Source organism: Subtercola boreus, from assembly GCF_003399635.1.
GTDB lineage: Bacteria > Actinomycetota > Actinomycetes > Actinomycetales > Microbacteriaceae > Subtercola > Subtercola boreus_B.
In genome coordinates this window covers 1-56,103 of record NZ_NBXB01000020.1, presented here as the reverse complement: position 1 = coordinate 56,103, position 56,103 = coordinate 1, and the positions used below count along the sequence as shown (strand labels likewise).

General features: G+C 65.8%; 57 protein-coding genes and 1 pseudogene (1 of these 58 only partly in view). 27 read left to right on the top strand and 31 right to left on the bottom strand.

The window, feature by feature from the left end; translation table 11 throughout:
- The 3 genes from B7R22_RS06895 to B7R22_RS06885 form a co-directional block, all read right to left on the bottom strand.
- Positions 1-25, bottom strand: partial view of a carbohydrate ABC transporter permease gene (locus B7R22_RS06895; protein ID WP_116411040.1) — the beginning only. Its footprint begins 800 nt before the window's first position; the window shows 25 of its 825 coding nt (coding positions 1-25); it begins with the start codon at positions 23-25; its stop codon lies off the left edge, out of view.
- A complete protein-coding gene (locus B7R22_RS06890) occupies positions 22-906 on the bottom strand; it encodes a carbohydrate ABC transporter permease (protein WP_147305330.1) in 885 nt (294 codons plus the stop codon). The genes B7R22_RS06895 and B7R22_RS06890 overlap by 4 nt, the downstream gene beginning before the upstream one ends.
- 79 nt (positions 907-985) lie before the next feature.
- Positions 986-2,311, bottom strand: a complete 1,326-nt coding sequence (locus B7R22_RS06885; RefSeq protein WP_116411038.1) for an ABC transporter substrate-binding protein — start codon at positions 2,309-2,311, stop codon at positions 986-988.
- Between the two features lie 123 nt (positions 2,312-2,434).
- On the opposite strand from B7R22_RS06885, the gene B7R22_RS06880 reads away from it, so the two are divergent.
- The gene (locus B7R22_RS06880; RefSeq protein ID WP_116411037.1) at positions 2,435-3,745 is read left to right on the top strand and encodes a trehalase family glycosidase; all 1,311 of its coding nucleotides are present in this window, start codon (positions 2,435-2,437) and stop codon (positions 3,743-3,745) included.
- A 158-nt stretch (positions 3,746-3,903) separates the two neighbouring features.
- Here the strand turns inward: B7R22_RS06880 and B7R22_RS06875 are convergent, their stop codons facing one another.
- The 5 genes from B7R22_RS06875 to B7R22_RS06855 form a co-directional block, all read right to left on the bottom strand.
- On the bottom strand, positions 3,904-4,524 hold the full coding sequence (locus tag B7R22_RS06875; protein ID WP_253258927.1) for a DUF305 domain-containing protein: 621 nt from the start codon (positions 4,522-4,524) through the stop codon (positions 3,904-3,906).
- A gap of 72 nt (positions 4,525-4,596) precedes the next feature.
- Positions 4,597-5,121 (bottom strand): DUF6153 family protein, encoded by a 525-nt coding sequence (locus B7R22_RS18775; protein ID WP_116411035.1) that lies wholly within the window; start codon positions 5,119-5,121, stop codon positions 4,597-4,599.
- Positions 5,118-7,361, bottom strand: coding sequence for a heavy metal translocating P-type ATPase (locus tag B7R22_RS06865; protein WP_116411034.1), 2,244 nt, complete (start codon positions 7,359-7,361; stop codon positions 5,118-5,120). Before B7R22_RS06865 ends, B7R22_RS18775 begins: the two co-directional genes overlap by 4 nt.
- 2 nt (positions 7,362-7,363) lie before the next feature.
- Positions 7,364-7,690, bottom strand: a complete 327-nt coding sequence (locus tag B7R22_RS06860) for a heavy-metal-associated domain-containing protein (protein WP_253258926.1) — start codon at positions 7,688-7,690, stop codon at positions 7,364-7,366.
- A 32-nt stretch (positions 7,691-7,722) separates the two neighbouring features.
- Positions 7,723-8,004 carry a metal-sensitive transcriptional regulator gene (locus B7R22_RS06855; protein WP_116411058.1) on the bottom strand — a complete coding sequence of 94 codons (282 nt, stop codon included), beginning with the start codon at positions 8,002-8,004 and terminating at the stop codon, positions 7,723-7,725.
- Positions 8,005-8,335: 331 nt separating this feature from the next.
- On the opposite strand from B7R22_RS06855, the gene B7R22_RS06850 reads away from it, so the two are divergent.
- The 8 genes from B7R22_RS06850 to B7R22_RS06815 all read left to right on the top strand — a co-directional run bounded on the left by B7R22_RS06850 (position 8,336) and on the right by B7R22_RS06815 (position 16,466).
- Positions 8,336-8,686: an NADH-quinone oxidoreductase subunit A gene (locus tag B7R22_RS06850; protein WP_116411032.1), complete on the top strand. Its 351-nt coding sequence runs from the start codon at positions 8,336-8,338 to the stop codon at positions 8,684-8,686.
- 77 nt (positions 8,687-8,763) lie between these two features.
- Positions 8,764-9,849 (top strand): hypothetical protein, encoded by a 1,086-nt coding sequence (locus B7R22_RS06845; RefSeq protein WP_116411031.1) that lies wholly within the window; start codon positions 8,764-8,766, stop codon positions 9,847-9,849.
- Positions 9,842-10,777, top strand: coding sequence for a complex I subunit 1 family protein (locus tag B7R22_RS06840; RefSeq protein ID WP_116411030.1), 936 nt, complete (start codon positions 9,842-9,844; stop codon positions 10,775-10,777). Before B7R22_RS06845 ends, B7R22_RS06840 begins: the two co-directional genes overlap by 8 nt.
- Positions 10,774-11,352, top strand: a complete 579-nt coding sequence (locus B7R22_RS06835; protein ID WP_116411029.1) for an NADH-quinone oxidoreductase subunit J — start codon at positions 10,774-10,776, stop codon at positions 11,350-11,352. The genes B7R22_RS06840 and B7R22_RS06835 overlap by 4 nt, the downstream gene beginning before the upstream one ends.
- Positions 11,352-11,654, top strand: a complete 303-nt coding sequence (locus tag B7R22_RS06830; RefSeq protein WP_116411028.1) for an NADH-quinone oxidoreductase subunit NuoK — start codon at positions 11,352-11,354, stop codon at positions 11,652-11,654. The genes B7R22_RS06835 and B7R22_RS06830 overlap by 1 nt, the downstream gene beginning before the upstream one ends.
- Positions 11,651-13,576, top strand: coding sequence for an NADH-quinone oxidoreductase subunit 5 family protein (locus tag B7R22_RS06825; RefSeq protein ID WP_116411027.1), 1,926 nt, complete (start codon positions 11,651-11,653; stop codon positions 13,574-13,576). Before B7R22_RS06830 ends, B7R22_RS06825 begins: the two co-directional genes overlap by 4 nt.
- 5 nt (positions 13,577-13,581) lie before the next feature.
- On the top strand, positions 13,582-15,066 hold the full coding sequence (locus B7R22_RS06820; RefSeq protein ID WP_116411026.1) for a complex I subunit 4 family protein: 1,485 nt from the start codon (positions 13,582-13,584) through the stop codon (positions 15,064-15,066).
- 5 nt (positions 15,067-15,071) lie between these two features.
- The gene (locus B7R22_RS06815) at positions 15,072-16,466 is read left to right on the top strand and encodes an NADH-quinone oxidoreductase subunit N (RefSeq protein ID WP_116411057.1); all 1,395 of its coding nucleotides are present in this window, start codon (positions 15,072-15,074) and stop codon (positions 16,464-16,466) included.
- 210 nt (positions 16,467-16,676) lie between these two features.
- Here B7R22_RS06815 and B7R22_RS06810 read toward each other — a convergent pair whose 3' ends face one another.
- Positions 16,677-17,174 (bottom strand): MarR family winged helix-turn-helix transcriptional regulator, encoded by a 498-nt coding sequence (locus tag B7R22_RS06810; protein WP_116411025.1) that lies wholly within the window; start codon positions 17,172-17,174, stop codon positions 16,677-16,679.
- Between the two features lie 274 nt (positions 17,175-17,448).
- Between B7R22_RS06810 and B7R22_RS06805 the strand changes: the two genes are divergently transcribed.
- The 3 genes from B7R22_RS06805 (at position 17,449) to B7R22_RS06795 (ending at position 20,792) form a co-directional block, all read left to right on the top strand.
- A complete protein-coding gene (locus B7R22_RS06805; RefSeq protein ID WP_147305328.1) occupies positions 17,449-17,913 on the top strand; it encodes a hypothetical protein in 465 nt (154 codons plus the stop codon).
- 87 nt (positions 17,914-18,000) lie between these two features.
- A complete protein-coding gene (ctaD, locus tag B7R22_RS06800; protein ID WP_116411023.1) occupies positions 18,001-19,719 on the top strand; it encodes an aa3-type cytochrome oxidase subunit I in 1,719 nt (572 codons plus the stop codon).
- 14 nt (positions 19,720-19,733) lie between these two features.
- On the top strand, positions 19,734-20,792 hold the full coding sequence (locus tag B7R22_RS06795) for a sodium:calcium antiporter (protein ID WP_116411022.1): 1,059 nt from the start codon (positions 19,734-19,736) through the stop codon (positions 20,790-20,792).
- A gap of 171 nt (positions 20,793-20,963) precedes the next feature.
- Here B7R22_RS06795 and B7R22_RS19700 read toward each other — a convergent pair whose 3' ends face one another.
- The 9 genes and pseudogenes from B7R22_RS19700 to B7R22_RS06760 form a co-directional block, all read right to left on the bottom strand.
- The gene (locus B7R22_RS19700; protein ID WP_253258930.1) at positions 20,964-21,239 is read right to left on the bottom strand and encodes a DUF2254 family protein; all 276 of its coding nucleotides are present in this window, start codon (positions 21,237-21,239) and stop codon (positions 20,964-20,966) included.
- Positions 21,222-21,320, bottom strand: a pseudogene (locus tag B7R22_RS20425) (ATP-binding protein); the annotation flags it as partial. The pseudogene B7R22_RS20425 and the gene B7R22_RS19700, both read right to left, overlap by 18 nt.
- A 4-nt stretch (positions 21,321-21,324) precedes the next feature.
- Complete coding sequence (locus B7R22_RS06785; RefSeq protein WP_116411021.1) at positions 21,325-21,753, bottom strand: YkvA family protein; 429 nt, start codon at positions 21,751-21,753, stop codon at positions 21,325-21,327.
- Positions 21,750-21,983, bottom strand: coding sequence for a cation transporter (locus B7R22_RS06780; RefSeq protein ID WP_116411020.1), 234 nt, complete (start codon positions 21,981-21,983; stop codon positions 21,750-21,752). The genes B7R22_RS06785 and B7R22_RS06780 overlap by 4 nt, the downstream gene beginning before the upstream one ends.
- Entirely contained in the window at positions 21,980-22,549 is a 570-nt protein-coding gene (locus B7R22_RS06775; protein WP_216363412.1) for a Chromate resistance protein ChrB, read from the bottom strand. The genes B7R22_RS06780 and B7R22_RS06775 overlap by 4 nt, the downstream gene beginning before the upstream one ends.
- A gap of 41 nt (positions 22,550-22,590) precedes the next feature.
- Positions 22,591-22,791, bottom strand: coding sequence for a hypothetical protein (locus B7R22_RS18770; RefSeq protein WP_147305327.1), 201 nt, complete (start codon positions 22,789-22,791; stop codon positions 22,591-22,593).
- Between the two features lie 265 nt (positions 22,792-23,056).
- On the bottom strand, positions 23,057-23,251 hold the full coding sequence (locus B7R22_RS06770) for a hypothetical protein (RefSeq protein WP_116411019.1): 195 nt from the start codon (positions 23,249-23,251) through the stop codon (positions 23,057-23,059).
- 417 nt (positions 23,252-23,668) lie between these two features.
- On the bottom strand, positions 23,669-24,691 hold the full coding sequence (locus tag B7R22_RS06765) for a methionine synthase (protein WP_116411018.1): 1,023 nt from the start codon (positions 24,689-24,691) through the stop codon (positions 23,669-23,671).
- Positions 24,688-25,704: a putative oxygenase MesX gene (locus B7R22_RS06760; protein ID WP_116411017.1), complete on the bottom strand. Its 1,017-nt coding sequence runs from the start codon at positions 25,702-25,704 to the stop codon at positions 24,688-24,690. The genes B7R22_RS06765 and B7R22_RS06760 overlap by 4 nt, the downstream gene beginning before the upstream one ends.
- A 332-nt stretch (positions 25,705-26,036) precedes the next feature.
- On the opposite strand from B7R22_RS06760, the gene B7R22_RS06755 reads away from it, so the two are divergent.
- On the top strand, positions 26,037-26,231 hold the full coding sequence (locus B7R22_RS06755; RefSeq protein WP_116411016.1) for a hypothetical protein: 195 nt from the start codon (positions 26,037-26,039) through the stop codon (positions 26,229-26,231).
- 116 nt (positions 26,232-26,347) lie between these two features.
- Here B7R22_RS06755 and B7R22_RS06750 read toward each other — a convergent pair whose 3' ends face one another.
- Complete coding sequence (locus tag B7R22_RS06750; RefSeq protein ID WP_147305326.1) at positions 26,348-27,457, bottom strand: Ig-like domain repeat protein; 1,110 nt, start codon at positions 27,455-27,457, stop codon at positions 26,348-26,350.
- A 175-nt stretch (positions 27,458-27,632) separates the two neighbouring features.
- On the opposite strand from B7R22_RS06750, the gene B7R22_RS06740 reads away from it, so the two are divergent.
- Positions 27,633-27,983 (top strand): DUF6176 family protein, encoded by a 351-nt coding sequence (locus B7R22_RS06740; protein WP_116411013.1) that lies wholly within the window; start codon positions 27,633-27,635, stop codon positions 27,981-27,983.
- Positions 27,984-28,188: 205 nt separating this feature from the next.
- Positions 28,189-28,818: a GNAT family N-acetyltransferase gene (locus B7R22_RS06735; protein ID WP_216363411.1), complete on the top strand. Its 630-nt coding sequence runs from the start codon at positions 28,189-28,191 to the stop codon at positions 28,816-28,818.
- A 466-nt stretch (positions 28,819-29,284) separates the two neighbouring features.
- Here the strand turns inward: B7R22_RS06735 and B7R22_RS06730 are convergent, their stop codons facing one another.
- Positions 29,285-29,707: a hypothetical protein gene (locus tag B7R22_RS06730; protein ID WP_116411011.1), complete on the bottom strand. Its 423-nt coding sequence runs from the start codon at positions 29,705-29,707 to the stop codon at positions 29,285-29,287.
- Positions 29,708-29,907: 200 nt separating this feature from the next.
- On the opposite strand from B7R22_RS06730, the gene B7R22_RS06725 reads away from it, so the two are divergent.
- Positions 29,908-30,570, top strand: coding sequence for a hypothetical protein (locus tag B7R22_RS06725; protein WP_116411010.1), 663 nt, complete (start codon positions 29,908-29,910; stop codon positions 30,568-30,570).
- 1,054 nt (positions 30,571-31,624) lie between these two features.
- The gene (locus tag B7R22_RS06720) at positions 31,625-32,062 is read left to right on the top strand and encodes a VOC family protein (RefSeq protein WP_116411055.1); all 438 of its coding nucleotides are present in this window, start codon (positions 31,625-31,627) and stop codon (positions 32,060-32,062) included.
- A gap of 51 nt (positions 32,063-32,113) precedes the next feature.
- Here the strand turns inward: B7R22_RS06720 and B7R22_RS06715 are convergent, their stop codons facing one another.
- The 4 genes from B7R22_RS06715 to B7R22_RS06700 form a co-directional block, all read right to left on the bottom strand.
- Positions 32,114-32,350 (bottom strand): DUF1059 domain-containing protein, encoded by a 237-nt coding sequence (locus B7R22_RS06715; protein ID WP_116411009.1) that lies wholly within the window; start codon positions 32,348-32,350, stop codon positions 32,114-32,116.
- 34 nt (positions 32,351-32,384) lie between these two features.
- Positions 32,385-33,296: a sigma-70 family RNA polymerase sigma factor gene (locus B7R22_RS06710; RefSeq protein ID WP_116411008.1), complete on the bottom strand. Its 912-nt coding sequence runs from the start codon at positions 33,294-33,296 to the stop codon at positions 32,385-32,387.
- A gap of 44 nt (positions 33,297-33,340) precedes the next feature.
- The gene (locus B7R22_RS06705; RefSeq protein WP_116411007.1) at positions 33,341-33,544 is read right to left on the bottom strand and encodes a hypothetical protein; all 204 of its coding nucleotides are present in this window, start codon (positions 33,542-33,544) and stop codon (positions 33,341-33,343) included.
- Between the two features lie 238 nt (positions 33,545-33,782).
- Complete coding sequence (locus tag B7R22_RS06700) at positions 33,783-34,856, bottom strand: LLM class flavin-dependent oxidoreductase (protein ID WP_116411006.1); 1,074 nt, start codon at positions 34,854-34,856, stop codon at positions 33,783-33,785.
- 166 nt (positions 34,857-35,022) lie between these two features.
- Here B7R22_RS06700 and B7R22_RS06695 point away from each other — a divergent pair, with 166 nt between their 5' ends.
- Positions 35,023-36,489, top strand: a complete 1,467-nt coding sequence (locus tag B7R22_RS06695; RefSeq protein WP_253258924.1) for an LCP family protein — start codon at positions 35,023-35,025, stop codon at positions 36,487-36,489.
- Positions 36,374-36,886, top strand: a complete 513-nt coding sequence (locus B7R22_RS20210; RefSeq protein WP_116411004.1) for a dihydroxyacetone kinase subunit DhaK — start codon at positions 36,374-36,376, stop codon at positions 36,884-36,886. The genes B7R22_RS06695 and B7R22_RS20210 overlap by 116 nt, the downstream gene beginning before the upstream one ends.
- Positions 36,887-36,928: 42 nt before the next feature.
- Here B7R22_RS20210 and B7R22_RS06685 read toward each other — a convergent pair whose 3' ends face one another.
- A complete protein-coding gene (locus B7R22_RS06685; protein WP_116411003.1) occupies positions 36,929-37,606 on the bottom strand; it encodes a hypothetical protein in 678 nt (225 codons plus the stop codon).
- Positions 37,607-37,712: 106 nt separating this feature from the next.
- On the opposite strand from B7R22_RS06685, the gene B7R22_RS06680 reads away from it, so the two are divergent.
- Together B7R22_RS06680 and B7R22_RS06675 are read left to right on the top strand one after the other, a co-directional pair.
- Positions 37,713-38,069, top strand: a complete 357-nt coding sequence (locus B7R22_RS06680) for a metalloregulator ArsR/SmtB family transcription factor (protein WP_116411002.1) — start codon at positions 37,713-37,715, stop codon at positions 38,067-38,069.
- Positions 38,070-38,077: 8 nt separating this feature from the next.
- On the top strand, positions 38,078-38,833 hold the full coding sequence (locus tag B7R22_RS06675; protein WP_216363410.1) for a DUF2071 domain-containing protein: 756 nt from the start codon (positions 38,078-38,080) through the stop codon (positions 38,831-38,833).
- 363 nt (positions 38,834-39,196) lie between these two features.
- On the opposite strand, the gene B7R22_RS06670 is transcribed toward B7R22_RS06675, so the two are convergent.
- Positions 39,197-40,609 carry a glucose-6-phosphate dehydrogenase gene (locus tag B7R22_RS06670; protein WP_367379184.1) on the bottom strand — a complete coding sequence of 471 codons (1,413 nt, stop codon included), beginning with the start codon at positions 40,607-40,609 and terminating at the stop codon, positions 39,197-39,199.
- Positions 40,610-40,694: 85 nt separating this feature from the next.
- Between B7R22_RS06670 and B7R22_RS06665 the strand changes: the two genes are divergently transcribed.
- Positions 40,695-42,158: an MDR family MFS transporter gene (locus tag B7R22_RS06665; RefSeq protein WP_116411000.1), complete on the top strand. Its 1,464-nt coding sequence runs from the start codon at positions 40,695-40,697 to the stop codon at positions 42,156-42,158.
- On the opposite strand, the gene B7R22_RS06660 is transcribed toward B7R22_RS06665, so the two are convergent.
- Complete coding sequence (locus B7R22_RS06660) at positions 42,155-42,529, bottom strand: hypothetical protein (protein ID WP_216363409.1); 375 nt, start codon at positions 42,527-42,529, stop codon at positions 42,155-42,157. The two genes, B7R22_RS06665 and B7R22_RS06660, sit on opposite strands and share 4 nt — an antisense overlap.
- A 110-nt stretch (positions 42,530-42,639) precedes the next feature.
- On the opposite strand from B7R22_RS06660, the gene B7R22_RS06655 reads away from it, so the two are divergent.
- The 3 genes from B7R22_RS06655 to B7R22_RS06645 all read left to right on the top strand — a co-directional run bounded on the left by B7R22_RS06655 (position 42,640) and on the right by B7R22_RS06645 (position 46,146).
- Positions 42,640-44,043: a helix-turn-helix domain-containing protein gene (locus B7R22_RS06655; RefSeq protein ID WP_116410999.1), complete on the top strand. Its 1,404-nt coding sequence runs from the start codon at positions 42,640-42,642 to the stop codon at positions 44,041-44,043.
- 158 nt (positions 44,044-44,201) lie between these two features.
- Positions 44,202-45,725 (top strand): acetaldehyde dehydrogenase ExaC, encoded by a 1,524-nt coding sequence (gene exaC / locus B7R22_RS06650; RefSeq protein WP_116410998.1) that lies wholly within the window; start codon positions 44,202-44,204, stop codon positions 45,723-45,725.
- A 10-nt stretch (positions 45,726-45,735) separates the two neighbouring features.
- The gene (locus B7R22_RS06645; RefSeq protein ID WP_116410997.1) at positions 45,736-46,146 is read left to right on the top strand and encodes a DUF779 domain-containing protein; all 411 of its coding nucleotides are present in this window, start codon (positions 45,736-45,738) and stop codon (positions 46,144-46,146) included.
- Between the two features lie 72 nt (positions 46,147-46,218).
- Here B7R22_RS06645 and B7R22_RS20205 read toward each other — a convergent pair whose 3' ends face one another.
- The 4 genes from B7R22_RS20205 to B7R22_RS06630 form a co-directional block, all read right to left on the bottom strand.
- Positions 46,219-46,473, bottom strand: coding sequence for a PIN domain-containing protein (locus tag B7R22_RS20205; protein ID WP_367379183.1), 255 nt, complete (start codon positions 46,471-46,473; stop codon positions 46,219-46,221).
- A gap of 239 nt (positions 46,474-46,712) precedes the next feature.
- Entirely contained in the window at positions 46,713-47,897 is a 1,185-nt protein-coding gene (locus B7R22_RS06640) for an LLM class flavin-dependent oxidoreductase (protein WP_116410996.1), read from the bottom strand.
- 147 nt (positions 47,898-48,044) lie between these two features.
- Positions 48,045-48,686 carry a hypothetical protein gene (locus B7R22_RS06635; RefSeq protein ID WP_147305324.1) on the bottom strand — a complete coding sequence of 214 codons (642 nt, stop codon included), beginning with the start codon at positions 48,684-48,686 and terminating at the stop codon, positions 48,045-48,047.
- Positions 48,620-49,024, bottom strand: a complete 405-nt coding sequence (locus B7R22_RS06630) for a Fic family protein (protein WP_116410994.1) — start codon at positions 49,022-49,024, stop codon at positions 48,620-48,622. Before B7R22_RS06630 ends, B7R22_RS06635 begins: the two co-directional genes overlap by 67 nt.
- An 86-nt stretch (positions 49,025-49,110) precedes the next feature.
- On the opposite strand from B7R22_RS06630, the gene B7R22_RS06625 reads away from it, so the two are divergent.
- Positions 49,111-49,923 (top strand): hypothetical protein, encoded by an 813-nt coding sequence (locus tag B7R22_RS06625; protein ID WP_147305323.1) that lies wholly within the window; start codon positions 49,111-49,113, stop codon positions 49,921-49,923.
- Between the two features lie 5 nt (positions 49,924-49,928).
- Positions 49,929-56,054 carry an RHS repeat-associated core domain-containing protein gene (locus tag B7R22_RS06620; RefSeq protein WP_116410992.1) on the top strand — a complete coding sequence of 2,042 codons (6,126 nt, stop codon included), beginning with the start codon at positions 49,929-49,931 and terminating at the stop codon, positions 56,052-56,054.
- Positions 56,055-56,103 lie beyond the last annotated feature (49 nt).

Sequence of the window (56,103 nt, the reverse complement as noted above, 5' to 3'; positions counted from 1 at the left end):
CGAGACGAATCTTTCCGGGTTTCATTTGCTGCTCCTCGAGGTGACGACGCGGCCGACAACGACGATGGCGACGATGACCACGAGTTGCAGAACAGAAAGAACACTGGCGTACCCGACGTCTTGATGGGTGAAGGCCTCTTGATACGAGTAGAGGCCGAGCGAACGACTCGCGTTCAATGGCCCGCCGTTCGTCATGATGAGTGACACGTCGAGTGAACTCGACGCGAAGTTGATGACCTGCAGCACTGCCACGATGAGTGTGGTGGGCAACACGTTCGGCCAGGTCATCGACCAGAGGGTGCGCCAGGCGCCGGCGCCGTCGAGGGCGGCGGCGGCGTAGATGTCGTCTGGCACGCGTTGCAAGGCGGCCAAATACAAGATGATGACGATGGGCAACGCGAGCCACACCATCATCACCACAAGGGCCGGCACGGCTGTCGATTGAGTCTGCAACAGGTTCGGTATCTGAATGCCGAAGGCTCTGAACGCGGCGGCGATGGGGCCTTGGCGGGGGTCGTAGAGAAAGACCCACAACACGCCAGACACCGCAACCGACAGAACGACCGGTATGAAGTAGAGAACGCGGATGACGCCGACCGCGGGCATGTTCGCGCTGATCAGCACGGCCAGCATGAAGCCGATGATCGTGGTGGGAACGACCCCGAGAACAATGAATTCCATCGTGACGCCGAGCGAGCTCCAGGCGGACGGATCGTCGAACAACTTTGCGAAGTTGTTCAGGCCGACGAACTTCGGTTCGTTGAAGAAGTTCCAGCTGAAAAAGCTCAGCACGATTCCGGCGACCGTCGGAATCACAATGAAGAGAATGAAGAGCACCAGCGCGGGGGTCAGAAACGACCAGGCCGTGAGGGCATCCAGCTTCGAATAGCGGGTACGGGTTTTCATGACGAGCGAGGGGAATGCCAACCGGCATCGGCCGACATTCCCCTCTACCTCCTGTGATCTATCGGTGACGTGGCGAGAACTACTGCAGCAGCGCGTTCAGCGTGTCTTGCGCTGCGCCGTAGGCTTCTTCGACACTCTTGCCGCCCAGCACAACCTCTTGCGCGGCTTGCTTCAGGGTGGGAGCCAGCTGAGTTGCTGCGGCCTGCGGAATCGCGGGCGGCAGTGCTGCGTTCGTCACCGCGTACTGCGTCGCCGGAATCAGGTTGGCGGGAATCGGGTTGGTGTCTTTCAGCCACGTGCCGTTGGTGAGACCCTCGGTGGTTGCCGGAATGACGCCGTTCGGCGCAGCTGCCGCCATGCCGCCGTCAGCAGAGTAGAACCAGGCCATGAACGCCCACGCCAGCTCTTTGTTGTTCGACTTCGCACTGATCGAGAGGGCGTACGAGCCGCCACCCACGGTCGGATTGCCATCGAGAGTGGGCAGGTTCGCGACATCCCAATCGTCGGTCAGCGTGGTGCGATCTTTGGCGATCGCCGGGCGAGTGTCGAGCGACATCGCCGCCTGTCCGCCAGAGAAGTAGTTCACGTCTTGCGCAGCATCGGGGTAGGGCGAGCCCCATTTTTCGGTGTAGGGAGCGAGAAGGGTCTTCCACACCGCGATGCCCTTGGCGTCGGCGAACTCGAACTTCTTCGTGTCGGGGTTGTAGATACTGCTACCGCCGGCCTTCAGAGCCGGGTAGTCCACGAAGATGGCGTCGCCGGCGCCCATCGGGGTACGAATGCCCCAGTACGAGCCGCCGGATGCCGCCGTGATCTCCTTCGAGACTCGGTAGAGGTCATCCATCGTCCACGACGAGGTGGGCAAATCGGTGATGCCGGCCTTCGCGAAGAGCGACTTGTTGTAGAACAGCATCGTCGAGTCTGCGCTGACCGGGATGCCGGTGATCTGGCTGCCGTCGTCGGAGTTGTACTGGTTCAAGAAGGCCGGCACGTAGCTGCTGCCCGAGAGACCGTCTTTGCCGGCGTCGAGCCAGGGCTTCAAGTCATAAAGCAGACCGTTCGACTGCAGGGTCGTGTTGAGAGTGTCGTAGTTGAACACGATGTCGGGCACAGTATTACTGAGGCCCTGGGTGACGAGCTGCTGAATGTAGTCCGACTGATTGTCAGGAACGGGTGAAAGCGTGATCTTCACGCCAGGGTTCGTCTTGTTGTAGTCATCGACATAGGTCTGAAACTGGGGAATGAGCCCCTGGTTCATGCCGATCGACAAGCTGCCGCTTGTCGGGTCTGCGGAGTTGTCGCTTCCGCCGCTCGGTGAGCTGCAGGCAGAGAGCGTTGCGCCGGTGAGCCCGACGACGAGTGCTGTCGCGGCAATGCGTGCGACTGCGCCTTTCTTGGTGACCACTTCGTCACGTCCTTCTCTTGGTGTGGGGTATTGCGGGAGGGTGATCGATGAACGTGCACCAAGGCATGTCGAGCCTCTCGCGGATCAGACAATTATTTGATACGTTTCATCTGGAACCAATATATGCACTGCAACGGTGAGGTGTCAATGATGAAACGTGTCATATCGAATCCTACAGATCAAGTCAGGGCCTCGTTCGACGCCCTGGACGACGTCATTCGGGCTTGGTGGTCGACCGACGTGGTCACTGCCGACGACCCGCGCCGCGCCGCTGTCGAATCGATCGCGATGCCCTTTCCATATGTGGCAGGAGCAGCCCCGAGCTCACCCGACTGGTATACCACCATGTTCAATTGGGACGCGTACTTCAGCAATCTGGCACTGCTCGTGCATGGCCGCCATGATCTTGTTCGCAACGCCATCGAGAACTACCTCTTCATGGTGAAACGTTTCGGATACATGCCGAATGGCAACGAGGTCGCGCTCGCCACTCGCTCGCAGATTCCGCTCTTTCCCGACAGTATCTGGCGCTACGTGCAGCTGACCGGTGACGACGAGTTACTCGCCCGTGCTTACCCACTGCTGGTGCAGGAGTACACCGAATACTGGCTCGCGCCGCACCACGCGACGCCCACCGGTCTGGTGACGAACCGCGACCTCGGCGACCCGACGCTCGACCCCCGTCTGTCTGCCGAGGCGGAGACCGGGCTCGACTGGACGACCCAGTTCGACGGCGACATCACCCAGACCACTCCTGTGCTCACGAACTGCGCCTTGGTCGTGTACGCCGAAACGCTCGCGGCGATGGCCAGGCGCCTTGGGCTCTCGCCGGGCATCCGCGAGTCGTTTGTCGAACAGGCGGCCTCGCGTGCAGCGCTCATTCAGCAGTACTGCTGGAGCGAAGAGCGCGGTCAATACCTTGACTACAACTTCGTGACCGGTCGGCACGTCTCGATAGTGGGCGCCACTTCGTATTGGGCCCTCTGGGCGGGCGTTGCAACCTCCTCGCAGGCGGCCAGGATGGCGGATGCTCTTCCGCAGCTTCTCGAACCACACGGCCTTGCAACCACTCAGGCCTCGCGGCCCGACCCCACGCTCTTCGCATTGCCCTACGAAGACCTGCAGTGGACCTACCCCGCCGGATGGCCACCGCTGCACATCATGGCCTGCTGGGGCCTTGACCGGTACGGTTTCGCCGACGAGTCGCGCGAGATCGCATCGCGCATAGTGTCGACCATCGAGCGCAACTACGCCTCGACCGGTCAGCTGTATGAGAAGTACAATGTGGTCGACGGGTCGTTCATGCTGCCGAACTCGCGCTACGGCACCATCACATTGCACGGCTGGACTTCCGCGACCGTGGTGCTTCTCGGCCGCCGCGTCTTCGAAGACAAGACCATCGACGAGACGCTCGCCGCGGTGCGGCTACCGTAACTGCGGTGTCGAGGTCACCCGGTACGAGCCACCAGGCGCAGTTCTTTCATGAGCCGGTGATCTTGACAGACCCGAAGTGGCCCCATTTTCCGTCGGCGTGAACAGTGGGAAGGTCGGGTGAGCCGGCCGCGTCACGGCTGGCTCACCCGACGGTGGTGTTACTGGATGGTGCCGAGAAGGTCGGTCATGGTCTGGATCTCGGCTGTCTGGCTGGTGACGATGTTCTTCGCCAGCGCCAGAGCGTCAGGGTCCTGCCCGGAGCTTGCTTCCGTGTTGGCCATCCCGATGGCGCCTTCATGGTGCTGGATCATTTGGGTCAGGAACAGTTTCGATGCCGCAGACCCAGTCGCAGCATCCAGCGCTGACATGTCCTCCTCAGACATCATTCCGGTGCCGGTTCCCATATCCATGCCTGACATTCCGGTGTCGGTGCTGGTGGGGACGCCCCACGCGGTGAGCCAGCCGGTCATCGTGGTGATCTCGGGTTCCTGCTCGGATGTGATCTGTTCCGCCAGGGCGATCACCTTCGGGTCGATGCCGTCCTTCTTCAGGAGCGAGTCGACCATGGTGACTGCTTGGGTGTGGTGCGGGATCATGCCGGTTACGAAGGTGACGTCGGCGGTGTTGTTGGTGCCGGCCGTCATGGTGGGCGCAGAACTCATCATGGTGTTTCCGTGGTCCATGCCGCTCATCGACCCGGAGGAAGACGAGCAGGCGGCGAGCGTCACCGCGGCGGCGAGGGCGGCGGTGATGGTGAGGGTTGTTCGAAGCTTTGACATCTGTTTGGTATCCATTTCATTAAAAAGTGAGAAATTGAGTGCGCGAAGTACCCGTGGTGCGGGCGGACGCAATCAGGTTCTCGAAATGGAGAGAACGTGAAGATCTGGTGGGGCAGGTCCTGGCCTGGAGGCTTCGACGTCGGCGAGCTGCTGCAGGGCAGGCTTCACGGGCGCCGTGGTGTAGGTGCTCGTAGGCCTGAACGCGGCGAGGAGAAGGCCGGCGAGCAGAAGCGCGAGCACGCAGATCATGCCGGCCATCGTGTGCTCCGGGTCACACCTCCCTGAACACTCCGAGGAGGTGGCGTGCTCATGTGAAGCGCCCACCATGTCGGCATCTGTCGCCAGGTCGGTGGTGTGGACCATGTCACCGCCCGGGTGCACAGTGTCACTCATCGCACTGGCCGAGTGCATGGGGGCGCTGTGGTTACCCATCCCGGTTTGCAGGGTATGCATCGCGAGGAGCCCAAGAACGACCGCGCCAACCACAGCCAGGAGGAGCACCGTCCGCCCGAGGGTGCTCGCCCCCAACACTCGGGCGCGGGTCCGTCCGAGGCTCACCAGTGTGGTGTTCGGCTGGGTCCGCGCGGCCGGGGTCATCGGTGTTCCCGGGTGGCCGGCCGGAAGCTCCTCAGCCGGAGACTGTTCGTGACGACGAACACCGACGAGAATGCCATCGCGGCGCCTGCGAACAACGGGTTCAGGAGACCGAGCATCGCGATCGGGATCGCTGCGACGTTGTACGCGAACGCCCAGAAAAGGTTCGCCTTGATCGTGCCGAGGGTGCGCCTGGACAGGCGGATGGCGTCGGCGACGCCGGTCAGGTTGCCGCTGACGATGGTGATGTCGCTGGCCGCGATCGCACTGTCGGTCCCGGTACCCATGGCGATCCCCAGGTCAGCAGCAGCCAACGCGGCAGCATCGTTGACGCCGTCACCGACCATCGCAACGACCCTGCCCGCCTCCTGCAGCGACCTGATCAGAGCGAGCTTGCCTGTCGGGGTGGTGCTGGCGTGGACCTCACTGATTCCGACCTGCACGGCGACAGCGTGAGCGGCCCCCGCGTTGTCCCCGGTCAGAAGAACCGGGCGAAGCCCGAGTGCCACAAACTCTGCGACAGCGTCGGCGCTGGAGGATTTGACGGTGTCCCCGACGCTGATGATCCCGCGGAACACCCCGTCCCAGCCGACCGCCATGACAGTCACGCCAGCAGACTCGGACGCCCCGATCACCGAAAGAAGCTCGGGAGGTGTCGGGATCGACCATGAGTCGGAGAGCCAGGCCGGCTGGCCGACGACGACGAGGCGGCCATCGACGATGGCTTGCACACCGTGCCCGGGATGCCCCTTGAACGCTTCCACGCTCGCCCGATCAGACGGGTGCGACGTGCTGTGCGCGACGATCGCGCGTCCGATGGGATGCTCGGAGCCTTCCTCTGCGGCAGCCGCATACCGGACGAGCTCGTCCGGGGAGGTCCCGGCGGCCACCTCGACAGTAGCGACCGTCATTTTCCCGGTGGTGATGGTACCTGTCTTGTCGAGCACGATGGTGTCGACCGTGCGGGTCTGCTCGAGAACCTGGGGGCCGCGGATGAGGATGCCCAACTGGGATCCGCGCCCGGTGCCGACCAGCAACGCAGTCGGGGTCGCAAGACCCAGAGCGCACGGGCACGCGATGATCAGCGTCGCCACCCCGGCAGCGAACGCGGTCTCCACCGACCCGCCGATGAGAAGCCAGCCAGCGAATGCGATGAGTGCGAGGGCGATGACGACAGGAACGAACACGGCAGAGACCCGGTCGGCGAGGCGCTGCGCCTGGGCTTTGCCGCTCTGCGCCTCTTCCACCAACCGGCCCATTCGGGCAAGTTCCGTGTCCGCGCCGACCCGGGTCACCTCGACCAAAAGCCGCCCGCCGACATTGATCGTCGCGCCCACGACCCGATCGCCCGAATGGACCTCGACAGGGACCGACTCGCCTGTCAGCATGCTCGCGTCCACGGCGGAGTTGCCCTCGACGATCAGCCCGTCGGCTGCGATCTTCTCCCCCGGCCGGACAACGATCCTGTCCCCCGGAAGCAGCGAACCCACGGGCACGAGCTCCTCGACGCCCGCGCGTTCGCGTGTGGCATCCTTCGCGCCCAACGCAAGAAGCGCCTTCAACGCAGCACCCGACTGTTTCTTCGTGCGCGCCTCGATGTACCGACCGGCGAGGATGAAAACGGTGACCGCAGATGCGACCTCCAGATACAGCTCAGACGTTCCGTTCCCGGCCGTACCCGTCACCTGGAAACTCATCCGCATCCCAGGTTCCCCGGCGTGACCGAAGAACAGTGCGTACAAGGACCACCCGAACGCTGCAATCACGCCGACACTGATGAGCGTGTCCATCGTCGCGGCACCGTGCCGGGCGTTCACCACCGCAGCACGATGGAAGGGCCACGCCCCCCACACCACAACCGGGGCCGCAAGCATCAGAGCAAACCACTGCCAGTTCGTGAACTGAAGAACCGGGACCATCGACAGCACCACGACCGGCACAGCCAACGCCGCAGAGACAAGCAGCCGCCGCCGAAGACCCAACAACTCGGCATCCACCGGCTCACCATCCGCCGGGGCCGTCACGGGAACCGGGGCAGGTAGCGCGGCGGTGTACCCGGCGGCCTCGACTGCTGCAATCAGATCAGCAGTCTCGACGCCGGCCGTTTGCACCCGCGCTTTCTCGGTCGCGTAATTGACTGACGCGGTGACACCTTCGATGCGATTGAGTTTCCGCTCAATCCGCGTCGCACAGGAGGCACACGTCATACCCCCGATATCGAGGTTCACATCTGTCATGGTCATACCTAGCCTGCGACCATTTCATAGCCGGCCTCGGCAATCGCGGCACGAACCTCACCAACCGGAACCGGGGCGGAGCTCACAACCATCACCGTCGATACTCCACCCACGTTCAGGGCAACACTGACGCTGTCCACCCCGGGAACGGCGCTGAGCTCTTCCGTCACACTGGCAACACAGTGAGAGCACGTCATCCCCGAAACCAGATAGTGCGCCCGGACCACGTCCGCACCCGCAGTATCCGGTGCGGCATTGTGCTCCATATGACCACAGGAGCACCCACCATTGTTGTCGGTCAGACCCAGATCGGCATTCAAATTCGACTCAGACATCAGCTTCTACTTTCTCGACAAACGTGCGATCACTAGGAACGGACAAGACGGGCGATCGCGGCGGACGCTTCACGAAGCTTCTCCTCCGCCACAGGCCCACCCTCAGCACTTGCCTCAGCAACACAGTGCTTGAGGTGATCATCCAGAAGCGACAACGCAACAGTCTCGAGCGCCTTCGTCGCCGCCGACACCTGCGTCAGAATATCGATGCAGTACGTATCCTCCTCCACCATCCGGGCAATACCACGCACCTGCCCCTCCGCACGACTCAACCGCTTCAGAAGAGCATCCTTATTAGACGCGTAACCGACCACCACCACACCTCACCATTCATACCCCCTAGGGGTATTTCAAGTAAGCCATGAAATGGAAGGCAAGTCAAGGCCACCCGATCTCTGACAACGGAGCTGAGCTGGCTGGTCAGAAACCACTACGCGAAAGCGGCCACACACCGTTGTGCCTCATGATGTCGATGCGGTACTTTTCGTCGTCGACCTTTCCGCTGACTGCGCCAGGGCCTGAATTTTGCGCAGCTGGCCATCCCGCTTGTCAGGTACCCCCCTAGGGTATATAACTAGTGGGGCGGATAGAGTGTGCCGGAATGAGTGCTGGCCCGTCATGCGAAGTCCCGACCAAGGAGGCACCATGTCGCCCTACCTGAGCGTGTTCATCGTCCTTGGAGCCTGTGCTGCCGGGATCGGAGGCTTGTACCTGTTCGGCCGAGCTGTCATGGTCGGTGAAGAGGTCTTGGAGGTCCTGCCGTTCCAGTCCGGCTGGCAGCCTGAAGAACATGCACTTTCTCGTTTCCACGCCCGCTGGTACCCGTTGACGCTGCTGTTTTTGGCGTTCGATGTCGAGATGCTTTTCATGTACCCATGGGCGGTGATCGTCGCTGAAAAAGGGGCAGAGGCGATCGTCGAGATGTTCGTTTTCCTCGCCGTCCTCATCGCCGGTGTCATCTGGGCTTGGCGAGAGGGAGCTCTCCGGTGGGTGTAGCCCGCATCATTGCCCAACTGGCAACCACACGAGTGCACGTGTTCCTCGTTGAAACGCCCGGGCGGAGACTGTTGCGGATGAACGCCCAGGCGGCCATCGCTTCTTTCGGGTGGGTGGAAGCGACAGGCCCGGCAGATGCCGATGTTCTCCTGATCTGCGGATCACCCGGCCCGGATCTTCAGGAGTTGATTGACGCGGTCTGGGAGCAGATCCCGTCTCCCCGCTACCGGGTACGTGTAGACACCGAGCAGTCCCTTGACGAAGCTTTCCACACGATCCGTGTCGCCCTGCAAGACGAAACCCTCCAACACGCCGATGCCCGGACCAGGCGCCTCCGCCTGGATGACAACCGCGGCCCACTTCCCGCCGATACGCCGACCGGGCACACCGAGACGTCCGATGACGCTGGAGCCGGCAGTGACACGTCGCCGAGTGAGTCTTCCTCCATGGCCGACACCGACATGGCAATGGATATGAGCTCCGATGGCGACATGGGAATGGGCATGGACATGGGAATGGACATGGATATGTCCGGTCCTGCCGGGATTCCCCTCGCCGGGGGCGGCGAGGACCGGGATGGGCTCGAGATGGATGTCACGCACCTGTCGCTTGGTCCCCTGCTGCCGGGGTGGCCCGCGGATCTCGTCCTGCACTGCACCCTGCACGGTGATGTCATCGCCGATGCCCGGGCAGAACGCCTCCTCGGCACCGGACACAGCGAACAGTTACCGGAATGCGCCGTGCTGCTGGACGACGCAGCCCGACTGCTCACTGTGGCCGGGTGGGAACCCGCCGCCCACGAACTCGCCGGCCTCCGGAATTCCCTCCTCAAAAGCGCCAACACGCATGCGACATCCCGCCTTCGCCGGGTGACAGCCCAGGTGCGGCGTTCCCGCACCCTTCGCTGGTCTCTGAAGAACATCACCACCGTCGGAGGGACCACAGTCCTGGACCGCCTGCTGGAATGGCTCGACACCGCGCTGGCCATTCTTTCAAACCCAGCCGCCGCGCCTTGGGGGCATCGTTCGGGTTCCGTGCCCGCACCGACGCCGGCGGACATCCGTCTGGCGGTCCTCGGACAGGAGATCGCCGCAACCCGCCTGATCGTCGCCGCGCTGGGGACCCAGAGCACCTACGTGATCCCGGGCGGCGCCCATGAGTGACGGGGCCTTCGTGTTGGTCGTTCTCGTCCCGGTCGTCGTTGCCGTCCTCTCCGCGGTGACCGCTTCGGCCAACGGCGTCCTCGACGCCCGAACAAACGGCGCACAGCTCCGAACAGGGTTCGCGGTCCCGTTCCAGGAGACGGCGCGGCTGTTACGCCAGCAACGGCGGACCCTGCCCGGCGCTGACTCGCTGCTGTGGCGGATCTCCTCCGCCGGGATCGGGATCGCAGCGGTCCTGAAAGTTCTCGTCATTCCCCTCGGCGGGTTCACGTTCGCCGATCTTCCCGTCGGGGTGGTGTGGTTCAACGCCATGGACGTGCTGCTGTGGGCGTTGTGGTGGCTGCTCGGCTGGGGCGCCAACAGCAGCTGGTCACTTATCGGCGGGTACCGGTTCCTGAGCCAAGCGCTCGCGTACGAGATCCCGCTCATGTTTGCCCTTACCGCGCCCGCGATCGGCGCCGGGAGCCTGAGGTTGCTCACCGTCCAAACAGCCCAGACGCACGTCTGGTTCGTGGTGTGGATGCCTGTCGCGTTCCTCGTTTTCGCCGCATCAGTGGTCGCATTCGCCTCGTGGGGTCCGTTCCAAACTGCCCTCGGCGCCGACATCACCGGTGGCGTCCTCCTGGAACTCAGCGGCATCGACCGGCTCCTCGTCACCGGGGGCCGCTACGCCGTTCTGGTCGCCGGAGCGGGATTCTCCGTCCCGCTGTTCTTCGGCGGAGGAGCCGGACCGATCCTCCCGGCGGGGGTCTGGGTTGTGCTGAAGACCTGCCTCGTCCTAGCCGGGCTACTCACTGTACGGCGGTTGTTTCCAACGGTCCGGCCGGACCGGTTGGCGGAGATCGCGTGGGTGATCGTGGTTCCCTTGACGTTGCTTCAGCTCGCGGTGGTCGCGGTCATCGTCGGCGTGAACGGCGGCGCCCTGTGATCACCGCCATCCTGTTCTGGGTCCTCACCGCCCTGGCTGTCGCTGGGGGTATCGCCGTGTTCGTGGTCAACTCGATGGCGCGCGCCACGTACGCTCTCGCGGTGTCGTTCGTCGCGGTCGGCGCGATGATCGTGATGCTTCACCTGGACTACATCGGGGTGATCACGATCCTGATGATGCTGATGGAGATGGCCGTCATGGCCGTGTTCATGGTCATGTTCATGGGCATGAACCCGGCCCTGATGCCGATGGACATGACCCACAACAAACGCCGCTCCGTAATCCTCGCCGTCCTCGTCTTCGTCGTTCTGGCCGCAGCGATCGTGTTCATCCCGTGGCCCAACCGGACTGGATCTCCAGCAGACGATCTGACGAAGTCCCTGGGCGACGCGATCATGGGATCGAAAATGCTTGTCATGTTGACCATCAGCCCGGTCCTGTTCGCCACAATCATCGCCGCCCTCGTTCTCGCGAACCCGAAAGGGCGATACGACCGCTACGGCGACGCCCTCGACCGCAGAGATGTTGACGGGCATCCCGACCCCGATGACCCCATCCCAGGAGGCCTCGGCTGATGACACTGCACCTTGTTCTCCTCGTCGCCGCAGCCCTGTTCGCTGTCGGACTGTACGGGGCGTTGTCCCAACAGGTGGTCGTGATGGTCATGATGGGCATCGAACTGATGATCAACGGAGTCCTCCTCGCAGGCGGCGCCCTGTGGTGGTTTTTATCCCCTACTCCAGACGGACAAACCGTTCTCCTTGTGGTGCTGGCGGCAATGACGGTGGAAATGGCGATGGGATTCGCTGTCGCGACTGTCGTACACCGGTCACGGAAATCCGACATGACCGATAGTGCGACGGACTTGCACGGATGAGCGTCCTCCTCGTCACCCTGGCGTTCCTTCCCGCAGCAGGCGGCGGGATCCTCCTGGTCATTGGCCGGAGAGCGGACCGGGCCGCACCGTGGGTCTCACTCGGGATCGCCACGATCATCCTGGGCGCCGCGATCACCGCGTTCACCACCCGGCCCACCCTCACTGCCGGGTTCATCTCTTCGACAGGAGCGACGCTTCACGTGGACGGGCTGACGGCGGTCCTTCTCCCCACGGTCACCGCGGTCACCCTTTTGGTGCTCATGTTCGCTGTGGCGGAAAAAACGAAACCGGCAGCCCGGTTCCACGGCCTGATGCTCCTCTTCGCCGCCGCGGTCGTCGTCACCGTGTCCTCGACGTCGTTACCGTCACTCCTTGCCGGATGGGAGATCATGGGCGCCACCTCCTACGCCCTGATCGGGTTCCATTGGCAGCAGCCCCGCACCATACCGTCCGGGTTCGTCGCCTTCACCGTCACCCGCACCGCGGACCTTGGCCTGTACGCCGCCGCCGGAGCCGCCATCGCATCGGGCGTCTCCTGGAACCTCACAGACCTCTCGCACGCCCCTGCCCCCTGGGTTCATGTGATCGCCGCCGGTGTTCTCGTCGCGGGACTTGGCAAAGCAGCGCAACTACCATTCAGTTTCTGGCTGTCCCGGGCCATGGACGGCCCCAGCCCCGTCAGTGCACTGCTGCATTCAGCGGCGATGGTCGCGATGGGTGCCTACCTGCTCCTCCGGCTCGAGCCTGTCCTTCACGCGTCGGGGTGGGCGGCACCGACTGCTGCATGGGTCGGAGCTGTGACCACGATCGTTCTCGGATTGATCGCGTTGGCGCAGAAAGACCTCAAACAGCTCCTCGCCGCGTCCACTGCAGCGCAACTGGGGTTCGTCGTTCTCGCGGCCGGAGTCGGCTCGACCGCCGGCGGCACCGCGCAACTCATCGGACACGCCGCCACGAAGGCGCTCCTCTTCCTGGCGGCGGGGGCCTGGTTGGCCGCCGCCGGCACCAAACAACTCAGCGCCCTCCGAGGCGTCGCCCGACGATGGCCCCTCCTTGGGCTCCTCTTCCTCGCCGGCGCACTGTCACTTGCCGGGCTGCCCCCGTTCGCGTTGTGGTGGACCAAAGACGACGTCCTAGCCGGAGCATTGGCGACCAGCCCGGCCCTTTATGCGGCGGGCCTTCTCGGGGCAGTGTTATCGGCTGCGTACTCGGCGAAAATGATCGCCGTCGTCTGGGCAAAACCCGACCCGAGGGAACGGGCGCGCTTCGAAAACCGACTGTGGGATGCCGAAGAAAAAGGAACCCGGACCGTTCCTGCAGGCGCCCTCGCACCGATACTCGTCCTCAGTGCCGGAACAGTTGTGCTCGGCGCGGCCGCGATCCCCGGCCTGTCGGGACCGTTCCGGGCCCTTCTGGGCGCTACCGGCGAACCGGAAAGCACCATCCCGGAGCTCCTGGTCTCAGCGGCCCTCGCGGTAGTGACCGCCGCGCTCAGCTACTGGCGCGGGATCCCACACATCCCCGGGGCGTTGACCTGGTTCGGTCTCGAACGCGCCGCCGTTGCCGTCATCGGAACACCAACGCTCCGACTGGCCGACACGCTCTCCCGGTTCGATCAGCTCCTCGACGCCGGAGTGGACAAGACCGCCGGAGCACTCACCCGCACCGCAGGCGCCCTGCAAACAATCGATGACAGCCTCGATGCGGGGGTGGGCAGGACCGTAGGAGCACTCACCCGCACCGCTGGCGCCCTGCAGACAGTCGATCAGCGCCTGGACCGGGCCATTCACCATGCGGCATCGGGGGTGCTCGGATTAGGGACACTCGCCAGACGTCTCCAGACCGGGAAGATCTCCGACTACTACGCCGCCGCCGCAGTCGTCACCGTGGCCGCTGTTCTTCTGCTGATTGTTGTGAGGTAACCGCCGTGCTCAGTGTTGTCATCTTCCTTCCCGTCGTGATCGGAATCGTCCTCGCGACATCCCGCCGCCTACCGGCCGCGATAATTCGCTGGGTGTGGGTGGGAACCGCCGGAGCGGACCTGCTCCTCACACTTGTGCTGACCGTCGAACCAGAAACCGGGCGCACGCTTCGGGGCGAGCAGCGGTGGGAATGGATGCCGGGCATCGGCTCCAGCTATCACGTCGGCGTCGACGGGATCTCCGTCCCGCTGATCCTGCTCACCAGCATCATCTTCCTGGTCTGCGCCCTCTGGTCTGTTCGGGCCATCGACCGGCCGCGCCCACAAGCGGCGCTGTTCCTGTTTCTGCAGAGCACCTGCCTGGGGTTGTTCGCCGCCCAAGACCTGATCCTGTTCTTCGTCTTCTTCGACCTGTCAATCGTTGGGATGTACTTCATCATCGCCGGATGGGGACACGGCAACCACCGCCAGTCGGCGCTGAAATTCTTCCTCTACACCTTCCTCGGCTCCCTCGCCCTACTGCTGGGATTCATCGGCCTGTACCTCGGCGCCACCCCGCACACCTTCGACATGGTCGCCCTGTCTCAGGCGGGTGCCTTCACCGGCACCCCCCTGGTAGCCGGCCTCGTCCTGGCCGCGATCGTCGTCGGCCTGGCCATCAAAACGCCCACATTCCCGTTCCACTCCTGGCTGCCTCCCGCGCACACCGACGCCCCAACGATCGGCTCCGTGGTCCTCGCCAGCGTCCTGTTGAAGATGGGAACGTACGGGTTCGTCCGTATCGCGATACCGATGCTCCCCGACGCGTGGCGCTCCTACGCCTGGGTCATCGTCGTCCTCGGCCTCGTCTCCGTCCTCTACGGCGCACTCGTCGCTTTGGCGCAGACCGATGTGAAAAGAATGATCGCGTTCACCTCCATCAACCACATGGGCTACGTGATCCTCGCCGTCGGCGCCGCCGGGATCATCGGCAGCGACACCGCAGCGGCGCAACAGCTCGCGGTCACCGGGGCGGTCACCCAGATGGTCTCCCACGGACTTATCACGGGTGCCCTGTTTCTGCTGGCCGGCGTGTTCTACGACCGCACCGGCAGCTACGACCTCCGCCAATACGGCGGACTTGCCCGCCCAGCACCCCGGTTCGCCGGATTCTTCGCCGTCGCCTCATTCGCTTCCCTTGGACTCCCCGGGTTCAGCGGGTTCATCGCCGAATTCCAGATCTTCACCGGCAGCATCGGTACCACCTGGTGGGCCCTGTTCGCCCTCCCCGGCATCCTCATCACCGCCGTCCTGCTCCTCCGCGCGTTCCAACGCATCTTCACCGGCCCCACCGAGAACCTCTCCCCCGGCTTCGCCGACCTCCGCCGCCACGAAACCATTCCCCTGGCCATCCTGATGGGACTCTCGGTGATCGTCGGCGTGTTCCCCGGCCCCCTGCTGGCGCTGATCCAGCCCGCGGCCCGCATCGTCGTCGAAAGCCTCACCCCGTGACCTCGATGCGGATGGACTACACCGCGCTCCTCCCAGAAGTCGTCCTCCTCGCCGCCGCCGTGATCACCCTCCTCGCCGGCAGCTACCTGCCCCGGCGCCGGCAAATCCTGACCCGCTGGTTCACCCTCGGAGCACTCCTCACCAGCGCAAGCGCCGCCCTGATCCCCCTCGGCCAGCCCGCCACAGAAATCTTCACCCGCACCTACGCGATCGACACACCCACAACTGTGATCCGACTACTGGTGCCACTCTCAACCGCGGTAGTGATCCTGATCGGCCGGAGCGAATTCAGCGGCACCCCCCGGGAAAGCGAAACATACGCGCTCCTCCTGCTGGCGACCCTCGGCACGGTCGTCGTCGCCGGCACCACGGACCTTCTGGTCCTCATGGCCGGATACCTGCTCGCAAGCATCCCCCTCTACGCGCTCATCGGGCTGTCCCGCACAGCCCGTGCCGCCGAAGCAACCCTGAAGACCTACCTCATGGGCGCCCTGTTCGGCGTTCTCCTCCTCGCCGGAATCACCCTCCTCACCGCACTCGGCAGCTCCAGCAGCTACCCAGATCTCACCCGCGGACTCGAACACGCCCCGCCCGCCGCGATCGCGGCCGGGTTCGTCGCCGTCATCATCGGGCTGCTGTTTAAAGCGGGCGGGGTCCCCGGACACTTCTGGATCCCCGACGCCGCCGAATCCTCCAGCCCCGCCATCGCCGCATTCCTCACCACCATCCCGAAACTCGGCGCCCTCATCGCCCTCGCACGACTGGTACCTGTGGCGCCGTCAAGCATCGACCTGCCACTGCTCATCGCAGTCCTCGCAGCACTCAGCATGACCGTCGGAAATCTCGCCGCCCTCGCGCAAACAAACATCCGCCGCCTGCTCGGATGGTCCACCGTCAGCCAAGTCGGATACCTCCTCATGCCAGTGGCCGTCATCACCACAACCCCGACAGCATCCGGGGCGCTCCTCACCTACCTCGTGCTGTACGCACTGACCAACCTGACCGTGTTCGGCACAGTCGCCTGCCTCCCGCGCCGCAAAAATCTCACCGACTGGGCCGGCGTCGCGAGATCACACCCCTGGCTCACCGGAACCCTCATCGTGGGCTCCCTCAGCCTCCTCGGAACACCCCCGACCGCCGTATTCGCAGGAAAACTCCTCGTCTTCACCGCAACCTGGAGCGGCGGCCTGGCGTGGCTGGTCATCATCGCCGCCGCCAACACCGTCCTGAGCCTCGTCTACTACCTTCGCCTCCTCATCAGCCCGTTCCAAACCCCCGCAACCATCCCAGACACGCCCGCCGCCGCCCAGACGCCGAAGTCTCCATCAGTCATGCCCGTCATTCTCGGGATCGCGGTCATCGTGGCCGGACCCATCGCCCTCGGCATCGGACTCCTCTGACACGCTTCAGGCTAACAAAGCCATCGCAGGTATCAGGGGGATTCCGCTTTTCCTACACGCGATGCCACGGGACTCACGATGAACGGCCGGGCACCCCCCGGGAGGATGAAACGGTGTACCCGATCCCGAGTCCGGATTGTCTGCACGTCTTCGAGGACGCCACCGGTAAACGCCTCACCGCGCAGGTTGCTGGGTTAACGACCCTTTGCCCTACAGACCGAGTATGAGCAGTTCCTCTGCGGGAGTCTCTCCTGCTACTCGTGCCAGAACATCGAACGCAGATGCCAACTGTGCCTGCTCTTCCGGGCTCAGTGCGGAAAGAATCCGGCTGAGCTCGGCACGTCGACGTTCCGTGACCTCATCGACCAGCGCACGACCCTGGGATGTCGCAAAGATCAGCACCTCACGGCGGCTGTCCGGGCTCGAGGCGCGCTCGACCCAACCACCTTTGACCATACGGTCAATCGTCCGGCTGAAAGTGGACTGAACGGCCCCCATCTTCTCAGCCAGCGCACCCATCCGAAGCGGGCCGGACCCGCTGAGAACCACGAGGACCCGGAACTGCGGCATGGTCACGTCATTGAGCGCATTCGAGATGGATCGCGCGACGATTCCCAGCAACGCCCTTGACGCAGTGAGTGTCGACTCGGTCGTCAACGCATTTGTCCAAATTGCGCCCTGCTCCATGGCAGCCACTCCCTCATTCATGGTAAATTCCTATGCGTTAGTGCATTTATTGTAGCCGCACATACAACAGAAGGCGTCGATCATGAGCAACCGGCCAATCGATCATCCCCACGAGGCTGTAGATCCTGCCGCTCCCAGTCTCATGGGTACGGTATCCATCTCTGTCAGCGTGGATGTGGGCTTCGACGCCGATACACCGGACGGGTAAACCGCACCCTTCCCATCGGTAACAGGCGCCCGGGAACGTCGAGCACGACACCCCACCCAGTGACCCCCGAACGTGAGGAATTGCATGATGCCCGCCACAACCAGCCTCCAGCCCGGCAGAGGGATCGTCGCTGCACGCTTCGGCCTCCTCTGTTTTCTGATCGCCATCGCGATTGCGATCACCATCGCGCTGGTCTCGTACGTCGTCCCTGCCGGTGCGACGGTGGCACCGGTCATCACGGTTCCCTCGATGGTCGAGCCACTGCGGACCGATCTGCTGGCCCTCGCTGCAGGCGTGGTCCCTGACGCGCCAGACCTCAACCCGACAACCACCCGGAGTCTCCGGCGGGCCGTTCAACTCGTCGTCAGACCGGCCGCCAACGGGGACTTCCGTTCAGCCCTGACCAACCTCGACCAACTCGACGCGGACCTCGCCCGAGCGATCTCGAGCTCAACAGGAACACATGTCTCCCACAAGCGGGCCACGATCATCCAGAGCGCCAGCACCACTGTCAGAACCGATCTCAACGCACTGCAAGAGCCCGCCGCCTGACCCGGCGCACCCGCGGGCGGAGTGTCGGCCTGAGACCCCTATCGGTTCACCTGCACTCAGGGGTATGAAGGAGTCAACGCTGCACCAATGTCCCGGAAGGACAACGACGTGAGCACTTTCACCGAACGAGTCGAGATCAGTGGCTCGGCGAAACGCAAAGGCAACGTGCTGGTCAGCTGGCTGACCTCCACAGACCACAAGGTGATCGGGTACATGTACCTGATCGAGTCGTTCCTCTACTTCTGCTTCGGCGGGGTGATGGCGTTGGTCATCCGGGCACAGCTCTTCGAACCGGGTGGTGAGCTGTTGGCGACGAAAGACCAGTACAACCAGCTGTTCACGATGCACGGCACGATCATGCTGCTGATGTTCGCCACTCCCCTGTTCTCGGGATTCGCGAACGTGCTCATGCCGCTCCAGATCGGCGCACCGGATGTCGCGTTCCCCCGACTGAACGCGTTCGCGTTCTGGCTCTACACCTTCGGCAGCGCGATCGTCGTCGCCGGGTTCCTCACCCCCCAGGGCGCCGCATCCTTCGGCTGGTTCGCCTACGCACCACTCTCCAGCCAAACCTTCACACCCGGGGATGGCGGCAACCTGTGGGTCTTCGGCCTCGTGCTCTCCGGTTTCGGCACCATCCTCGGGGCCGTGAACTTCATCACCACCATCATCACCATGCGCGCCCCCGGCATGACGATGTTCCGGTTGCCGTTGTTCACCTGGACCACGCTGGTCACCGGGATCCTGATCCTGATGGCATTCCCCGTACTCGCGGCGGCGCTGTCTGCGCTCGGCATCGACCGGGTGTTCGGTGCACACATCTACGATCCGGCCAACGGCGGTGCCCTGCTCTGGCAACACCTCTTCTGGTTCTTCGGCCACCCGGAGGTCTACATCATCGCGTTGCCCTTCTTCGGGATCATCTCCGAAGTCCTCCCGGTATTCAGCCGCAAACCCCTGTTCGGATACAAGACCCTCGTCTATGCCACCATCGCCATTGCCGCGCTCTCGGTCACGGTGTGGGCGCACCACATGTACGTCACCGGGTCAGTGTTGCTGCCGTTCTTCTCCCTCATGACCATGCTCATCGCCGTGCCCACCGGGGTGAAGATCTTCAACTGGGTCGGAACGATGTGGCGCGGATCTGTCACCTTCGAAACGCCGATGATGTGGGCGATCGGCTTTCTCATCACCTTCACTTTCGGTGGTCTGACGGGTGTCATCCTGGCGTCGCCGCCGCTCGATTTCCACGTCTCCGACAGCTACTTCGTCGTCGCCCACTTCCACTACGTGGTGTTCGGCACCGTGGTGTTCGCGATGTTCTCGGGCTTCTACTTCTGGTGGCCCAAGTGGACCGGCAAGATGCTCAACGAGAAACTCGGCCAGTGGCACTTCTGGCTGCTGTTCATCGGCTTCCACACCACGTTCCTCATCCAGCACTGGCTGGGCGTGATCGGCATGCCCCGCCGGTACGCGTCGTACTCCCCGACAGACGGTTTCACCTGGATGAACCAGATCTCGACGGTCGGTGCTTTCCTGCTCGCGTCGTCAATGATCCCGTTCTTCCTGAACGTGTACATCACCGCCAGGCGGGCGCCGCGAGTGACGGTGAACGACCCCTGGGGTCACGCCAGGTCCTTGGAGTGGGCGACATCCTGCCCGCCACCCCGACACAATTTCACGACCATCCCACGCATCCGCTCGGAATCCCCTGCTTTCGACCTGAACCATCCCGAAGCCGGACTGCCCACTGGTTTGGGCCCCGCTGCAGACGCACCGGACGCTCCGCACCAGAAGATCCGTTAGAGAGTCGGTGGCTGATGGAGGCGCTCCCCCTCTGGTTGCTGGTTGTCATCTTCGCCGCGGCCGCAGCCGTCGTCTGGGTCGCCGGCATCCACCTGTCGAAGACAACCGACGTGCTCGACAAGAAGTTGCACCTCGGCAGTGCCCTCGGCGGCCTGATCGTGCTCGCGGTCGCCACCAATCTTCCCGAGATCGCGATCACGGTCAGCGCCGCGATCAACGGGAACATCGAGGTGGCGGTCGGCAATATCCTGGGCGGCATCGCACTGCAGACCGTGGTGCTGGTCCTTCTCGACCTCTTCGGCAAACGAGGCAAGGGTATCAAGCCCCTCACCTACCGGGCCGCCTCCCTCACAATCGTCCTCGAAGCCCTCGTCGTGGTTGCAGTCCTCGGGATCGTGATCGCCGGCACCCAACTACCGAGCGGCCTCATCGTCGCCGGCATCACTCCCCAGGGCCTGCTCATCGTTCTGGCGTGGGTCGTCGGGCTGCTGCTTGTGAAACGTGCAGGGTCCACACTGCCCTGGCACGAGAACGGCAATGCTCCGGATGGCGCACCGCACCAATCCGGTCACCGCCGCCACACCCCACCAAAGATGAGCACAGTCAAGGCCGCCGTGATCTTCGGAGTAGCAGCCCTTGGCACCCTGGTCGCGGGCGTCGTCCTCGAGCGGGCGGGCGAGGCCGCTTCCAGCCAGCTGGGGCTGTCGGGAATCCTGTTCGGCGCCACCATTCTCGCCCTCGCAACATCACTTCCCGAGCTGTCAACAGGCATCCAGTCCATCAGGCAGGGCGACGACAATCTCGCCATGAGCGACATCTTCGGCGGAAACGCTTTCCTGCCCGTACTGCTCTTCGTCGCCACCCTCATCTCCGGGAAGGCCGTGTTGCCGTCGGCGAACGCGAGCGACATCTACCTGTCAGCTCTCGGAGTGCTCCTGACCCTCGTCTACGCGGTCGGGCTGCTTTTCAGGCCCCAGAAGAAGATCGCCGGAATGGGCATCGATTCTCTCGCCGTCCTGGTGATCTATCTGGCAGGCGTTGCCGGTCTCCTCGCCATCTCTGCCGCAGGCTGAACCGGGCGGGGCCCGATCAGCTGCCGTGGCCCGCAGTCTCGGCGGGATTCTCACCGTCACCGGAGACGAATCTCCGCAATGAGTGCAACGCTGCCGTGTCAGGTTTCGCCGCCTGATAAGCGTTGAAGAGTTTCTCCACCTCGTCGGCGACGCGTTCGCGCCGTTCGGGTGTCACAGTGGCGACGCGCAACCGGGTGGCCAGACGCAAGGCCGCCTCACGACGACCGGATGCTCGAGACCATAGGTTCTGACTCCAGGGGCGGGGCGAGAGAAGAGGGGAACGAGACTCTCGCCGGAGAGATACAGTGCGCTGACCGCGGTGTACGGGTCGTCGCTGCCGGAGGCAAGACCTCGGACGGCGATCTCCACAAGCTGCTGCGCGGTTTGGGTACCACTGATGCTGCCCGGCGGGTATCGAGTGGTGGCGTGGGCGGTGTGTTCGCGCATGTTGTAGGTGCCGGTCTCGACGGTGATGGTGTTGTGGACGATGCGGTCCATGATCGCGTCGGCGTGGACGCCGGAGCCGAGGTACCTAACTGGTGGGCGGCAGGCCGGCGAGACGAAGGACGGATCGAAGTCCGGCGGGTGTTCCGGGCCAGTGTCTCTGGATTGCGGCGCTGCCTGCCTTTCGTGTCGCGAATCGGAGGGCGATTGCGACGATGAGTGCGTCATCGGCATAGCCGAGGACGGGGATGAAGTCCGGGATAAGGTCGATCGGTGAGATCAGATATATCAGCAGGACGATCAGCCATATCCGGACCCCTCGAGGGACTGCCCGGTCACTGGCAAGTCGTTTCAGCAGCCGGACGACGTCGGGTGCGAGCCGCAGAAGATCCCGCAACGATGCCCGTTCGGGATGTTTTCGTTGTTCTGCCCACAAGATGGCCACGAGGACAAGCCACATCACGGTGATGCCGAGCGTGACTGTGACGAGGATCTGCAACCACTCGGCCACCGTCATTCCGTGTCCGGCCGGAAGATGTGGACAGCTTCACGGACGGCGTAGTAGACGATCACGTAGCCGGCCAGAGCGTCGGCCCACCACCAGCCGAGCACCAGATCCAGAACGATACCGGCCAGCACGGTGACAGCGAGGAGGCCATCGATGAATGTCACGCGGCCTTCGGTTTCGAGCACGGGGTTGTTCAACGCCCGCCCGGTCGTGCTGCGGCCGAGGAGGGTTCCATTCATAGTGAGGTCTGCTCGCTTTGGGTTGCTGGGGTGTCCGCTGTCGGGGTCGTTCCGCGCATGACGTCGTAGACCATCTCGGCGTATCCCTCGAGCACCGATTCGCAGGCGTGGAGCCGCTGTTCGGCGGTGTGTGCTTCGGGTAAGCCCAGCACGTCTCTTTTCATGAGATCCAGGTACCAACGGCGGAGCCGCTCGAGGGATTGTTCTTCTTCTTCGAGTTCCCCGAAGGTGAACTTCTGCTTCGCGATTTCCCGCGCGATTTCTGCTTCGAATTTGCCGCAATCGGCCTCGAACTCGTTCCACTCATCGACGCGAGCTGCACGGTAGGCGGTCTCGATCAGCATCGCGGACGCCTCATCACGAGGCGACGCATCGATCACGGCCAGCACACCACCGCCCTTGTGACACAGCTCGGCTGCACGGTCGACAGCAGGCTGGAACGCCGGACCTGCCGGCATGCCCCACGTCCCCGCGGACACGGGGACCGCACCCGCTCTTCGTAACTCACGCCACACCGCAACGCGGTGCCGGGACGGTTCCGCCGAGAGCTGCACGATCAAAAGCACCCACTGAGTATCACTAATCACAAGACTAAATGTAACACACGTCACACAAATGGGTTGCGGTGCTGTCGTCCGTCCGGATCCGGCTCACGGGCGGGACTATTTCGGTCAGCGTAGTAATTGGCCCAGCTGCCTCCGGCGCGGGCGGTCGCGCGTGCTGCCGCCGTGATGGGTATGCCGAGGATTCCGGCGAGCATCGCGGGCGGGATTTCGCGGGCGAGTTGGTCGATCGCGATGAGATGCATGGTGCGCCGTTGGATACCGATGTCGGCGGTCCCCGCCCGCCGGGTGCGGGGCAATGACCGAACCAGTGACGCGAGCGGTCCGGGAACCTCCAGCGCGTCGGGCCCACGGTGTCATCGTTGAGCAGCCGGTCGGCGACCTGCCAGCGCGTTTCCGAGTCCGTAGCGGGCGTGGGGATACCGATGTACGCGGGCGGGAGGATGAGGGTGCGAGGCAGCACGCCGCGGTGCTGCGCCCCGGAAAGGAACGCCCGGATCGTCCAGGTGATCAGCGGAGGTATTCGGCCGCCTTCGGGTGGGGAAGTTGGTCGAGAGTCTCATGCTCGAGAGGCACTCGCCCCTCATTCAGAGCGGTCAGCAGCTCCCGGGACCGGGCCAGCCACCGGCCCACGGTCAGGGGTTGCTGCACGGCAAGGATCGCGGGGCGGAGCCGTTCCAGATTGCCGTTGTGTCCGGCCAGCATGATCCGTCGAGCTGGCTTGCCGCAGTCCCGGCAGGTGCCCGCGCACGGTTCCGGCCTTTCTGACAGCCCGTGCAGAGCGGCCGCTTGCTGCCGTGCGGGCGGCCACAGATCGGACAGGGTCTCTGACTGCTTTCCCTTCACCGGACGGTGCCAGCGGGCGCCTGTAGCGCCACCAGGCCGAGCGGCTCGGGCATGACCCGAAGAACGCCAAGTCCCGCAAGAAGCTGGGCAAGAAGGTCGCCCGCAAGGTCGACGACCTCAAGAAGTAGGCTCCGCCCCATCCGCCCACCCCTCCACCCAGATCGGATCCCTCATGCGCAAAGTACTGTTCATCATCCTGTGCTTCTTCTTCCCGTTCGTCGCCGTTCTCACCCGCGACTGACAAACGACGAGTCGGTTCATGCCTCGGGCCTACGCTCAGAGCTCCCTTCGGACGATCTCTGCCCCCGCCCCCAGTGCGGCAAGCTTTGCGCGGGCGATACCTCGGGGCAGGGGTGCCATGCCGCAGTTGGTGGAGGGGTAGAGCTTGTCAGCGTCGACGAACTTCAGCGCCTTCCGCAGAGTCTGGGCGACCTCTTCAGGTTTTTCGATGGCGGTGGTCGCCACGTCGATGGCACCGACCATCACCTTCTTCCCCCGGATGAGCTCGATCAGGTCGAGGGGCACGTGCGAGTTGTGGCACTCGAGCGAGACGATGTCGATGTCCGAGGCTTGAATCTTCGGGAAGATCGCTTCGTATTGACGCCACTCCGCTCCGAGGGTCTGTTTCCAGTCGGTGTTGGCTTTGATGCCGTAGCCGTAGCAGACGTGCACCGCCGTCTCGCAGGTGAGGCCTTCGATCGCTTTCTCCAGCGCGGCCACACCCCAGTCGTTCACCTCATCGAAGAAGACATTGAAAGAGGGCTCATCGAACTGGATGATGTCGATGCCCGCATCCTGCAGTTCTCTCGCCTCCTGGTTGAGAATCGTGGCAAACTCCCAGGCCAGCTTCTCCCGGCTCCCATAATGGGCGTCATAGAGAGTGTCGACCATGGTCATCGGCCCGGGCAGGGCCCACTTGATGGGCTGGTCGGTCTGGCCTCGGAGAAACCGGGCATCGTCGACGAAGACCGGCTTTTCTCGGGTCACCGCGCCGACCACGGTGGGTACAGATGCGTCGTATCGGTCGCGGATCCTGACCGTCTTTCGATTCTCGAAATCCACGCCGCTGAGGTGTTCGATGAAGGTGGTGACGAAATGCTGTCGGGTCTGCTCGCCGTCGCTCACGATGTCGATGCCCGCCTGTTGCTGGTCCAACAGCGACAATCGGAGAGCATCATGCCTGCCCTCCACCAACTCGTCACCGTCGAGCTTCCAGGGCGACCAAAGTTTCTCGGGCTCTGCAAGCCACGAGGGCTTGGGCAGGCTGCCGGCGGTGGATGTCGGAAGTACTGTGTTCAAGACTGTTCTCCTTGCGGATCGAGCTGATTGACCGTGACGTCTTTCGACCACTCCTCGAGCGCGGTCCTGTGCGGGGTTATGAAGTGCTCCTCGGCGAACCTGCCCTGCTCCATGGCCAGTCGGCTGCGCTCCTCGCGGTCGTAGACGATCGGGATGGGCGAGAAGTCCGGATTCGCCAGGCTCGGCTGGTACGACACGCCCGCTGCCGAGTTGGCGTTGTAGATCTCCGGTCGGTAGATCTTCTGGAAGGTCTCCATCGTTCCGATCGTGGCGGCCAGTTCGAGGTCGCTGTACTCACCGAGCAGATCACCGAGGTGGTAGAAGGCAAGAGGGGCCACGCCGTTCGGGGGGAGAAAGAAGCGGACGCTCAAACCCATCTTCGCGAAGTAGGCATCCGTCTGCGAGTACTCACTCTGTCGGTACTCGACGCCCAGGACGGGGTGACGATTCTCGGTGCGCTGGTAGGTCTTGCTGGTTGAGACACTGAGGCAGATGACGGGCGGCTTGGGGAAGTTCTCGGCGTAGGTGTCGGAGCGCAGAAAAGCCTTGAACAGGTTTCCGTGCAGAACTCCGAAATCGTCTGGCGGGCAATCGCCGGAAGTGCTCCCGCTGCAGGCCGGGAGCAGGACGCTGAAGTCGTAGTCCCGCACGTACGACGAGAAATTGTTTCCCACAATGCCGTGGGTGCGTTCGCCGGATCGTCGGTCCACGACAGTCGTTCGCAACACTTCGATCAGCGGCATCGCCTCGCCACTGACGTCGCCACCACCTTCGATGGCGACGCACACCGAGACGATGTCGAGTTCGATCGAGTATCGATCCCCGTTTTCGTTGTCCCAGTGGGCCAGTTCGTTGAAACGGCTGTCGATCATCCCCAACGTCTTCCGCAGGTTCTGTTCGCGGTTCTCGCCCCGGGCCAGGTTGGCGAAGTTCGTCGTGGTGCGCGTATCGCTGCGAGGGCGATAGTCCTCGTCGAATCTGGTGCTCGACAGAGAGAACGTCAGGTCGGTCATCGACAGAGCACCGCCAGGGTGAAAACGGTGGGTACGACACCGGCATGGTACGGCGAAAGGGGTGAGCACGGAGTGATTGGACGCACGACAGACCGATCTGGTTCGGGCGGGCCGAAGCGGCCCGCTGAAGAGCTTTTCAGGGAGCCGCAGCGCGTGCCCACTGGATGTGATCCCGGGCGCAAGGCTTCGCGTCGTGCTGCGATGTCTTGGACTGTAACCGCCTCCGAGAGGACTTCGCAAGTTGTTGCCCGTAACATTTCGACTCGATCTTCCGTCACCCTCGCTTGCTCGCACCACTTCGGCCTCTTCCCTCTGCGCGATATCGTGATCCGATGATCATCCGGGCCGGCACAGCCGACGAGCGCGACATCTGCGTCGCGATCTGGCTGGACGCTCTGCGTGCCAGCGACGGCCATGAACAGGGACTCGAAGTCGCCGCCCGAGCTCACGCCAAGTTCGAACAGACGATCGTGCGTTTCGCAGTGGCCGGAGCGCGACTCGAACTCCTCGCGAAGGGAGTCCCATGATGCGACGGCATGGCTGAACAGAGAGCCCGTCGTGACAGAACTGACCATTCCGCAAGAGCCTCGGCCGCTTCGTGCAGGTCCCTGTTCTTGCGGGCTGAAGCCGAAACGGGTGGATTCTAGGAAAGGCGGCGACGCTTGTCGCCGCGCCTCAGGAGAACCAGGCCGAGCCCGCCGAGAACAACACCAGCCGCCACGGAGCCGGCGAAGAGACCTGCCCCGCTGTCGGTACCGGTCGACGCAAGCTCCGGCGATGGGCCGGGAGCCTGGGTGAAGGGAGGACCGGGGAAAGATCCACTGCGTGCAGCGGAATAGTTCGTGTCACCGGAGTAGACGATTTCGAGTTTCTGTTCCCCCGCTGTCTGCGATGTGGCCAACGCCGAAGCTCCGGAGACACCGTCGGGCTGCGTCGAGTCCTGCACGAGCGGAGCGGAAGCGACCAGCACGCCCCCGAGGTAGAAGTCCACGGAGCCGGTGGGGTCGAGCAGTGTGTACGATCCCTCGACGGGCGGCGCAGAAACGACCGCCTTCAGCTCGATCGTGCCGCCGACGGGAAGGGAGACCACGTCGCCGCCCCACCCTCCGGAAACCGTTGGAGTGGCCGGCGTGATGGTGAGGTCGGCTCGACCGGACGATGGAGCCTGCACCAGCGGATCCGCCGGGACGAACAGTGCACCGATGTCGAATCCGGGCGGCAGCTGGAAGTACGGATCCACGGTCTCCTGCCCCGGTTCGGGACCGAAGCTCGTGCTGCCGAACTCGACCTCCGCGACGCCGTCGACGAGAGTCTGGGGCACCTGGAACGTCGTTCCGCCCATGATCGTGAACTGCACGGTGCCGACCCCAGGTTGACCCGACTCGTCGCGAACCGACACCGAGAGGAACACCGGCGTGCCAAATTCCATCGACGTCGGTGTCGTGATGGTCACCACAGTGCTCAGAGGCGCCGCCGCCGGAACCTCGGACGTCACCGCAGACGGCGACGGCACTACAGACGGCAACGGCACTACAGACGGCAACGGAGCTGCCGGCGTGGGCACGGCCGACGGTACCGGAACGGATGGCGCGGGCGCGGGTGCAGGCGCATCGGTCGCGACGGGCGCTGGAGTATTCACCTCCGCAACCGCCGCATCCACTGAGCCGAAGACGACCGTTCCCATCAGAAGGAGGGCGCCGAGCCCGACTCCTGCAATCGCCGTGCGGCTCTCATTCGCGCGAAACATCATCATGGTACTTCTCCCCCGGAGTTCAACATTTCGGCCAGCCGCACCGCAGATTCCACTGCGCGTTCTGTCCGTCTAAACAGTAATGTCCGGCAGAGCCGTTCGAGTTCCATTGACCGGAAAGATCGGGCGCCACATCTGGCCAAACGGGGTCTAAATCGAGCTGGCGTAGGCTCATCCGATGATCCACTTGAACTTTCGCACGGTGAAACCCGAGGCCCGGGAAACGGTCGAGCTGTGGCTCTCCGAACTGAACGGTCTCCGCCGAGACGAGGCCCTCGAATCGCTCCGGGCGGAAGGTGTCCGTCATGAAACCGCGGTGATTCTCGACACGAGCGACGGCCCGATTCTCGTGCACGCGATGGAATCGGACGACATCGACCGGGCCCGCAGAATCGGCGCCGCGTCGACACTTCCTGTTGACAAGCGACACCACGAAGTCATGCGCGCAGCCGACGGCGGTCCCGCAGCGTCCCGCGTCCTCCTCGACCTGCATGACCTCCATGACGTCCACCGTGTCGCCGGTGACTAGCTGCCTCCGTCGCGGGGCGGATGCGTCCGACATTCCGGCCTCCGCCTCCGGTGCGCGGGCCGTGTCCGCATCCAAACCGGCCGGTGGGCCGTGCGGGATCTCAGGTTCGCGCCGCTAGCGTTGTCTCATGCATGCACTCGACGATCCGATCCGGTCTGCTCTCATCTCACGGCATTCGGCGTTGGCCCATGTAAGCGGAAGCGCCATGCGATACCCCGATGACGTCGCGCCCTTTGGTTCCATGCCGATGAACCCCACCAGTGACGACTGGGCTGACCTCGCAGGGCTGACCACCATGGACGACCCCGCGGCCATGTTCGTGCCCCAGGACTTCATCGTGCCGGCGGGGTGGGTCACTCGTCTGAGCCTTGGTCTCTCGCAACTGACCGACGATGGCGTCGATACCACTGGGCCGCGCGGTGCCGACATCGTCGAGTTGGGCGCCGCTCAGGTCGAAGCCATGCTCGAGCTCACAACGCTCACCCGTCCGGGGCCATTCCTGAGGCGCACCACAGTGTTCGGAGGCTACGTCGGGATCCGTGAGGGTGGGCAACTCCTGGCGATGGCCGGGCGACGGTTGAGCATGCCCGGCTGGGTCGAAGTCAGCGCGGTGTGCACCCACCCCGCGGCACGAGGGCGCGGGTACGCGAAACGGCTCACAACGGAGGTGGTGCGCGACATTCGTGCCGACGGCGACCGCGCCTTTCTTCACGTGGCGCACGGCAACCCTGCTCGAAGTGTCTACGAGGCAATGGGGTTCGTCATTCGGCGCGATGACCTCAAGGTAGTCGACGTGGCTCGCGCGGAGAACGCACCCGGTCCCCCGTCGATCTGACTTCCGCTGAACGCCTGTCTTGTGCGAAGTGCCCTCGAAACTATCGGTCGAGATGCTGGACACGCGAATCCGCCATCCTGCGGGCTGTCCTCGGTGAGGCGCCCCGACCAGTCACGGATGACGCCTTCCCAGCGGTCGGCGAAGTGGACGCGTTCGCGGTTGAAGCGATGATGACGACGGTACGTCCCCCGTGCTCAGCTGCCCGAGCCCATTCGGGGTGAGAGGGCTCGGGCAACCGGAGTCGGGCTGGCGTGGGTGCTAGGAACACCGGATGGCCAGCAACAGTATTCGGCCTGCACACCTACCATATCGGCCGCACTCGCAGAGGGTCCATCACCCAGAAAAGGGGCGACCCGTACGGGGGGTGATGGCCTAAAGAGGCTCTGTGATGTACAACTGGAGAGTCGGCTCAGAGCAAGTTTCGGGTTGTTCGAGCTGACAGGTGGGGGTTGCCGGCTGGTGCCTGCTAGGAACAGGCGACAGTCGTGTCCTGCCGGCGGCACGGCACTCGTGTCCATCCGATGCCGTGCCGCACTCGTCGAGCCAGTCCAAGGTAGCCGCTGACATCCGACCCGATCTCCTCCTCCCGGGAGGAGACGGTGTAGGAGGCGCGTGGTGTGCCTGCGGCGGGTGCGGCCTGAGTGTCGAAGGTCGAGAGGTGCTGCACGACGTCGTCTTTGGCGATCGTTGTGGTGGTCGCGACGACGAGAGTCGATCGCCAGTCGCCCTGCGAGTCAGGCGGCCGCACCTGGTCGTAGGAGAACAACGCGACGCCAGGATGACGGGCGATGACCGCGAGCCCGTCGAGAGTGGCTTCGTCCGGCACCGTGGCGTCGACGGTGATTGTCGTGAGTGCCGGGTCAGTAGCATCAGGGCCGGCTGCGTTCACCGTGACGGTCGTGGTGGCTCCGGTGCCAAATCCGGACGCCAGCTGAGTTCGCGACGAGCCGTGCGGTTGCGAGCCCGCCCTGCAGAGAATTGGCGATCTCGTGCACGGCACCTGTTCCGGGCTGATGTTGAGACAGAGGCCTCGGTCAACCCGTCTTCGACGGATGATTACTCTGCCCGGGTAGTGGGAGGATCGTGGGTATGCCCGGGGGAAATGACGACGAGTTTTCTGCGCTGCGGAACAGGGCCTACGGGCCCGCCGCGGACATCCACAACGATCCAGAGGCGCTGGGCCGACTCCGCCACTTGGAGGGCGAAGCGAAGCGGCACGAGATCCCGGAACAGCCGGAAACGTTCTCGGACCCAGCGGGAGAGCGGAACGATCCGTCCGCCCCGGGTGAAGACGAGCCGCCACAAAGTCCGGATGAGCGGATCCGGTCGTGGCCGGAGAAGGCGTACCGGGCCGTTCGCCACGCGAGACGGTCGAGCGTCCTCATCGGCTTCGGGGTCTTCGTCATCATCGTGAGTGTGTTGACGGCATTGACACTGGTTCAGAGGGTGCAGGTTTATGGACTCCGAACGGTGGTCACCACAGCCGGGTTCTTCGCCATAAGCGGCAGCCCGAACGATCCTTGCCTCAGCCTCTTCAGCGAGGCCGACATGCGTGAAGCGTCCTCCGATTCCTTCTCCGGGCAGGCGTTGGGTGGGTGCGCCGCAGGACGGTTCCCCGCGATGGTGCAGTTCCGGCCCGACGCGGACGGATACCCCGCCGACCTCCGCGCAGCGTTCCCGGGCCCGGCCGCCCTGCAGTTCGTCTACGACCAAGCCACCAACGAGATCGTCGTGTTCGTCGAGACCGACTGAGGCGCGCTGAGCGTCCTGCCGAAGAGCGGCGAGCCGGGCCAGGCCGTAGGCGATGTCGGAATACCAGCGTTCGGGGTCGCTGAGGGTCAGCGCCGCCCACTGCGCTCCCTGCTCCGGTTGAGTCACGGTCTGGAACGCCGCATGGAATCCCACAGCGGCGAAGACGGAAGCGATGGCGAAAGGCACGAGGGCGGCCCGGAAGACGTGGGATGCGACACCGTACTCCGCGCCGAACAGGAGCGAGGCCACCGACGAGACTCCCACCCGGATGCCGACGGCCAGGGACACGACCAGGATGACGGATGCGGCGGCGCCGAGACGTGGAGGAAGGGATCGGGTCGTGGTCGGGGTTCCTTCAGCGGGCGGTCGGGGGCGATTGAGAGGAAGTGGCGCGCAACGAGCTCGTTATCGAACACCCACAGTCCACGCACTCTGGATCGGGCCATGACCAGGTCCAAAAAGGATTCGCCGTGGCTGCGTTCATGCAACCCCTGGCCACCACCGATGGATTCGAGGTAGGTGAAGAAGCCATGCATTGTCTCCGCCCGAAGGAAGTACCCCTTCTTCGACGCGCCACCGCCCCGCACGAATTGGAGGTGGTCGGCGAGTGATGACTCTGAGCCCGCGATCCAGGACCTGCCGCACGGGCGCGAGCGTTGCCGGCCACACCGTCCGATCCAGCGACCCCGGCGTTCGTTCTACGACCCGCCTCAGAGGCAGGTTCGTGAAAGGCTGATCCGCTGGTCTGAGCATGCACACATGCTCTCATCATTCCCTCCCGTACTGGCCGTCAAGCACCATCAGAAGGACGTCGACAGTCCTCCGTGCCGCGAATTCCGGAGCCTGCGAAGGAACGGAACGGGCACGTCGACGTTTCTGCTCGAGTCGGACATGTTCGACAGCGCAGGCCGGGCAGTTCAACAGACTCCCGGCCGCCCCAGAAGGGGAATCATGGCGAATGGATCGCCGTCGATTGCCGATGGATGAGCGCCCTCCTCCGCGTGGACGACGCCGTCTTCGACGCCTACGCCCCCGCCTCGATAGCATGCACAGCATGACAATCACACTGGAGAACGTCGGGATCGCGGTTCGTGACATCGAGGCGACGGTGGCGTTCTTCACCGACCTCGGCCTGGTGGTCGTCGGTCGTGACACGATCAGCGGCGAATGGGCGGACACCGCAGTCGGCCTCGACGGCAATCACGCCAAGATCGCTGTACTGACGACGCCTGACGGTCGGGGACAGATCGAACTCTTCGAATACCTGCACCCCGATGCGATCGAAACGGAGCCCACTCGCCCCAACGAGATCGGTATGCACCGCATCGCGTTCTCCGTCGACAACCTCGACGCCGCTCTGGAGGTCGCCGCGAAGCACGGATGCCACCCGCTTCGCGGTGTCGCCACGTACGGGGACGCTTACCGGCTGACCTACCTCCGCGGCCCGAGCGGCATCCTGGTGATGCTGGCCGAGGATCTGAAGAAGGCCTGACCCGTCCCGATGCACTACCCCCGCACCTGCACCCGGGGCACGCCCCTCCGCTCAGATCACGGGGAGGTCGGCGTAGGCGCGCTTGACGCCGTTGTACCAGTCGAGTGACTTCTTGGGATGCATCCACCGCCCCTTCATCGCGTCGCGGGCCGCGGCGTGGGACTCGTCGCCCGATTTGACGGCTTCCCTGAGGTGCTTGTCCTGGGCTTTAATGATGTCGTCTGCGGTTTCGGCTCGGTGTTCGAGCTCGCACGGGCCACCGAGGCTGTTGCAGGTCATAGTCTTCATGGTCTTCTCCTCCTGCCGTCGCTCTCGACGGCTTCTACTCCTCTGACGGCTCAGAGGACGAGAATGTGACATCCGTCTTCGCGCGGCGGACCACACTCTGCAGCGCCTCGGGTTCGGCTCGGAACATGACCGACTGCACCGCGCCTCGCAGAACGGTGAAGTCGAAGACGACCGCGGCAGTGCCACGCTGGAACCAGGCAAAGCCGGGTCGACCCTCGACGAACACGGGCAGGGCCGCGTGAGCGCTGCCGTTGAAGAATGCTGCGACAGCCTCCCGGCCTTCGATCTGCTGGGGGGTGCCCGCCACGATCGCCGCCGCGTCGGCGCTCACGCTCGCGCCGGGGGCCAGGAGGGCCAGCAGACGCACCAGGTCGCTCCCTCGAGCAGCCGCCATGAAGGCATCCACGACCTGCTGGTCGGTAATAGGCCCGCCGGGCTCTGCGCCGGCGATCTTGGCTCGCGCCCGGGATGCGAGCTTTCGTGCGGCGGCCGGCCCGCGTTCGAGGATGTCGCCGATGGTGTCGAAGTCGAACCCGAACGACTCGTGGAGCACGAGGGCCACGCGTTCGTTCGGACTGAGACGGTCGACCACTACGTGGAGGGCCTGGCCCACAGCCTCCCGCTGTTCAGCCGAGCGCGCCGGATCGGAGACACTCCCTGCCGCCGTATCGCCATCCTGTGCCGGGGTGTGGGCACTGTCGTCCGCCGGGACGTCAACCGGCACCGGCACACGCTGTCGCAGGCGATCGATGCACAACCGGGTGGTGACCGTCGTCAGCCATGCAGGCACGTTCTCCAGGTCGACCGTGTTCTCGTTCAGACGGAGCCACGCCTGCTGCACGATGTCTTGGGCCTCGTGACGATCATCGAGGATGCGCGACGCGATGCTGACCAACCGGCCACGCTGCTGCTCGAACTGCTCCTGGTCTGCTCCTGCCGTCGCCACGGCCTCACCTTACGCTCGCACCGGGCGTGCTGCCCAGGTGTGGGCTAGGGCGTGCGGCGGAGGAAGCGCGCTGAAACCGCGGCGCCACGCCGCACCGACGCCCGCCTCGAACCCGGGTTGGCGAACGAGTCCAGCATCGTTGCGTGGTTGACGACCGCCTGGCGAGCGGCGGGAAGGTCGCTGTAGGGGTCGATGATTCCCCCGGCTCGATCCGTGCTGATGAAGTGACCGTCCACGAATTCGACCATGCCGACGAACTCACCCGAACCCTGCGCCAGCGTCGCCGTCGGCTCGGTGGACTTCGATCACCTCGCCGAGCTGCTGAGGAAGAGTAGAGCCAACTCTGTTGCGTCAGCGCTCCCCTGCAGGAGCGCTCTGGGGGACGACAACAAACGTGTCCACCCTGTGCGGCCCGGGCGACGGGTTGATTTCCGCCGCCCCTCTGTGCAGGTGCACGGCTGTGGTCGGGCCGCGCAGCCGGCGCTGCTAGTGCGTGAGCGCCGCGCGGGACTCGGCGAGCAGCTCCTCGACGCGGGGCACCACCTGGGTGCCGTAGAGCTCGATGTTCCGCATCATGTTCTCGTGCGGCAGCGTGCCCGCGCTGTACTTCAGATCGAACCGGTTCGCCCCGAGCACGTCGATCGTCGCGGCGATCTTCTTCGCGACCGTCTCGGGCGACCCCACATAGATCGCACCGTTCGGGGTGGCCTCGCCCTCGAACTGCTGGCGGGTGAGGGGCGGCCAGCCCCGGCTCGCGCCGATCCGCGCGTGCATCCGCTGGTAGTGCGGGAAGAACTCGTTCTTGGCCTGCTCGTCGGTCTCGGCGATGTAGCCGGGCGAATGCACACCGATCGCCTGCATCGGCAGCTCGAGCTGCGTGATGGCCCGCTTGTACAGGTCGACGTAGGGCGCGAAGCGAGCGGATGCTCCCCCGATGATCGCCAGCATCATGGGCAACCCGTAACGGGCGGTTCGCACGACAGACTCCGGGCTGCCACCGACACCGACCCAGGTGCGGAGCGAGCCGCTCTCGGTGACGGGGTAGACGGACTGGTTCGCGAGCGGTGCACGGGTCGTGCCGCTCCAGGTGACCGGCTTCTCCTGCAGCAGTTCGGTGAACAGCTCGAGCTTCTCTTCGAAGAGCTTCTCGTAGTCGCCGAGGTCGTAGCCGAACAGCGGGAACGATTCGGTGAACGAGCCCCGGCCGAGAATGACCTCGGCACGACCATCCGACACCGCATCGAGCGTCGAGAACCGCTGGAACACGCGCACCGGGTCGTCGGAGCTCAGCACGGTGACGGCCGAACCGAGATGGATGTTCGCGGTACGGCCCGCGATGGCGGCGAGCACCACGTCAGGGGCGGAGACCGCGAAGTCCTCGCGGTGGTGTTCGCCCAGGCCGAAGAAGCTGAGGCCCACCTGGTCAGCCAGCACGCCCTCGTCGACGACGTTGCGGATCACCTGCGCCTGCGTGACGGCTTCACCGTTCGGGGCGTTCGTCACATCCCCAAAAGTGTCGAGCCCGAACTCGATGCGGTCTGTTCCCACTGCTTCGGTCATGACGAAAACCCTGCCATCCTTTTGTCTCTACACCACACGTCTATGCGTTTGCATGCAATACAACCATCTCGGCGGCAGGGTATTCCCGGCATCCTCCCCCGCGAATTCCGCGGAACTGCCGGGTCGCTCAGGCTTTCGACAGCACACGGTGCCTATGCTCGCTCCGATGACTTCTGCCACCACACCCCGCCGCATCCTGACGCCCGAGCAGCGTCAGCGTCGGCGACGCCGACAGGTCGCCACCCGGTGGCTCGTCATCGCCGTCGTGCTCGCGGTGGTCGCGACCGGCGGGTACGTGGTCTACAACTACCAGCGTTTCGTCGGCGGAATCAACCACATCGACGCCATTCCGGGCGGCACGAACACAACAGGCAAAGACCAGAACATCCTGCTGGTCGGCGACGACCACCGACCCGACAACGCGACGCCCGAGCAACTCGCCCAGCTCGGCACAGAGCAGGATGGCGGCGGAACCAGCACCGACACCATGATCGTCGTGCACCTGCCAGCCGACGGCAGCTCCGCCACGATGATCTCCCTCCCCCGTGACTCCTGGGTCGACATTCCGGGCTACGGTCAGGACAAGCTGAACTCGGCCTTCATCCACGGAGTCGAGGATGGCGGGAACGACGCTGCCGGGGCGCAGCTGCTGATAACGACCATCCAGAACCTCACCGGGCTGACGATCGACCATTTCGTGCGCGTCTCGCTGCTCGGGTTCTACAACGTGGTCGACGCGCTCGGGCCAGTGCAGGTGTGCCTGAACAAGGCCGTCGACGACCCGTTCTCGGCGATCGACCTGCCCGCCGGCGTCTCGTCACTGAACGCCTCGCAGGCGCTGTCGTTCGTGCGCCAGCGCCACGGCCTGCCGAACGGCGACCTCGATCGCCAGGTGCGGCAGCAGTACTTCCTCTCCGTCGAGGCGCGCCAGATCCTGTCGGCCGGAACCCTGCTCAACCCCGTCAAGCTCGGTAGCGTGCTCGACGCCATCAGTTCATCGGTCGAGACCGACCCGGGACTCAACATCATCGACCTCGCAACGCAGATGCGAGGGCTGAGCGCCGACAAGATCCGTTCGGCGACGATCCCGATCACCGGCACCCCGACGATCCAGGTCGACGGGAACGACGTGTCGATCGTCGAGGTCGACACGGCTGCGATGCCGGGCTTCATCGCCGGAATCCTCGGCTCCGGGTCTCCGGATGCTCCCGCCACCGCGTCTGCGTACGACTCCGCCACGGCGTCGGCGCCCGGCGATGTCACCGTGACCGTGCTGAACGGCAGTGACGCCGACGGCGTGGCCGCGGCAGCCTCGGACGCCTTCTCGGGCTTCGGGTTCGGCACCGGAACCCCGGCGTCTGCCGACACACGGGCCACCACGGTCATCCAGTACGCAGCCGGCAAGGAGGGTAACGCGAAGGCGGTCGCCGCTTACCTCCCCGGCGCGTCGGTCGAGGAGTCTGCTGACGTGTCGGATGTCACCGTCATCCTCGGCGCCGACGGCATCGCCGTGACAGATCCCGCCGCGGCCGCCTCCGCCTCCCCAGCCGCCCCAGTCACCCCCGCCGACACTCCGACGCCGACCCCGTCGACGCCCGGCACCAGCTACGCCCAGGGCGCCTGCATCAACTGACGTCGAGCCAGCCGACGATCTCCCTGTTCGCGCCGAGCAGCAGCATGCGGTAAAGGTCCATCGTGTTGGCCCTCGCAGGGTCAGGTTCGACGAGATAGAGCCCACTGCCGTCGGCCGCACTGAGGCGATCCTCCCCGACCTGCCCTGTGAGAGCGGCGACCGTCTCGCGGTGATGGTCAACGGATTGGGCGGCACACCGATCAGCGAGCTCTACCTGCTGTACGGGATCGTGCACCAGAAGCTGGCCGACAAGGGGTTAACCATCGGCCGAAACTACTCCGGCGAGTACTGCATATCGCTCGACATGGCTGGCGCCTCGCTCACGCTCGTGAAGCTCGACGATGGGGTCGAGTCGTTTCTGGCCGCGCCCGCGGAGATCGCGGTGCGCATCTTCTGACCGGCCGGGCTGCTGGTCGTGACGGTCATCGGCGCGTTCGCCTCAGGCAGCGGCCACATACCTGCGCCCGCCGACGGCGAGGTCGACGCAGAGCGCCAGCAAGAGGTCACGCTCACTCTCCTGCACTGGCGCCGGCAGCACCAGCCGCGTGCCGAGGATGCGGATCGGTAGGCTACCGCCGCTCGGCACGCCGTCGCTGACGAGCGCCCCGATCCCCTCGGAGGCGAGAGCGAAGCCGAAGCCGACCAGGTCAACCGGGCTGATGTCCCACCCCGACGCCGCAAGGATCACGTCGACCCGGGCCGCTGGCCCACCGTGTTCGGATCGCACGAGCATCCGACGGACGTCTGCAGTGCTGGCGCGGTCGGGATCGGGTTCGATCGTGAACAGCACGCCGCCGGCAGCGCCCCTGACGGTGGTCGTCGCACCGCAGGTGACGGTGGCGACCGTCGACCCACATCGTTCGATCGTCGACGGGGAGTTGTAGCCGCTGGCCGTCACGACCCGCTGGCCCTCACGGGTCTGCATCAGGTGGCGCCCGGGCCCGTGGTTGCGGAGCCCCAGGGCAATGGCGAGCTTGCCCCCGAAACCGCCGGCCCCGCCCTGGCGGACCGTCGCGACCGGGGCGCCCGGCGCATCCACGAACGTCATCGTCAGCGCGTTTGTGTACCGCCGGCCCACCCGGCCGACGATCACAGTGGGTTCTTCAGTGGTCTCCATGAACCGAGCTTACCTCAGATCTGACATGAGCCTGCTGATAGGTTTCTGCCTGCATGAATCGTTCTGGAGCTAGATTGCTAATTAGCACCTGTGCTATATTGCGAGCATGCAAGAAGCCGTGAGTGACATCTTCTCCGCCCTGGCTCACCCCACGAGGCGCCAGATCCTGCAAGACCTCCGAGACGGGGAGCTCGCCGCCGGCGACATCGCCGCCCGGTTCCAGGCCTCGGGTCCGACGATCTCACGGCACCTGTCGGTGTTGAAGGCGGCGGGGCTGGTCACCGAGCGGCGCGATTCGAACCGCATCCTCTACTCGCTGGTCGGCGAGCGGTTGGCACTGTCCGTCGGAGATTTCCTCTCGAGCGTCTGCCCGGAGCAGATCGTGCTGCGGAGCATCCGCAAGCCGACGAAGAAGGCGACGGTCGCTTCGACGAACACGGCGGCGAACGCGGCCACCTCATGAAGCTCCGGATGCCCGACCTCTCGGCCACGATCGAACGCCGGCTGCTCATCAACTACCGCGTCGACCCGCGGGTCGCAGAGGCCCTGCTGCCCGCGGGGTTCCGACCGCAACTCGTCGACGGCAGTGCGGTTGCCGGCATCTGTCTCATCCGCCTCGGCGACCTGCGCCCGGCACGCGTCAGACCGCGGGTCGGCTGGCACGCCGAGAACGCTGCCCACCGCATCGCCGTCGAGTGGGACACCCCCACTGGGCCCCGCACCGGGGTCTTCATCCCCGAACGCCACAGCGCGTCGTGGTTGGCTGTCGCGGCGGGCGAACGCATCTTTCCGGGCATCCACCGGCACGCGCAGTTCGTGAGCGACGAGTCGGCCGACCGGATGCACGTAGTGATGCGCTCGACAGGCATGACAGTCGACGCCGGGGTGGTCGCCCTGCCGGAACTGCCCGGCGGGGCATCCGGTGCCTGGGGGAGCTCCCTGTTCCCTACCCTCGATGCGGCGTCGGAGTTCTTCCGCGCCGGAAGCACGGGGTGGTCGCCGACACGCTCGGGCGCGTTGCAGGGGCTCACGCTCTCGACCTCGGCATGGCGCATCGAGGGCGGAAAGGCGTTGACGGTTCGCTCGAGCTACTTCGACGCTCTGCTTGCGGGCTCAGCCAAGCTCGACAGCGTGCTCGTGATGCGCGGCGTGCCGGTCACGTGGAGCGTTCCGGCGCTGTCGCTCACGCCGGGTCGGGCAACCACTCCGGCACCAGCAGCTCCCTGACGACGAGGCGCGGCGACCATCGTCGCCCGCCAGCCGCGTCGCCGGACATCTCCCGCGCCCGAACCGGGTGGCACGTCGGGCGCCTCCGCCACGCCGACCACGGTCGTTGCGTCGGCACTCGTCTCCGTCTCGCCGGGCCCTCCCGGCGAGCATCCGGCCAGCATCACCACCAGCACGGCCGCCAGGCTCAGAACAGTGGCGCGAGTACCGATCGACGTCAACCGAGCACTCTACGCGAACAAACGACACCGGCCTCAGAACCCGCCCCCGCGCGATCGATCTCCCGAAAATTGTCGCTCAGAGCGCCGCAGAGCGACAATTTTCGGGAGATCGATCGCACTGGAGGGCAGGGCAGGTGTGGGACTACTCCGTCACGTCGCGCGACCAGGCGCGCGGGCCCTGCGAACCGGCCGGGTACTCCTCGAGGGGCACGTCGCCCCGCTTCCACGAGTTCAGCACCGGCGCGACGATCCGCCAGCACGTCTCGGCGACGTCGCCGCGGATCGACAGCGTCGGGTCGTTGCCGAGCACCCCGCGCATCACCTCGCCATAGGCAGTGAGGGGTGACGGGTCGAGGGTCGCGCTCAGGTCATGGCGGGCGAGGCTGAACGGATCCCCGTCGCCATTCAACGTCAGCTCGAAGGTGAGGGTCGGCGGGCGCAGGCCGACGACGATCCGCTCCTGCGACTCCGACCCGGTGAGCCCGTCGGGCACAAAGCCGAGGGGCTTCATCGTGAGCACCACCTGTTTCACCGGCTCCCCGATCGCCTTGCCCGACCGCAGCACGAAGGGCACGCCCGCCCAGCGCCGCGTCTTCACTTCGACGACCATCTCAGCGAGCGTCTCCGTCTCACGCGACGGGTCCACGCCCTCCTCCGATGCATACGCGGGCATCGTCCGCCGCCCCACGGTGCCGGCGCCGTACCGCGCACGGCGGCTCACATCATCCGTTCCCGGCAGCATCGGCGCACCCGACCACACCGAGGTCGCGCGCAGCACCGCAGCCGTCGCCGCGCGGAAGTCGACCGGGTCGACGCGCGTCGGCGCCTCCATGGCCACGATCGAGAGCACCTGCAGCAGGTGCGACTGCAGCATGTCGATCAGCGCCCCCGACGTGTCGTAGTACCCGGCGCGCCCCTCGAGCCCGAGGTCTTCGTCGTAGATGATCTCGACCTTCTCGACGTTCTGGTTGTTCCAGATCGGCTCCACCAGCCGGTTCACGAAGCGGAGGCCCAGGATGTTGAGCACCGTCGACATGCCCAGGAAGTGGTCGACCCGGTGGATCTGCTCCTCGGGCACGAGCTTCAGCAGGTGCCGGTTGAGCGTCGCCGCGCTGCGCGAGTCCGACCCGAACGGCTTCTCGAGGGCGAACACGGTTCCCTCGGGCAGGTCGACGGAGGCCATGGTCTGGATGACCGTCGACACGATCGCGGGCGGCAGCGCGAAGTAGATCACCAGCGAACCCTCGACGCTCTCGAGGATGTTCGTGAGGTCATCCTTCGACGTCGGATCGCCGACCACGTAGTCGGCGTCCTTCACGAGTGCCCGGGCCGTGGCCCCCTTCGCCTCGACCCCGTCGAACGCCGTCTTCACGGTCTTCTGCCATTCGTCGCGGCTCCGCTCCGAACGGCCGGAACCGATGATGCGAAGACCCGAGATCAGCTCGCGGTCAGTGTCCACTCCCCCGCCCACCAGGCTGGCGAGGCCCGGCAGCAGGAGTCGTTCGGTCAGGTCACCGCTGGCACCGAGAATGAGGAGGGTCTTCGACGTCATCATACGTCGAGCGTACTTGCCCGAATGCCCGCCCACAGTTGTTTCATGCCAAGGAAATATCTCGGGCCGTCCAACACTTGAGGTACCCATGAGCACGAAGAGCGAACCGGGCACGAACCCGTACAGGCACGGCGTCGGGTTCCGATCCGAGCGAGGTCCCCTTCTCGTGGCGCTCATGCTCTCCACCGGCCTGGTCGCGATCGACGCGACGATCCTCGCCACCTCCGTACCGTCGATCGTCGGCGACCTCGGCGACTTCTCGCAGTTCCCGTGGCTGTTCTCGATCTACCTCCTGGCGCAGGCCGTCTCGGTACCGGTCTACGCCAAACTGAGCGACACGCTCGGCCGGAAGCCGATCATCCTGCTCGGCATCGGCCTGTTCCTGGCCGGCTCGATCCTCTGCGGGCTGGCCTGGAGCATGCCCGCGCTGATCGCGTTCCGCGTGATCCAGGGCCTCGGCGCCGGCGCGGTGCAGCCGATGGCCGTCACCATCGCCGGAGACATCTACACCGTGGCCGAGCGCGCCAAGGTGCAGGGCTACCTCGCGAGCGTCTGGGCGATCGCCTCCGTGGCCGGGCCCCTGCTCGGCGGGCTGTTCTCCGAGTTCCTCTCGTGGCGGTGGATCTTCTTCGTGAACGTTCCGCTCTGTGTCATCGCAGGATGGATGATCTTCCGCCGTTTCCACGAACAGATCGAGAAGACGAAGCACCGCATCGACTACGCGGGGTCGGCCGTGCTGACCGGCGCCCTCAGCGCCCTCATCCTCGCCGCTCTCGAAGGCGGACAGGCCTGGGCGTGGAACTCGATCCAGAGCATCGGCGCCTTCGCCCTCGGCGGGCTGCTGCTTGTCGTGTTCGTGCTGGTCGAGCGGCGCGCGGCCGAACCGGTGCTGCCGCTCTGGGTGTTCTCCCGCCGCCTGCTGCTGACGACCACCCTCATCTCGCTCGGGGTGGGAGCGATCCTCCTCGGGGTGACCTCCTTCGTTCCGACCTACCTCGAGGGAACCATCCACATCACCCCCGTCGTGTCGGGTCTCGCCGTCGCCGCCATCACCCTGGGCTGGCCGCTTGATGCCTCGCAGTCAGGCCGTCTGTATCTCCGGATCGGGTTCAAGCGCACCATCCTCATCGGCATGGTACTGGCCGTCGCCGGTGCGCTCAGCCTCGCGCTCTCCGCACCCCGCCCGGACCTTGTCGTCGTCGCGGCCAGCTGCTTCGTGATCGGTCTCGGGCTCGGCCTCGTGGCGACGCCCAGCCTCATCGCCGCCCAGTCGAGCGTTCCGTGGGAGGAGCGCGGCGTCGTCACCGGCACCAACTTCTTCGCCCGCTCCATCGGCAGCGCCGTGGGTGTGGCCGTGTTCGGAGCCATCGCGAATGGCATCTACGCCGGTCATCCCGGGGGCGGGGGCACGAGCGATCCCGTGACAGTCGCCGTGGCCTCGGGCGCGGCCTTCATCGCCGTTCTGGTGTGCGCCGTCGCTACCGTCGCTGCGGCCGCTTCGATGCCGGATGCGCGGCTGCGCTCCGACGGACGCGTGGCTGTCGCCGGTTAGAGCCCCTCCGGGTCGTCAGCACCGTGGTGCTCGATCGGCTCGTGGGCGTGCCGGCGCCGGTGGTCCTCCTCGAACTCGGGCAGGAACGTCAGCACGAACAGCATGATCAGCAGCGCGAAGATGATCAGCGCTGCGAACAGGTCGCTCGGCTGGAACGGGAAGACCCGGCCGTCGATCGACAGCACGAGCACCGTCTCGATCAGAGCGAAGAGGATGAAGAACAGCCCCATCAGGCCCCGGGTGCGTCGCTGGTTGTGCCCTCGTTTGTGGATCTTCGTGCGCCGCAGTTCCACCATCAGGGCGAGCAGGATGATCGGGAGGATCTGCGACAGGGCCGTAGCGGTGTCGATGTCGAAAAGCCTGATGATCATGCGAGAACCCTAGCGGCCGGGCGGCGTACCGTTTTCTCAGGCGCGGCCCGTGTGTTGCGCGTATTCTGAGATCCACCCCACCCGGGCAGATCAGCGACGATCGGAGCACAGTGGCCGGCAGCGGTTCCCGCAGCACGCGGGCGTTCACTGAGCATGCGCACGACGTCATCGTCGGTTCGCCCGGCGCAGGCGGGGGCACCGGCCCCGGCGGCAGCGGCCCCGGCTTCGATGGCAGCGTCCGCGGCCTCGGCCTCGGCACCGGGTTCGCCGGAGGCACCGATCTCTCGCACACTGCAGGCGTCCGTCGGCTCGTCGAGGAGTCCTGGCTCCGGTCGCTGCAGTCGAATCTCGACCCCGACCGGCTCGCCCCCGCCTTCGACCTCGACGACGAGGCCCTCCGCCAGTACCGCAGTGAGCATCCGCTCGCCCTCGTGCTGCCGGTCATCCATCGCCTGCTGATCGCCCACACCTTCGAACGCGGGCTCATTGTCGCGATCGGCGACCAGGCCGGCCGGCTGCTCTGGATCGACGGCGACCGCGATCTCCGTCGCCGCGCCGAGGGCATGGCCTTCGTCGAGGGCGCCAACTGGTCGGAGCGGGTCGTCGGAACGAGCGCGCCCGGCACAGCGCTCGCCCTGGACCACAGCATCCAGATCGGCGGGGCCGAACACTTCAACCGCATCGTGCACCCGTGGAGCTGCACAGCGGTGCCCGTGCACGACCCGTCGTCGGGCGATGTGCTCGGCGTCATCGACATCACCGGAGGCGACGACGCTGTGTCGCCGGTCACCCTGCCCCTGCTCGAGGCGGCGGTGGCTGCCGCTGAAGCCGAGTTGCGCATCCACCAGCTGACGCCCGCGCGGTCGCACCGAACGCCTCGGCCGGTCGCTTCGTCGCCGGCACGGCCGCAGGCGACGGATGCTCCGCTGCTCAGTGTGCTCGGCCGGGAGGTGGCGCGGTTGGCGTTCGCCGGTCGCGCGGTGGAGCTGAGTGCACGACACTCCGAAATCCTCACGCTGCTTGTCTGGAACCGGCACGGCCTGTCAGCCGAGCAGCTGGCCCAGAAGCTCTACGTCGCCGACAATTCGGTCGCCACACTCCGGGCGGAGATGGTGCGCCTCCGTGCGGTACTCGTCGACCTCGACCCCTCGCTCGAGCCGCTCTCCCGGCCCTATCGCCTGCCGGTACCGTTCGAGCTCGATGCGCACCGCGTGCTGGCCTTCCTCGAGCGCGGCGCGCACCGCGTGGCCCTCGGCGCCTACACCGGCGAAGTGCTCGCAGGGTCGAAGGCGCCCGGGGTCGTCGAGATCCGGCGCGAGGTGAGCGCGAACGTGCGCGAGTCGCTGCTGACGGATGCGTCGGCCGACGTTCTGCTGGGCTACGCCCGCACCGATGAATGCGCCTACGACCGCGACGTGTGGTTGGCCTGCCTGCAGCGGCTGCCGGCGCATTCGCCGAAACGGGCATCCGTGGTGTCGCGCATCGAACACATCGACGCTGAGCTCGCCGGATAGCGACGCACCGCCTCCGCACCTCCCGGCCGCTCGCTGCGCCGGCACCCCGCTGCCGCGCGCAACCTTTCGCAACCTCCCTGCAACCTCCCCCTGCGTATCGTGCGTCGAAGAGGCCGAACCCGCGCCCCCACAGACAACGACGTCGGAGGATCACCGAAATGACGATCTACGCAGCCCCCGGAACACCGGACGCGAAAGTCACGTTCAAACCACGCTATGAGCACTGGATCTGCGGTGAGTGGACCAAACCCGTCAAGGGCCAGTACTTCGAGGACATCTCCCCCGTCAACGGCAAACCGTTCGCCGAGGTCGCCCGCGGCACCGCCGAAGACATCGAGAAGGCTCTGGATGCCGCGCACAGCGCGGCCCCGGCCTGGGGTAAGACGTCCCCCGCCGACCGCGCCGCCGTGCTCAACAGGATCGCCGACGTGATCGACGCGAACCTCGAACTGCTCGCCGTCGCCGAGACGTGGGACAACGGCAAGCCGATCCGCGAGCCGCTGAACGCCGACCTGCCGCTCGCAGCCGACCACTTTCGCTACTTCGCCGCCGCCATCCGCACGCAGGACGGCGACCACGCCGAGCTCGACAACGACACCGTCGCGTATCAGTTCCACGAGCCGCTCGGCGTCGTCGGGCAGATCATCCCCTGGAACTTCCCCATCCTGATGGCCGTCTGGAAGCTCGCGCCCGCGATCGCCGCCGGCAATACGGTGGTGCTGAAGCCGGCCGAGCAGACCCCGGTGTCGATCCTCGTGCTGATGGAGCTCATCGGCGACATCCTGCCGCCCGGAGTGATCAACGTCGTCAACGGCTTCGGCGTCGAGGCCGGCAAACCGCTCGCGTCGAGCCCGCGCATCCGCAAGATCGCCTTCACCGGAGAGACGAGCACCGGCCGGCTCATCTCGCAGTACGCGTCGGCGAACCTCATCCCCGTGACGCTGGAGCTCGGCGGCAAGTCGCCGAACATCTTCTTCAAGGATGTCGCCGACCAGGACGACGCGTTCTACGACAAGGCGCAGGAGGGCTTCACGCTCTTCGCCTTCAACCAGGGTGAGGTCTGCACGTGCCCGAGCCGCGCGCTCATCCAGAAGCCGATCTACGACTCGTTCCTCGACACCGTGACGGCGCGCACCGCCAAGGCCGTGCAGGGCAACCCGCTCGACACCGACACCCAGGTCGGCGCGCAGGCGTCGAACGACCAGCTCGAGAAGATCCTCAGCTACCTCGACATCGGCAAGCAGGAGGGCGCGAAACTCCGCCTCGGCGGCGAGCGCGCCGACCTCGGCGGCGACCTGTCGGAGGGCTACTACGTGCAGCCCACCATCTTCGAAGGTCACAACAAGATGCGCATCTTCCAGGAGGAGATCTTCGGCCCGGTCGTCGCCGTGACCTCGTTCGACGACTACGACGACGCGATCTCCATCGCGAACGACACCCTCTACGGTCTCGGGGCTGGCGTCTGGTCGCGGAACGGCACCACCGCCTACCGGGCGGGTCGCGACATCCAGGCCGGCCGGGTGTGGATCAACAACTACCACGCCTACCCCGCCGGTGCCGCCTTCGGTGGGTACAAGAGCTCGGGCATCGGCCGCGAGAACAACAAGCTCGCGCTCGACCACTACCAGCAGACCAAGAACCTGCTGGTGTCGTACAGCGACAACGCCCTCGGGTTCTTCTAAGCCGACGCCGATGCCTGTCGATGCCGCGGTGACCGTGCCGCACGAGACCCAGTCGCGGGTGGCGCTTACTGACGTGAGCGTCTCGCTCCTTCGAAAGCTGTGGGAGCAGTACGGCCCGCTGATGTTCCACCAGTCGGGTGGATGCTGCGACGGCAGTTCGCCGATGTGCTACCCGGCCGGGGACTTCATCACCTCCGACGCCGACGTGCTCCTCGGAGTGCTCGACATCGCCCCGCCCGGCGCTTCGCCGCAGCCGATCGACTTCTGGATGTCGGTCGAGCAGTTCGCGTACTGGAGCCACACCCACCTCACGATCGACGTCGTGAAGGGCCGTGGCAGCGGTTTCTCGGTGGAGGCGCCGGAGGGAGTGCGGTTCCTGATCCGCTCGAAACTCATGGACTCGGCGGCGCCGTTCGTGTGACGGCCGGCGTCGCCGACCGCTGCGCGACTCGCGCTGCGTCGCCGCGAAGACGCCTCATCGGCTTGGCTCGGTTCAGCCCCACGCGACGCGCAGACCGCCGAGCTCGGCAAGGGCGCGATCCGCGGTCACAAGCACCGCGTTCTCTACGATCGCCTGCGCGGCGAGCATCCGATCGAACGGATCGCGGTGCGCCCGGTCGAGCTGGGCGGTCACCAGCCCATGCCCGGCTGTGAAACACCAGACATGGTTCTCGGCGGGCGCACGACCACCAGAACGAGATGACGGTCCAACGAGAGAGAGATGTAGGCCCCGAACCTCAGTTGCCACGCTGGCTCGATGACCTGCGGCAGGGTGCCATCAGCGTCTTCTCCCCCTTCAGGACGATCGACGCCGCCGTGCAGTGGGCGATCAACGGGACGGGCGGGCTCGTGCTGCTTCCGCTGGCCTGGCTCACTCTCGCCGGCATCGTGTGCGGGCAGCCCTCGTGGCGCCCCGGTTCCGAGGTCACGGAATTCGATGACCTCGACGGAGGTCGTGACATCCAGAACCGACAGGCATCCCCCGGCCTAGCTCCGCTCGGAGGAGGGGCCGGAGCCGGATGTCGCGAGCGCATCGACAGCGCCGGCCGACGACGCGTCAGCCGAGGCGACGAGCGACGCGGCAGCAGCAACCTCGGCCGCATCGCGCGCGGCGACCAGTGAGGCGTGCGTGGGCCCGTCGGAGATACCCGTGGGGCGGTTCACCTCGAGCTCGCGCCGGAGCACCGGGACCACCTCGCCGCCCAGGAAGTCAAGCTGCTCGAGCACGGTCTTCAGCGGCAGTCCGGCGTGGTCCATCAGGAACAGCTGGCGCTGGTAGTCGCCGAAGTGGTCGCGCATGCCGGCGTAGCGGTCGATGACCTGCTGCGGGCTGCCGACGGTGAGGGGGGTCTGCTCGGTGAAGTCCTCAAGCGAGGGGCCGTGGCCGTAGACCGGCGCGTTGTCGAAGTACGGACGGAACTGGTTCACCGCGTCCTGCGACTTCTTCGCCATGAACGCCTGGCCGCCGAGGCCCACGATCGCCTGCGCGGCGGTTCCGTGGCCATAGTGCTCGAAGCGCGAGCGGTAGTACCCGATGAGCTTCATGTAGTGCTCTTTGGGCCAGAAGATGTTGTTCGCGAAGAATCCGTCGCCGTAGTAGGCAGCCTGTTCGGCGATCTCGGGCGAACGGATGCTGCCGTGCCATACGAAGGGCGGCACGCCGTCGAGCGGACGTGGCGTCGACTGGAAGCCTTGGATCGGCGAGCGGAACGTGCCCTCCCAGTTCACGTAGTCCTCGCGCCAGAGCCGGTGCAGCAGGGCGTAGTTCTCGATGGCGAGCGGGATGCCCTGCCGGATGTCCTGACCGAACCACGGATACACGGGGCCGGTGTTGCCGCGGCCCATCATCAGGTCGACGCGGCCGTCGGCGAGGTGCTGGAGCATCGCGTAGTCTTCGGCGATCTTCACCGGGTCGTTCGTGGTGATGAGCGTGGTGCTCGTGCTCAGGAAGAGCTTGTCGGTCTTGGCGGCGATGTAGGCGAGCGTGGTCGTCGGGCTCGACGAGAAGAAGGGCGGGTTGTGGTGCTCACCGATCGCGAACACATCGAGGCCGACCTCTTCGGCCTTCTGAGCGATCGTGACGATGTCCTTGATGCGCGTCTGCTCGCTGGGGGTCGTCCTGGTCGTCGGGTCGGTCGTCACATCACTGACGCTGAAGATTCCGAACTGCATGATACTCTTCTTTCTATGCGTCTGCATCGATATCCGGTGCAACGGGTGATGGTCGCGTTCTATTCCCGCGCACGCCTTCCGCTCACCCCAGCGTATTGCGATTCGCTGTACACGTCGAAGGTCATCGCACGACGACTCCCCTCCGTCTCAGCTGGTCGGCGGCAGTGCGAGCGCCCTGGAGTAGAGAGTCACCTCCCGCCGGGTCTCCTCCGAGACCACGAGGTATTGGGCGTTGATCCGCTCCGCGAAGTACCCCTCATACGGCAGCTGCAGGATGTTCGTCAGCCCGGTCTCCCACGCCGAGACCAGCGCCAGCAGCGCCCGCCGCTCGGGACTCTCCTCCAGCGGCGCCCGGTGCCCTTGGATCGTGCGCTCGAACAGCCCGCGGTTCCACCGGTCGAACGCCTCCTCGTCGATGCCCTCGCTCCAGAACCGGGACGGCCCGATGAGGTAGACGGCGCCGAGCTCTTCGTCAGGGGTCGCGTCGAGCACTTCGCGGTGCCGAGCATCCATCGGCCGAACGCGGCGATCCCGCACATCGAACCGCTCCCAGCTGCGCTCCCACTCGTCACGCCAGAGGTAGTCGGCCTTCGCGAAGCCGACGTCCGACGGCAGGCGCGATGCGCCGATGCCAGCGCCGCCGACGCCGATCCCAATCAGCCCCACGACCGCGGGAACGCCGATCGCACCCAGCCCCCAGGCCGCGCGCACGAACAGCAACCTCAGCAGCAGAGCATCGTTCTCGTCGATCGAGATGACCATGTCGTGCGGCCACGGATTGCCGGGCATCGGTTCACTCGAACGCACAGGGTCTCCCTTCTCCTGCTGCCAGACTCGCACCGTGCCCCCACCCTCGCAAGGCGCATGAGGTTGTCGAGGTACCTTTTCCGGTTCACCTTGAAGATGATGGCTGGCGGAAAACCCAGGCGTACCAGAGCCAGGTTGAGCACGAGCCTGCCGGTTCGACCATTCCCGTCGATGAAGAGATAAATCCGCTCGAATGGCGAATGGAGCTCCGCAAGAACAAGGGTGATTGCCGAAGCTTCCGTCTCGCCATAGATGTCACAGATCAAACGCTGAACTGACCTAGCTCGCCACCCGTTCTCCGCAGCCTCGGTTATGAGCATATGTCATTAATGCCCTAGTGTATCGGTCACGGTAGCGCTGGTGCTGTCGAGGGCTCATCGCGTGCCCGGAGATGGGGCCGCACAGCATGCAGAGATTCACTGCCGCTCGTCGACGGACGGCAGCGCTGGTGGCCGTGACAACGGTCGTCATACTCGGGATGATCGGCTCGCCCTCTGCGACAGCGATGGCCGTGGCGGCCACGGTCACTGGCCCAGCCTCGACCCGCACCGCGGCGGCCGGGGCTTTCGCGGCTGACTCTGCGCCGACACCCTGCCCCGCGGCATCCAACGCCACGCTCTGCGACGCCGACGCCGACCGCATCTCCGACCAGCTCGAACGGCAGCTCTGCGGCACAGCCACCTGCGCGACGGGAGCTGAAGACTCCGACGAAGACGGCATCCCCGACTGGGTCGAGTACACGGCGTGCCACACGCCGACCTGCGCCGATCCCACCGCCGACGCGGATGGCAACGGCATCCCCGACTACATCTCCGAGGTCATCTGCGGTTCGAAGACCTGCACCGATGGCCTCGAAACGCTGAACCGGCACGGCGTTCCCCAGTGGATCTCCGTGCTCATCTGTGGTGACACCACCTGCGCGACGGGTGCCGAAGACCTGAACGGCGACGGGGTTCCGGATGCAGCGCAGCTCCTCAAGCGCTACCTCGACCTCAAGGCGGCTCGCGAAGCTGCGGAGGCTGCGCGGCTCCGTGCGCTGGCGCACACCGGACTGACCGTGGTTCTCCCGATCGGCGCCGGGCTGGTCGTCGCGGCGGGCGGGATTGCGGTGCTGCTGGCGTGGCGACGACGGCGCCGCCTGGCTGACCTAGGCGAACACGGCGACCAGGGCGACCACGCAGGCGAACTCACCCGACCATTCACCGAAGCCGGGGAGTAGCCACGATGGCACCGACACCGAATCTCTCCACGAACCGCCGACGCAGCATCCGGAGCCGTATGCGCACAGCCGGACTCGGCGTGCTCACCGTGCTCGCCCTCGTGCTGACGGGCGCGCTGACGCCGGCCGAGGCATCCGCTGCCGAACGCGCCCGGACTCTCACCGCAGAGACCCTCACCGAGGTATTCGCGGCGGCTGCGGGCACCAACACAGATCCCAGCCAGCCCGACCCCGCGCCGGCCGACGAGGAGATCGCATCGGCGACACTGCGCGCAGGCGATGGCACCACCGTCACCGCCGACGCGGTCGACACCGCCGTCACCTTCGGTGGAAAGAAGTCCGACGCTGAGCTGTCGGTCACAGTCTCGCGGATGCCCGGCAGCACGGCCGCGAGCGCCGCCTCCGAGACGGCGGGGCTGGTCGCCTCCGATCCGGTGCGCGTCACCGCACACGACGACGCGGGCGCCGAGGTCACGACGATCGAGGCTGAGGCGACGACGGAGGCACCACAGGCTGCCACGTCGTCGCGATCACACGGACATCACGATGAAGAACCCCCCGCCGACACCGACGCGGCTGGCCCGCAGGGCGTCACGACCGTACACCCCGGCGTCACCATCGCCATGGGCGTCGACCCCGCCGTCCTCCCCACCCTCGACCCCGCCTCCCTGCAGATCTTCACCCGAGAGAACGCGGGCGATCCGTGGCTCCCCCTCGCCTCGCACTACGACGCCGCCACCCAGACGGTCATCGGCGAATCCGGCCACCTCTCGCAGTTCGTCGTCATCGGCAAGCCGTACATCGCTCCGGTTGGCCCGGTCATCGTGCTCGACCCCGACGACGGCGTCGCCCACACCAGTAGCCCGGCGAAGGTCGACTCCGAGCTGCCGTACAACATTGCCCTCGCGAACGCCGTCAAGACGCTGCTGCAGAACGCCTGCCTCGCAACCGTGAACCTGACGCGCGAAGACCCCGCCACCCCGGTCGTCGACGCTCAGACACGGGCTGACTACGCAAAGGCCCAGAACCCGGCCCTCACCGCGACCCTCGCCTTCGACGCCCCCGTCGGGCACGCCTGGGGCGTCACACCGACCTCCGGCGGATCCAAGGTCTTCAGCAACGGCATCGCCGACTCCGACGCGGTCGGCGGCTACCTCAACGACACCCTGCCGACCTACACGACCCGCCCGTCAGCAAGTTGGGCACCCATACCCGCGCAGAACATCCCGCAGAAGGAGTTCGACCCGAACCCCGGCACCTACATCCACCTCGAGGCCCTGAATCTCGACAACAACTACGACTGGCCGATCATCGACCAGCACATGGACGAGATCGCCGCCGGCGTCGCCGATGCGTTCCGCCAGTACCTGGTCTCGAAAGGGTACAACTGCCTCTCCCCCGCCGCCGCCGGTTTCCCGAGCCCACCGACAGCCGCAGAGAAGGCTGCCTGGGCAGATCTGGGCACGCAGAACTACCAGCTGTACGGTTCAGAGCCCGTGTCGTTCTCAACCGGCAACCTCATAGAGGAGGAGCCTCTCTTCACGCTCCCCGGCAACGGCGGCGCGAGCGTCGACCTCGGCCTGACCTACAACGCTCAGGATGGCCGGCTCACCCGCAGCGGCGCGGGCTGGTCGCTCGGCGTCGGCGCCCACGCGCAGGTCTTCAACGACGCATCCGTCATGATCGTGCGCGGCGACGGAGCCTCCTACACGTTCACTCCAAACAAGGCCGGCGGCTACGACGGCGATCCTTCGAAGCACCAGACCCTCACGAACAGCGCCGGCCGCCTCACGCTCACGGGCGCCGACGGCCAGACCTGGACCTTCGACGCCACCGACCCCGAGGGCATCGGCGAGCTCTCCTCCTACCGCGACCTCGCGGGCAACGGCTACGACGTGGCCTACGGAACCCCGAGCCCGACGGCCCAGTTCTTACCCCTAGCGTCGATCACCGACACCGGTGGTCAGGTCGTCCGTGCCTCCAGCGACGCCGAGGGCCGCATCACCTCATTCACGGCTCCGGATGCCCGAGCCTGGGGTTTCGCGTACGACACCGCCGGCAACCTGACCGGCATCACGTACCCCGGCAGCGGGGGCCCCGGCACATCGCCGCGCACCTTCACCTATGACGCCGCCCACCGTCTCATCACCGCGACGGATCCGCTCGGCGTCACCTACCTGCGCAACACCTACGACGCCGAGGGCCGCGTCGTGAAGCAGCTCGACGCGCAGAACAACACCCGCACCTTCGCCTACAACGTCACTCCCGGCGGAGGCACAACCACCTACACCGACAACGAGGGCCGCGCGAGCGTCTTCGCCTTCGATACGCAGCACCGCGTCACTGCCGTCACGAACGCCGAAGGAGGCACGAAGAAGTACGCCTACGACGCCGCCAACAACGTCACGGCCTACACCGACGAGGCCGGCAACCGGTACACGTACACCTACGATGCGAGCGGAAACGTCACGAAGATCGTGGCTCCGGATGCCGCGACCACCCAGTACACGTACACCCCGTCCGGTCGCGTGGCGAGTGTCACCGACCAGGGCGGCGTGGGCGGATCGGCGCGAACCACGACCTACGACGTCGATGCGCGCGGCGAGGTCACGGGCATCCATCTCCCTGACGGATCCACAGTCTCGAACACCTACGACGCCGCGGGCAACATCCTCTCCTCCGCAGCCCCCGGCGGCCAGAAGACGCAGTACGCCTACGACGGGCAGGGGCACCTGACGAGGGCGACGGATCCGAACATCCACTCGACCAGCTATGTCTACAACGTGGCCGGCCAGGTCACCAGCTCGACCGACCCGGTCGGGGCAACCAGCTCGTACCGGTACGACGCAGCCGGCAATCTCGCCGCCGTGACCGACCCCGTCGGCGGCGTCACCGCCTACACCTACGACAACAACGGCCACGTGCTCACGTCGACCGATCCGGCGGGCGCGGTCACGTCGTACAGCTGGGACGCGCTGTTCCGGCTGGCGACCGTCACCGCTCCCGGCGGTGGAACGACGACCTACTCGTACAACCGCGAAGACGCCCTGGTCGGTACCACGAACCCCGTCGGCGCGAAGACCGCCTTCACCCTCGACCGCCTGGATCGCGCGACATCCGTCACCGACCCGAACGGCGGCGTGTGGAAGCGCGCCTACGACCCGCTCGGCCAGGTCACGCAGGCGACAGACCCGCGCGGCGCCGCGAGCTCGCAGACCTTCGACACGGCCGGCCGCGTCACCGCCAGCACCGACCCGCTCGGAAAGACGTCCCTCACCTCGTACGACGCCCTCGGCCGCGTGACCGCGCGCACCGACCCCGCGGGCAACATAACCCCCTACGCCTACGACCTGCTCGGCCGCACCACCGCCATCACGAACCCGGCCGGCGACCGAACCACCTATCGCTACGACGCTGCGGGCAACGTCGTATCCACGACCGACCCCGCCGGTCGCACGACCAGGTTCAGCTACGACGCGGCCGGCAACATCCGCACCGCGACCGACCCCACCGGCGGGGTCGTCACGTACACCTACGACGCCGCCGACCACCTCACCTCGGCGACCGACGCCCTCGGACGCACCTCGACCGCCCGTTACGACCCCCGCGGACTCGTCACCGCCGCCACGAACCCCCTCGGCGCCGTCACCTCGTACAGTTACGATGCGGATGCCCGGCCCACCGCCGTCACGGATCCCAACGGCCACACCCAGACCCGCGCCTACACTGCCGCCGGAGCCGTCGCGTCCGCCGCAGACGCCCTCGGCAACACCACCCGCTACGGCTACGACGCGGCCGGACGCCAGACCTCCCTGACCGACCCGCTCGGCGTCGTCACCCACTACGGCTACGACCCCGCAGGCCAGCTGACGAGCGTCGTCGAGAACGCGACATCCGACCCCGCCTCGACCGCCACGGCCAACGTGACTTCCCGCTACCGTTACGACCCCGTCGGCAACCTCGCGTCGTCGACCGACCCCAACGGCCACGCCACCACCTTCACCTACGACCAGAAAAGCCGCCCCCTCACCGAGACGAACGCGGCCGGCAACATCTGGCGCTACGCCTACGACAATCTGGGCGAGCTCACGGCGACGACGGATGCCGCGGGCCGCACCACCCGCAACGCCTACGACTTCCTCGGCAACCTGCAGAAGACCTCCTACGCCGACGGATCGGCGACCTCGTTCGCATACGACAAGGCCGGCCAGCCCATCGCGATGACCGATCCGCTCGGCGTCACCGGCTGGACGTACGACCCCGCTGGCCGCGTATCATCACAGATCGATGCCTCCGGCGCGCGGATCGGGTACACCTACGACGCATCGGGCGGGCTAACCGACCTGACCCTCCCGACCGGCGACCGCATCGGCTACACCTACGACAAAGCCGGCCGCCCTCTCGCGCAGACTTCGCCGTGGGGTTCGCTCTCGTACGGCTGGGATGCGGCGGGCAACCTCGCCGCGGAATCCCGCAGCACCGGCCTCACCACGAACTACGCCTACGACGCCGCGAACCGGGTGACGAGCATCCGGAACCAGCTGCCCGCGCCCGGGCCGCCGTCGCCGCCTGCTCCTGCACCTGCACCCGCGTCGCCCGGCAGCGGCGGCCCCGCCGGCCTCGACCCCTCGGACTACCTCGGCCACCACACCACCCCAGCTCCCCCGAACCCGGTCGCCGACGGCGGCACCCTCGCCTTCGCCTACGCCTACGACGCGAACAGCGACGTCACCTCCGCCACCCGCACCATCGCCGCCGGCCTCTCGACCACCGCCACCCCGGCCCAGCAGCAGTCCGTCACGAATCACTACAGCTACGACCCCCTCGGCCGCCTCACCGGCTCGACCTCCACCGACGGCGCCTCGGCCAGGTACGGCTACGACCCCGCCGGAAACCGCACCTCCGCGGCATCCACTCCCCCGGCCATCCCAGCCGCCGGCTCCGGCGCTGTCTCTGGATCCGGCACTGCCGCTCCCGCCTCCGCCACCTCGCAGACCGCCACCTTCAACGCCCTGAACCAGCTCACCGCCACCACCGGCACCTCCCCCACGGCCTACACCTACGACGCGAACGGCCAGCGCACCGCCTCCACCACCTCCGGCGTCACCACTGCCTACAGCTGGTCAGACGCCGGCCGGATGACCGGCACCACCCGAGACGGACGCCACACCTCCTACGCCTACGACGGCCTCGGCCGCCAGCAGTCCGCCACCGACACCACCCCCCTCGGCACCCAAACCACCACCTCCGTCTGGTCAGGCACCTCCATCGTGCAGCAGACAAACCCGGCCTCGGGCACCACCTCGCAGGTTCTGGATGCCCGTGGCAGCGTCGCCCTGCAAGCCTCCACCCTGCAGACCGTCGACACCGGCACCCGCTGGAACCTCCTCGACCGCCTCGGCTCGGTCGCCGCCCAGGCCGTCGGCGGATCCGTCACCCAACTCGCCGCCTACGACGACTTTGGCGCGGCATCCTTCGAGACCTCGGGTTGGAACGCCGTCGCCGGTTTTGGCGGCCAACCCGCCGACCCCACCACCGGTCTCTCGTCGTACTTCTCCCGCCAGTACGACCCCTCAACCGGCAGCTGGCTCTCCCCCGACGCCGCCCGCGGCCTCCTCACCGACCCCCAGTCCCTGCACCGCTACGCCTTCGTCACCAACAACCCCACCACGATGGCCGACCAACTCGGCTTCCGCCCCTACAACCCCACCGGCATCGCCGTGCAGAACATGGGCGGCGGCAACTACTCCTCCACCGGCTACCCCTCGTATGCCCCTGCCCGTACTGCGGTCGCGCCTTACGTCGCCCCACCCGCCAGCTCCCGCCCCGGCTACGGCACCGGCGCCTGGCTCAAACCCTCAGCCTCATCCGCTGGCCACTCCTGGGACCCGGGCTCCGCGACGGCGTTCCTTCAGGTGCGTCACGTCGAAGGTTCACGCGTGACCTTAAGCAACCTGAGCAAATATTCTGCAGACAAGGCCAGCTCACTCGCATATACCTGCTTGACGCGGGCGCAACTTCTCGACTGCGCGGCCGCCTTGGACTACTCGCATGGGTCTGTAACGTTTTCGGTGTTTCCAGCATTTTTGGTTAGTAGGTTTCTGCTGCCGGCCAGCGGTCGGCGAAGGTGATCGCGAACGCGTTCAGCGCGGGTTTCCACCGCACTGTCCAGCGTGTCCT

Bases quoted from the DNA above. Each gene is read 5' to 3' on its own strand.
- B7R22_RS06890 (WP_147305330.1), bottom strand. From the start codon at position 906: ATGAAAACCCGTACCCGCTATTCGAAGCTGGATGCCCTCACGGCCTGG.
- B7R22_RS06880 (WP_116411037.1), top strand. From the start codon at position 2,435: ATGCACTGCAACGGTGAGGTGTCAATGATGAAACGTGTCATATCGAAT.
- B7R22_RS06875 (WP_253258927.1), bottom strand. From the start codon at position 4,524: ATGTCAAAGCTTCGAACAACCCTCACCATCACCGCCGCCCTCGCCGCC.
- B7R22_RS18775 (WP_116411035.1), bottom strand. From the start codon at position 5,121: ATGACCCCGGCCGCGCGGACCCAGCCGAACACCACACTGGTGAGCCTC.
- B7R22_RS06865 (WP_116411034.1), bottom strand. From the start codon at position 7,361: ATGACCATGACAGATGTGAACCTCGATATCGGGGGTATGACGTGTGCC.
- B7R22_RS06860 (WP_253258926.1), bottom strand. From the start codon at position 7,690: ATGTCTGAGTCGAATTTGAATGCCGATCTGGGTCTGACCGACAACAAT.
- B7R22_RS06850 (WP_116411032.1), top strand. From the start codon at position 8,336: ATGTCGCCCTACCTGAGCGTGTTCATCGTCCTTGGAGCCTGTGCTGCC.
- B7R22_RS06845 (WP_116411031.1), top strand. From the start codon at position 8,764: ATGAACGCCCAGGCGGCCATCGCTTCTTTCGGGTGGGTGGAAGCGACA.
- B7R22_RS06840 (WP_116411030.1), top strand. From the start codon at position 9,842: ATGAGTGACGGGGCCTTCGTGTTGGTCGTTCTCGTCCCGGTCGTCGTT.
- B7R22_RS06830 (WP_116411028.1), top strand. From the start codon at position 11,352: ATGACACTGCACCTTGTTCTCCTCGTCGCCGCAGCCCTGTTCGCTGTC.
- B7R22_RS06825 (WP_116411027.1), top strand. From the start codon at position 11,651: ATGAGCGTCCTCCTCGTCACCCTGGCGTTCCTTCCCGCAGCAGGCGGC.
- B7R22_RS06815 (WP_116411057.1), top strand. From the start codon at position 15,072: ATGCGGATGGACTACACCGCGCTCCTCCCAGAAGTCGTCCTCCTCGCC.
- B7R22_RS06810 (WP_116411025.1), bottom strand. From the start codon at position 17,174: ATGAATGAGGGAGTGGCTGCCATGGAGCAGGGCGCAATTTGGACAAAT.
- B7R22_RS06805 (WP_147305328.1), top strand. From the start codon at position 17,449: ATGCCCGCCACAACCAGCCTCCAGCCCGGCAGAGGGATCGTCGCTGCA.
- ctaD (WP_116411023.1), top strand. From the start codon at position 18,001: ATGTCCCGGAAGGACAACGACGTGAGCACTTTCACCGAACGAGTCGAG.
- B7R22_RS06795 (WP_116411022.1), top strand. From the start codon at position 19,734: ATGGAGGCGCTCCCCCTCTGGTTGCTGGTTGTCATCTTCGCCGCGGCC.
- B7R22_RS19700 (WP_253258930.1), bottom strand. From the start codon at position 21,239: ATGCGCGAACACACCGCCCACGCCACCACTCGATACCCGCCGGGCAGC.
- B7R22_RS06785 (WP_116411021.1), bottom strand. From the start codon at position 21,753: ATGACGGTGGCCGAGTGGTTGCAGATCCTCGTCACAGTCACGCTCGGC.
- B7R22_RS06780 (WP_116411020.1), bottom strand. From the start codon at position 21,983: ATGAATGGAACCCTCCTCGGCCGCAGCACGACCGGGCGGGCGTTGAAC.
- B7R22_RS18770 (WP_147305327.1), bottom strand. From the start codon at position 22,791: ATGCATCTCATCGCGATCGACCAACTCGCCCGCGAAATCCCGCCCGCG.
- B7R22_RS06770 (WP_116411019.1), bottom strand. From the start codon at position 23,251: ATGCTGGCCGGACACAACGGCAATCTGGAACGGCTCCGCCCCGCGATC.
- B7R22_RS06760 (WP_116411017.1), bottom strand. From the start codon at position 25,704: ATGACCGACCTGACGTTCTCTCTGTCGAGCACCAGATTCGACGAGGAC.
- B7R22_RS06755 (WP_116411016.1), top strand. From the start codon at position 26,037: ATGATCATCCGGGCCGGCACAGCCGACGAGCGCGACATCTGCGTCGCG.
- B7R22_RS06750 (WP_147305326.1), bottom strand. From the start codon at position 27,457: ATGATGATGTTTCGCGCGAATGAGAGCCGCACGGCGATTGCAGGAGTC.
- B7R22_RS06740 (WP_116411013.1), top strand. From the start codon at position 27,633: ATGATCCACTTGAACTTTCGCACGGTGAAACCCGAGGCCCGGGAAACG.
- B7R22_RS06735 (WP_216363411.1), top strand. From the start codon at position 28,189: ATGCGATACCCCGATGACGTCGCGCCCTTTGGTTCCATGCCGATGAAC.
- B7R22_RS06725 (WP_116411010.1), top strand. From the start codon at position 29,908: ATGCCCGGGGGAAATGACGACGAGTTTTCTGCGCTGCGGAACAGGGCC.
- B7R22_RS06720 (WP_116411055.1), top strand. From the start codon at position 31,625: ATGACAATCACACTGGAGAACGTCGGGATCGCGGTTCGTGACATCGAG.
- B7R22_RS06715 (WP_116411009.1), bottom strand. From the start codon at position 32,350: ATGAAGACTATGACCTGCAACAGCCTCGGTGGCCCGTGCGAGCTCGAA.
- B7R22_RS06705 (WP_116411007.1), bottom strand. From the start codon at position 33,544: ATGGTCGAATTCGTGGACGGTCACTTCATCAGCACGGATCGAGCCGGG.
- B7R22_RS06700 (WP_116411006.1), bottom strand. From the start codon at position 34,856: ATGACCGAAGCAGTGGGAACAGACCGCATCGAGTTCGGGCTCGACACT.
- B7R22_RS06695 (WP_253258924.1), top strand. From the start codon at position 35,023: ATGACTTCTGCCACCACACCCCGCCGCATCCTGACGCCCGAGCAGCGT.
- B7R22_RS06685 (WP_116411003.1), bottom strand. From the start codon at position 37,606: ATGGAGACCACTGAAGAACCCACTGTGATCGTCGGCCGGGTGGGCCGG.
- B7R22_RS06680 (WP_116411002.1), top strand. From the start codon at position 37,713: ATGCAAGAAGCCGTGAGTGACATCTTCTCCGCCCTGGCTCACCCCACG.
- B7R22_RS06675 (WP_216363410.1), top strand. From the start codon at position 38,078: ATGCCCGACCTCTCGGCCACGATCGAACGCCGGCTGCTCATCAACTAC.
- B7R22_RS06670 (WP_367379184.1), bottom strand. From the start codon at position 40,609: ATGATGACGTCGAAGACCCTCCTCATTCTCGGTGCCAGCGGTGACCTG.
- B7R22_RS06665 (WP_116411000.1), top strand. From the start codon at position 40,695: ATGAGCACGAAGAGCGAACCGGGCACGAACCCGTACAGGCACGGCGTC.
- B7R22_RS06660 (WP_216363409.1), bottom strand. From the start codon at position 42,529: ATGATCATCAGGCTTTTCGACATCGACACCGCTACGGCCCTGTCGCAG.
- exaC (WP_116410998.1), top strand. From the start codon at position 44,202: ATGACGATCTACGCAGCCCCCGGAACACCGGACGCGAAAGTCACGTTC.
- B7R22_RS06645 (WP_116410997.1), top strand. From the start codon at position 45,736: ATGCCTGTCGATGCCGCGGTGACCGTGCCGCACGAGACCCAGTCGCGG.
- B7R22_RS06640 (WP_116410996.1), bottom strand. From the start codon at position 47,897: ATGCAGTTCGGAATCTTCAGCGTCAGTGATGTGACGACCGACCCGACG.
- B7R22_RS06635 (WP_147305324.1), bottom strand. From the start codon at position 48,686: ATGCCCGGCAATCCGTGGCCGCACGACATGGTCATCTCGATCGACGAG.
- B7R22_RS06630 (WP_116410994.1), bottom strand. From the start codon at position 49,024: ATGCTCATAACCGAGGCTGCGGAGAACGGGTGGCGAGCTAGGTCAGTT.
- B7R22_RS06625 (WP_147305323.1), top strand. From the start codon at position 49,111: ATGCAGAGATTCACTGCCGCTCGTCGACGGACGGCAGCGCTGGTGGCC.
- B7R22_RS06620 (WP_116410992.1), top strand. From the start codon at position 49,929: ATGGCACCGACACCGAATCTCTCCACGAACCGCCGACGCAGCATCCGG.